Here is a 55650-nt window from a genome sequence, read left to right as displayed (position 1 = left end):
GAGCAGGAGCTGCGCGAGGAGACCGGGCTGCGCGCCGGGTCGATGGTGGTGCTCGGGCAGCTCGACCTCGCGCCGGGGATGAGTAGCCAGCGCGGCTGGGCGTTCCTGGCCACCGACGTGGTCGAGGGCGAGCACGAGCGCGAACACGAGGAGCAGGACATGCGCAGCGATTGGTTCACCGGCGAGCAGATCGAGCAGATGATCGTCGAGGGCGCGATCACCGACGCCCAGACGATCGCTGCGTGGACCCTGCTGCGCCTGCACGGGCACGTCGCCGACGCATGACGGCGGGCCGGTGGGCGCTGCTCGCCGCGATGGTGCTGACGGGTTGCACGTCCGCACCGGTCACCGCGCCGTCGGCCGAGACCGTCGCGATGCGCGAGGTCCGGTTGCCGCCGACGTCGGGGCCGTTCGACTACCAGCTCGGGGGCGCTGCCGACGTCGGCGGGTTGACGACGGTGGTGCGCGACGCCTCCGCCCGACCGCTGCCCGGGGCCTACAACGTGTGCTACGTCAACGGGTTTCAGACCCAGCCGGGCCAAGGTGAGGAGTGGCTGACGCACCACGGGGCCGCCGTGCTGCGCGATGCCGACGGGTCGCCGGTCCGTGATCCCGACTGGCCCGACGAGTACGTGCTCGATCCATCGACCGCCGAACGGCGCGCGGCCATCCTCGACGTGCTCGCCCCGGTGCTCAGCGGTTGCGCGCGAGAGGGATTCGACGCCGTCGAGATCGACAACCTCGATACCTTCACCCGCTTCACCGAACCCGCGACGGGGCGCGTCGACGAAGCGGGCGCCCTCGAACTCGCGCGGTCCTACGCCGACCTGGCGCACCGCAACGGCCTTGCCATCGGCCAGAAGAACGCTGCCGACGCGGTGGAGGCGGGCCGCCACGACGTCGGCTTCGACTTCGCCGTCACCGAGGAGTGTGCGGCCTACGACGGGTGCGGCGACTACCGGCGCGGTTACGGGTCGCACGTCCTGCAGATCGAGTACGTCGACAACCTGCCCCGGCCGTTCGCCGAGGTCTGCGCCTCGCCCGACCGTGCTCCGCTGACGATCCTGCGGGACCGCCGGCTCGTCCCTCCGGGGACTCCGGGTTACGCGCGGGCGCAGTGCTAGACGGTCGAGGTCAGTGGCGCCGTTCGGCCAGCGCGCGCAGGAAGAACGCCAGGTTGGCGGGGCGCTCGGCGAGCCGACGCACGAAGTAGCCGTACCACTGCGTGCCGAACGGCACGTACACCCGCACCTGGTTGCCCTCGTCGGCCAGCCGGCGCTGCTCGGCGTCGCGGATGCCGTACAGCATCTGGTACTCGAAGTCGTCGACGCCCCTGCCGAATTCGCGCGCCATCACTGGCACGGCGTCGACGATGGCGGGATCGTGGGACGCCACCATCGGGTAGCCACCACCGGCCATCAGCACCCGCAGGCAGCGCAGGTACGAGTCGGTGACCGCGTCGGCGTCGCGGTAGGCCACCGACGCCGGCTCGTCGTAGGCACCCTTGCACAGCCGGATCCTGGCACCGGCGGCGGCGAAGGCCTGGCAGTCCCCGTGGGTGCGCTTCAGATAGGCCTGCAGAACCGTCCCGAGCCAGGGAAACTCAGCCCGCAGATCGCGCACGATCGACAGCGTCGAGTCGGTGGTGGTGTGGTCCTCGGCGTCGACGGTCACCCAGGCTCCCAGCTCGGCGGCCCTGGCGCAGATGACGTTGGCGTTGTCGCGGGCGATCTTCTCGCCGTCGCGGGGCAGGGCCTGCCCTAGCGCCGACAGCTTGAGCGACACCTCCAGCGGCCGCGGGCCGTCGCCAGTCTCGCCGCGCTGACCGAGCGCGTCGAGCAACTCGAGGTAGGCGCGCACCGTGGCGTCCGCGGCGTCGACGTCGGTGACGTCCTCACCGAGGTAGTCGATGGAGACGTAGCGCCGCGAATCCCGCAGCTCGTCGACCGAAGTCAGCGCGTGCTCGACGGTCTCCCCAGGGACGAAGCGGTGCACGACCTCGCGGGTGACGGGCAGGCGCTCGGCGGTCCGGCGCAGCCCGTCCGAGCGCGCGGCGGCGAGGATCGTCGGGCGCGCGAGTCGTTGGAAGAGGCTCATCGTCATCCCTCCATGTGTGGGTAGCGGTGGTCGACCGGCGGCACGAACGTCTCCTTGATCGACCGGGGCGAGGTCCAGCGCAGCAGGTTCAGCGGTGAACCCGCCTTGTCGTTGGTGCCCGAGGCGCGGGATCCGCCGAACGGCTGCTGCCCGACGACCGCGCCCGTCGGCTTGTCGTTGACGTAGAAGTTGCCCGCGGCGAAGCGCAACCGGTTCTCCGCCGCCAGCACGGCGGCACGGTCGTCGGCGATCACCGCTCCGGTCAGCGCGTACTTCGAACCGGAGTCGACGACGTCGAGCACGTCGTCGAAGCGGTCGTCGTCGTAGACGTGCACGGCGAGGATCGGACCGAAGTACTCCGTGGCGAACGCCTCGTCGGTTGGATCGTCGGACAGCAGGATGGTGGGGCGGACGAAATAGCCTTCACTGTCGTCGTATTCACCACCGGCGGCGATGGTGACGCCGGCAGCACCCTTGGCCCGCTCGATGGCGTCGACGTTCTTGGCGTACGCGCGCGCGTCGATCAGGGCGCCACCGTAATTGGCCAGGTCCGTCACGTCGCCGTACGCCAGCTCCGCGGTCGCAGCCAGCAGGTCGTCACCCATCTGCCGCCACACCGACCGCGGCACGAAGGCACGCGAGGCCGCCGAGCACTTCTGCCCCTGATAGTCGAAGGCACCGCGAATCAGGGCGGTGCGCAACACGTCTGGCCGTGCGGATGAGTGCGCGACGACGAAGTCCTTGCCGCCGGTCTCCCCCACCAACCGCGGATAGGTGTCATAGCGGTCGATGTTGGTGCCGACCTCGCGCCACAGGTGCTGGAACGTCGCCGTCGACCCGGTGAAGTGGATGCCCGCGAGCCGCGGGTCGGCCAGCACCACGTCGGACACCGCGTACCCGTCGCCGGTCACCAGGTTCACCACACCCGGCGGCAAGCCGGCTGCCTCGAGCAGCTGCATGGTCAGGTACGCCGAGAACGTCTGCGTCACGGACGGTTTCCACACCACGGTGTTGCCCATCAGGGCGGGCGCGGTCGGCAGGTTGCCCGCGATGGCGGTGAAGTTGAAGGGGGTGATCGCGTAGACGAAACCCTCGAGCGGGCGGTAGTCGGTCCGGTTCCATACGCCGCGCACGCTTAGTGGCTGCTGCGCCATCAGCTGACGGGCGAAGGCGACGTTGAAGCGGAGGAAGTCGACGAGTTCGCAGGCGGCGTCGATCTCGGCCTGGTAGGCGGTCTTGGACTGGCCGAGCATGGTGGCAGCGGCGAGCTTCTCCCGCCACGGCCCGGCGAGCAGGTCGGCGGCGCGCAGGAAGATGGCTGCCCGTTCGTCGAACGGCAGCGCCGCCCACCCCGGCTTGGCGGCCAGCGCGGCCTCCACCGCGGCCGTCGCCTCGCCGTGCCCGGCGTTGGTCAGCGTGCCGAGGACGGCGCGATGCCGGTGCGGCTGAACGACGTCGATGCGGTCGCCGTCGCCCATCGCGTGCCGGCCGGCGATGACGTGCGGCAGGTCGATCGGCTCCGCGGTGTCGAGCGCGGCGAGTTCGGCGACGAGTCGGTCGCGCTCTGAACTGCCGGGGGCGTATTCATGGACGGGCTCGTTGGCGGGGGCGGGCACGTCGGTGATGGCGGAGAAGGCGCTCATGTGATCAGCGTCTCTCGTGGCGGGCCGACGTCCGTTGGCTGATCGACCAAACCTGAGCGTGATCGTCAGTAGGATCGGCCAACATGACGGAGGCCGGCGTCGGGCTGGGTCAGCTGCTGCTCGCCCTCGACGCGACGATGGTGACGCTGGTGCAGGCGCCCCGCGGCCTCGACCTGCCGGTAGCCTCGGCGGCGCTGCTCGACGCCGACGACGTCCGCCTCGGATTGGCAGCCGGTGCGGGCTCGGCCGACGTGTTCTTCATCCTCGGGGTGGGCGACGACGACGTGCTGGCCTGGCTGGTCCGGCAGTCGGCGCGGCGGGTGCCGGTCGCGATCTTCGTCAAGGAGCCGTCCGACGCGGTGGTGGCCCGCGCGGCAGCGGCGGGCACCGCCGTCGTCGCCGTCGAGCCGAGGGCCCGCTGGGAGCGGTTGTACCGCCTCGTCGACCACGTCTTCGAACACCACGGCGACCGGACCGACCCCCAGCGCGATTCCAGCACCGACCTGTTCGGCCTGGCCCAGTCGATCGCCGACCGCACCCACGGCATGGTCAGCATCGAGGACGCCCAGTCCCACGTGCTGGCGTACTCGGCATCCAACGACGAGGCCGACGAGCTGCGCCGGTCATCCATCCTGGGCCGGGCCGGCCCGCCGGAGCACCTGGCGTGGATCGGCCGGGCCGGCATCTTCGACGCTCTGCGCGCCACCGGTGAGGTCGTCCGCGTCGATGCCAGACCAGAACTCGGCCTGCGTCCCCGTCGCGCCGTCGGCATGCACCTCGCCACCACCGACCGCAGGCGCGGGCCGGTGTTCGCCGGGACCATCTGGCTGCAGGAGGGATCCCGGCCGCTGGCCGAGGATGCCGACCAGGTGCTGCGCGGCGCGGCGGTGCTTGCCGCCCGGATCATCTCGAGGCTGGCGGCCACCCCGTCGACCCATGCCGTACGGGTGCAGGAGTTGCTCGGGTTGCGGGAGGGCGTGCTGGACCGGGCCGAGATCGCCGACGCCGCACGCCAGCTGGGCATCGTGGCGGACGGCCGGGTGGCCGTCATCGGCTTCGACGGTGCGGGCGAGGCGCCCAGCCGGTTGACCGACGTACTCGCCCTGAGCGCCAGCGCGTTTCGGCGCGACGCGCAGGTGGCGGCGGGGCCATCGCGGGTCTACGTGCTGTTTCCGCACACCGGCAAGGCGGCCGCGGTGACGTCGTGGATCCGCGGCACCATCGGGGCGTTGCGCACCGAACTCGGGCTCGAGCTGCGGGCCGTGATCGCCACTCCGGGAACGGGTCTGGCCGAAGTCGCGGCCGCACGCGCCGAGGTCGACCGGGTGCTCGACAGCGCCGAGCGGCATCCCGGCGCGTTCGGCCCGGTGACCTCGCTCGCCGAGTCCCGCACGACGGTGCTTCTCGACGAGATCGTCACGATGATCGCCGGTGACGAGCGGCTGCTCGACCCGCGAGTGCGACGGCTGCGGGAGAAGGATCCGACGCTGGCCCAGACGCTACGGGCCTACCTCGACGGCTTCGGCGACGTGGCCGCCGTTGCCTCCTGGTTGCACGTGCACCCCAACACGGTGCGCTACCGGGTGCGGCGCATCGAGGAGGAGCTGGGCACCACGCTCGCCGATCCCGATGTGCGACTGGTGCTTTCACTGAGCCTGCGCGCCACCTCCTGATCCGCCGAGTGCGGGGGGGTTAGGAGGTGAGGCGCCTGGCGGCGGCGTCGATCCGCTCGTCGGTGGCCGTCAACGCCATCCGGACGTACAGCCGCCCGCCCGCGCCGTAGAACTCGCCCGGCGCCACCAGGATGCCCAGTTCGGCGAGCGAGGCGAGGGTGTCGCGGCAGGGCTCGTCGCGGGTGGCCCACAGGTAGAGACCCGCCTCGGAATGGTCGACGCGGAACCCGGCCGCGAGCACGGCCGCCAGCAGCACCTCGCGCCGGCGCGCGTAGCGCTGCTTCTGCACGGCCTCGTGGGCGTCGTCGTCCAGCGCGGCGACCATGGCCGCCTGGATCGGCGTCGGCACCATCATTCCCGCGTGCTTGCGCACTGCGAGCAGCTCGGCGACCACCGCCGGGTCACCCGTCACTAAGCCCGCGCGGTAGCCCGCCAGTGACGAGGTCTTCGACAGCGAGTGGATGGCCAACAGGCCGGTGTGGTCGCCGTCGCACACCGACGGGTGCAGGATCGAGACCGGCGGGGCAACGGGGTCCCACCCAAGGCCCAGGTAGCACTCGTCGGAGGCCACCAGGGCTCCGCGGCTCCTGGCCCATTGCACCACCTTGCGGAGGTGCTCGACGCCGAGCACCTTGCCGGTCGGGTTGCTCGGCGAGTTCACGAAGACGAGCCGGGGCGTCCGCGGACCAAGCTGGGTCACCGAATCGGCTGCGACGACCTCGGCACCCGCGAGCCGCGCACCCACGTCATAGGTGGGGTAGGCCAGCTCGGGAACCACCACGAGGTCATCGGCGCCCAGATTCAGCAGCGTCGGCAACCAGGCGATCGCCTCCTTGGTGCCGATGACCGGCAGGACGGCGTTCTCGGCAACCCCGGTTACGCCGTAGCGCCGCTGCAGCGCGGCGACCGCGGAGGCTCGCAACGCCGGCGTACCCGCCGTGGCGGGGTACCCGGGTGCCGAACTGGCTGCCGCGAGGGCATCCCGGATGACGGGGGCGACCTCGTCAACGGGCGTGCCGACGGACAGATCGACGATGCCGTCGGGATGTGCGCGGGCCGTGGCCGTGACGTCGGCCAGGGTGTCCCAGGGAAAGACCGGCAGGGAAGCCGAAAGCAACCTGGCCGGGCTCAGACCCGTGCCACCGGTCGGCTTCGCTTCGCTCAGCTTTCCTCGCTCCGCGGGGGCATGTCCTTGATGGCCTGCGGGTCGTTGGGGGTCTCCCCCACCTTCGACGCGCCACCCGGCGAGCCCAGTTCGGCGAAGAAGTCCGCGTTGTGCTGGGTGTACCCGCTCCACTGATCCGGAACGTCGTCCTCGTAGTAGATGGCCTCGACCGGGCAAACCGGCTCGCATGCACCACAGTCCACGCACTCGTCGGGGTGGATGTACAGCATGCGTGCGCCCTCGTAGATGCAATCGACCGGGCATTCCTCGATGCATGCCTTGTCTTTGACGTCGACACAGGGTTCGGCAATGGTGTACGTCACTGATGTCTCTCCTGTCCAGTGGGCTGCTGGTCGGCTAGAACCGGGATCGGACCGCCGAGAAGCCGAAGCAAGTATGCGTTGCCCATTACTGCACGCCTGTCTCAGTGTGTCCTAACTTGACGCGCCGCCCGTGACGGGTGGCGCGTGGTTACTGATACTAGACGTCGCACATATAGCTCGACCAGTCGTCCCAGCCGTGAGTTCACCCTCGTCGATGCGCAACTCATTGCATAGGACCGCCGGTATCACCTACGCTGCCGTCGTGGCCCTGCCCCACGCGATCCTGGTGTCGCTGAGCGAGCAGGCCGGCGCGGCACCTCGCTCACCGACTCCCGCACCCGCGACCTCGCCGTGAAGATCCGCGGCGCGTCCTACGGGGACGCCGACGCGCTGCGCGACCAGATCGCCGCCCTGCGCGCCGAACGCGCCCACCTGCTCGAGGACTACCGCGGCATCGAGAGGCGCCAATTCCCCGATCCGTCGGCACTGGACGGTGCGCTGCTGCACCAACATTTGGTGCTGCGCGGCGGCATCCTCGCCGAGGAGGGGTCGCTGCGCTGGCTCGACGAACTGATCACCGCGCTGGGAGGCCCTGATGAGTGATCCCTATCCGAACCTGCTGTCGCCCTTGGAGCTGGGCTTCACCACGCTGCGCAACCGCGTCGTGATGGGGTCGATGCACACGGGCCTGGAGGACCGGGCGCGTGACGTCGACCGACTGGCGGCGTACTTCGCCGAGCGGGCGCGCGGCGGCGTCGGGCTCATCATCACCGGCGGTTACGCACCCAACCGCACCGGCTGGCTGTTGCCGTTCGCCGCGGAGCTGGTCTCCTCGGCGCAGGCGCGCCGGCACCGTCGCATCACCGCGGCCGTGCACGCCGAGGGTGGCAAGATCCTGCTGCAGGTGCTGCACGCGGGACGCTACGCCTACCACCCACTCTCGGTCAGTGCGTCGTCGATCAAGGCCCCCATCAACCCGTTCCGTCCCCGCGCGCTGCGCAACGTCGATGGCACCATCGCCGACTTCGTCCGGTGCGCGCTGCTGGCCCGCGAGGCCGGTTACGACGGCGTCGAGATCATGGGCAGCGAGGGCTACCTGCTCAACCAGTTCCTGGCGCCGCGCACCAACACGCGCACCGACGCGTGGGGCGGCACACCGGAGAAGCGCCGCCGGTTGCCGGTCGAGATCGTCCGGCGCACCCGCGAGGCCGTGGGACGCGACTTCATCGTCTGTTACCGCATGTCGCTGGCCGACTACGTCGACGACGGTCAGACCTGGGACGAGATCGTGGCGCTGGCAACCGAAGTCGAGGCGGCCGGGGCGACGATCGTCAACACCGGCATCGGCTGGCACGAGGCGCGGGTCCCCACCATCGTGACGTCGGTGCCCAACGCCGCGTTCGTCGACGTCAGCAATGCACTGGCCGAACACGTCTCGATCCCGGTGGTGGCCTCCAACCGGATCAACATGCCGCAAGCGGCCGAGCAAATCCTGGCCGACGGGTCGGTCCAGCTGATCTCGATGGCCCGGCCGCTGCTGTCGGACCCCGAGTGGGTGAACAAGGCCGCCGCCGATGCTGCCGACGAGATCAACACCTGCATCGCCTGCAACCAGGCGTGCCTCGACCACGCGTTCGTGCATCGGACGGTGTCGTGCCTGCTCAATCCGCGGGCCGGGCAAGAGACGACGCTGGTGCTTGCGCCGACGAAGCGCGCCAGACGGGTGGCCGTCGTCGGTGCCGGGCCGGCCGGATTGTCCGCGGCGGTGACGGCTGCGCAGCGCGGCCACGCGGTCACGCTGTTCGAGGCCGGCGCCGCCATCGGCGGCCAATTCGACTTGGCCAGAAGGATTCCCGGCAAGGAGGAATTCGACGAGACGATCCGCTACTACACTCGCATGCTCGCCAAGCACGCCGTGGACGTGCGGCTCGACACCCGTGCCGACGTGGCGGCGCTGTCGGGTTTCGACGACGTCGTGCTCGCCACCGGGGTCGTGCCGCGGATGCCCGACATCCCCGGCATCGACCACCCGATGGTGCTTTCCTACGCCGACGCCATCCTCGGCGCACCGATCGGCAAGCGCGTCGCGGTGATCGGCGCCGGCGGCATCGGATTCGACGTCAGCGAGTTCCTGGTCACCGATCACTCCCCCACGCTGAACCTCAAGGAATGGCGAGCCGAGTGGGGTGCCCTCGACCCGCCCGAGGCGCCCGCCACCCGCGGCGCCCTGACGACGCCCATCCCAGTGCCGCCCGCCCGCGAGGTCTACTTGTTGCAGCGGACCAAGGGCCCGCAGGGCCGCACGTTGGGCAAGACGACCGGGTGGGTGCACCGGGCCTCGCTCGAGGCCAAGGGCGTGCACCAGCTCTCGGGAGTGAACTACGAGCGCATCGACGACGCCGGGTTGCACGTCAGCTTCGGCGCGGACCGCGCCGACCCGCGCGTGCTCGCGGTGGACAACGTGGTGGTGTGCGCGGGCCAGGAGTCGGTCCGCGAACTCGAGGACGGGTTGCGGCGCAGCGGAATCGAACCGTACGTCATCGGCGGCGCAGACGTCGCCGCCGAGATCGACGCGAAGCGGGCGATCCGTCAGGGCACCGAGCTCGCCGGCCGCCTGTAGGCGCGCTCGGCCCAGCTCAGCGGGTGGCCCGACCGACGACGAGTGGATGGACGATGGCTGGCACGCCGCGCCACACCGCCTCGTCGGCCGACACGCTGAACCCGCACGCGCGCAACAGGTCGAGGGTCGCGCGGTTGCACCGACAGCCGGCCGCGAAGTGCAGCCACGGCCGGAACAGCCTGTCCTGCCACGCCGCAAGCGTCGGCGAGCTCGCGCGCACGTGTTCGACGAACAGCAGCTGGCCACCGGGACGGAGCACGCGCGCGATCTCCGCCAGCGTGCGTTCGGGATCGTCGACGGTGCACAGCACCAGCGTCGAGACGACGGTGTCCACCGAGGCATCGGTCAACGGCAGACAGTCGGCTGCCGCGTCGACGAGACGTGCGGTGCGCCCGTCGCGCGCGAGCCGCTTGGCGAGCCGTCGTCGCATCCCGGCGTCGGGCTCACTGAGTACGAGGTCGGCGAGCCCGTCGGGATAGTGCGCGACGTTGAGCCCGGTTCCCGCACCGATCTCGACGACGCGGCCGCGAGCGCCGCGCAGCAGGGCGCGCCGCCGCCGGCGCATGCCCGCAATCTCGCCGAGCCACAGCATCGGGTCGTATACGAGGGCGAACAGCGGACGCCACATGACGTCCGCGCGGCTCACCCGGTGTTCGGTGGTGTCGATCATGGTCTTGACGTTAGGACCGCGGACGGCGCCGCCGCATCACCCGAATGGGCCATCTCGCGCGGGTGGCCCGTTGCGGCCAGCGCCGAGCAGACCAAGGCGGGCGGCTTCGGCGACGGCGGCCGCTCGCGAGCCGCCGCCGAGCTTGCCGCGGATGTTCGCGACGTGGCGGTGGACCGTGTGCGGGCTGAGCACCAGATGCTCGGCGATCTCACGATCGCTGAGACCCCGGGCCACGCAGTCGAGGACCTCTCGCTCCCGCGCGGTCAGTTGCGCCGACGCGCGCTCGGCGCAGGCGGGTGGCGACGCCTGCCCCGGCGCCAGCACCCGGCGGCAGGCGCGAACCACCGACTCGACGTCGCCATGCCAGGGGAAGTGTGCGCTGCCCGGCAGCGGGACGAACGTCGCACCGGGTACCGCGGCCGCGATCTCTCGTCCCAGTCGGTAGGGCACGGCGCGGTCGTCGCGACGATGCATGACCGCCGTCGGCACGTGGACGTCGCAGAGGTGGGCGCGGACGTCGAGGCGGTAGACCAGGCTCAGCAACGCAGCAGCGGTCTCGGCGGTGGCGGCGTCGCGCTGCAGCCGGGCGAAGCGCTCGTGCTCCGCCGCGTCGGCACGGCCGAGGAACATGTCACTGAGCAACCGCGAGCCAAGTCCCCAGTGCGCGCGGACCGCGCCGAGGATGGCATCGGCGACACCTGGGGCGGTGAGGGCCGAACCATCGGCGTAGGAGCCGTAGAGCAGTAGCCGGTCGACGCGCTCGGGATGCATTGCCGCGTAGGCGATCGCGGTGCAGCCTCCACTCGAACCGCCGATCAGCCTCACCCGCTCGAGGCCCAACTCGTCGAGGAGTGCGCCCAGCGTCGCAACCTCGACGTCCAGCGTCAGCTCCGACTCGCGCACCGTGCGATCGGACATGCCGACGCCGAGCCGGTCGTAGCGGATCAGCGTGTGACCGTCGGCGACGCCCTCCCAGAATTCCCTGAAACCGGCAGTCTGCCAGTCGAGTTCGAGGTGACTCACCCACCACGCCGGAGCAACGAGCGGCGGCCCGTCGCCGCGCACCTCGTAGGCCAGGCGGCGGGCGCCGACCGGCAGGAACCGGATCTCGGACTTCGCCAACATCGCCGCCAGCCTACGACGGGCACCCACGGCCCAGATGCCGAATGCGACGCCACTGCGACCGGTCCTCGCCGCGATCGCAGTGGCGTCATGTTCGATGCATTAGGCCTGCTTGAGCGCCTCGATCTCCAGGGTGATGGTGACCTTGTCGCCCACCACGGCGCCACCGGTCTCCAGCGGCATGTCGATGTCGATGCCGAAGTCCTTGCGGTTCAGCACGACCGAGGCCTCGAACCCGGCGACCTCGCCGTGGCCCATGCCGGGGTTGACACCGTTGAACTCCAGCTCGAGCTGGACCGGCTTGGTGACGCCCTTGAGGGTGAAGTCGCCCTCGAGGACGTAGGCGTCACCGTCGGCGCGCACGCCGGTCGAGACGAAGGTCGCGGTGGGGTACTTCTCCACGTCGAAGAAGTCGGCCGACTTCAGATGCCCGTCGCGCTGCTCGTTGCCGGTGTCGATCGAGTCGACGGCGATCTCGGCGGTCACCGAGGGGGTGCCGTCCTCGGCGACCACGATCGCGCCGCTGAAGGTGCCGAACGTGCCGCGCACCTTGCTCACGACCAGATGGCGTACCGAGAAGCCGATGGACGAGTGGACGGGATCGATGGCCCAGGTTCCGGCACTGAGCGAACTCGAGGTAGAGGTGGTCATGGCTGCGTCTCCTTGACTGTGGCGCCGGCCAGCCCGGCACCTCACCAAGTCTAACCGGACCGCAGTCCGAATTTGTTCCTCACGCCAGCAGCGCGGTCAGCCGGTCGAGCGGGAGCCGCGGCGAGCGGTGGCCGTCGCGTCCGACCATGTCGTGGTTGACCACCAGCGCGTTGAGCACCGCCTCCTCCACGGCCTGCACGACCGCGGTGTAGAACGCGTCCATCCGCCCCCAGGGCAGGAAGGTCAGCGTGCCGAAGTCGTCGTCGGTGGGCGGGGTCGACGGGAACGCACTGCGCAGCCCGTCGGCGTCGGCCGTGGAGAAGGCCAGGAAGACGTCACCGGAGAAGTGGCTGCCGGCGGTGCCCGTCCTGGCCAGCCCCAGGGGCACCCGGCGGGCCAGTGCCTTGCACTGTCCTGGCAGCAGCGGCGCATCCGTCGCGACGACCACGATCACCGAACCCGCACCGGGGGGTGGCGTGACGCCGAGATCGTCGCCGAACCAGCCCGAGTCCATCGGGTTGTCGTCGGCCAGGGCAGCGCCGACGTGGCGGCCGGTCACCACGAGCTCCGCACGAGCACCGAAGTTCGCCTGCACGAACGCCGCCACGGTGAAGGTGCGCGAGCCGTAGTCGACCAGACGGGACGAGGTGCCGTTGCCTCCCTTGAACTCGTAGCAGTTCATCCCCGTTCCGCCGCCGACGGAGCCCTCGGCGACCGGGCCCGCCGTCGCGGCGTCGAGCGCGGCCTCGGCGTGCTCGGGACGGACGTGGCCACCGTTGATGTCGTTGAGGTAGCCGTCCCAGGTCTCCGCACACACCGGCAGCAACCACTGCCGCGCCACCGTGGGAGCCACCCGGTTCACCCAGCTGACCACGCCGGTGTGGCAGGCGCCGACCGCGTGCGTATTCGACAGCACGACCGGCAGATTGAACGCCCCCGACTCCTCGATCCACGTGGTGCCGGTCATCTCGCCGTTGCCGTTGAGCGAATGCCAGCCGGCCGCACAGGGTCGGCCGACGCCGTCGCGGCCGCGCGGCAGGATCGCGGTGACACCGGTGCGCACCGGTCCGCTCCCGACCCGCAGCGGACCGTCACCCTCGACCAGCGTGACGATGCCGACCTCGACACCGGGAACGTCGGTGATGGCATTGAGGGGGCCCGGCCGGCCGGGAAGCGAGAGACCGAGCCCGCGGGCGCGCGGGCGGCCGTCGGCGGTGTGCGTCGAGGAATTCACACCTCTAACTAGCACACGTGGTCAGACCTGGCCGCCCCACACCGATTCCGCGCCCGAGTGCCCGATCCGCACGACGGTGACGATCGAGGAGATGCCCACCACCAGGGCGATCACCGCGACGGCGATCGCCGCCCCCTTCCGGGGCGCGTCCGACCGGCTCTCCAGCCAGTGCAACCCCACCAGTGCCAGCGCCACCACCAGCAGCGCGATGGAGAAGTAGATCATCCAGTCGCCGCGCTCGGCGTGCTCCTGCAGGATCAGGCTGACGTGACCACGCTGATCCTTGAGCCACTCACCGGCATCGGTGGTCAGCGGTGTCAGCACCACGGTGCTCCCGGCCAGGGCGAGCACCAGCCAGACCAGGTTGCGACGGGCCGCCGGCCAGAACGCGCAGAGGATCTCCAGCAGCGCCGTCAACGGCGCGAGCACGACGATGGCGTGCACGAGCAGGGCGTGGGCGGGCAGTCCCCAGATGGTGGTCACGACGCTCCTCGGGCTGGCTCGAACGACGACGGTGGGCCGACTGTGTTTATACGTGCCGAGGCTGGCAGTTGGTTCACAGCGTGCCGAGATCGTCTCCCGGGAACGTTGGCGTCAGGCGGCGAGCGGCGCGTAGGTCGTGGTGCGCTGACGGGCGGGCCGGCCGATGCCCTCGGCGATGGCGACGAGTTCGGCGACGGACTTCGCCGAACCGTTCTCCGAGCCCGCCATCCGGGAGATGGTCTCCTCCATCAGCGTGCCGCCGAGGTCGTTCGCGCCGCCACGCAGCATCACCTGGGTACGTTCGACACCGAGTTTCACCCAGCTGGTCTGGATGTGATCGATCCTGCCGTGCAACATGATTCGGGCCAGCGCGTGGACGGCCCGGTTGTCGCGGTGGGTCGGGCCCGGCCTGGCGCCACCGGCCAGGTACAGCGGTGAGGACTGGTGCACGAACGGCAGCGGGACGAATTCGGTGAACCCGCCGGTGCGGTCCTGGATGTCGCGCAGCACGTTGAGGTGCCCGACCCAGTGCCGCGGCGTGTCGACGTGGCCGTACATCATCGTCGAGGACGACCGCAGCCCGACTTCGTGGGCGGTGGTGATGACTTCGATCCACGCCGAGGTGGGCAGCTTGCCCTTGGTCAGCACCCAGCGGACCTCGTCGTCGAGGATCTCGGCGGCGGTGCCGGGAATCGAGCCGAGCCCCGCCTCGCGCAGCGCGGTCAGCCAGTCGCGGATGCTGGTGCCGCTGCGAGTGACGCCGTTGGAGATCTCCATCGGCGAGAACGCGTGCACGTGCATCGAGGGCACCCGCGCCTTGACCGCGCGCACCAGGTCGGCGTAGCCGGTGACGGGCAGCTCGGGGTCGATGCCACCCTGCATGCACACCTCGGTGGCGCCGGCGACGTGCGCCTCCCACGCCCGGTCGGCGACTTCGCTGGTCGACAGCGAGAACGCATCGGCGTCGCCCTTGCGCTGGGCGAACGCGCAGAACCGGCACCCGGTGTAGCAGATGTTGGTGAAGTTGATGTTGCGGTTGACAACGAACGTCACGTCATCACCGACGACATCGCGACGCAGCGAATCAGCAAGGGCGGCAACGGCATCCATCGCCGGCCCATCGGCGGTGGCCAGCGCCAGGTACTCGTCGTCGCTGCAGCCGGCCGGGTTGCGCTCCGCCGAGCGCAGCGCCGCCAGCACATCGGTGTCGATGCGCTCGGGCGCCCGCGCGGCCAGCTCGTCGACCTTGGCGCGGATGGACTCCCAGTCCCCGAACGCGCTGCCCAGGTCGCTGCGCGTCTCGGTGCGCCGGCCCTCCGAATCGATGGCGGTGTGCAGATCGGTGCGGCCGAGCGACTCGGTGGCCTCGTCGGGTTCCTGCCACGGCCGACCCACCGGGTTGACCTCGCGCGCGAAACCGGTCTCGGGGTCGGCGAGCGCGGCGACGTGGCCCTGCACCCGTGGATCGATCCACGCCGCACCGGCCTGTACGTACTGCGGCTGTGCGGTCAGCCGCTGCACCAGGTCGTAACCACCCTCGGCGGTCACCGCGGCCAACTCGTCCAGCGCGGGCCAGGGGCGTTCGGGGTTGACGTGATCGGGAGTCAGCGGTGAGACGCCACCCCAGTCGTCGACCCCGGCGCCGATCAGAGCCAGGCACTCCTGGCGCGACACCAGGTTCGGCGGCGCCTGGATGCGCATCTTGGGCCCCAGCACCAACCGGGTCACCGCGATCGTCGCCAGGAAGTCGTCGATCCCGGCGTCGGGCACGCTCGCCATCGCGGTGTGGTCCTTGGCCCGGAAGTTCTGCACGATGACTTCCTGGACGTGGCCGAACTCCTTGTGGGAGCGGCGAATCGCGTGCATCGTCTCGGCACGCTCGGTGAGGTTCTCCCCGATGCCCACCAGCAGACCCGTGGTGAAGGGGATCGAGAGCCGGCCCGCGTCGTCCAGCGTGCGCAGCCGCACCGCGGGCTCCTTGTCGGGGCTGCCGTAGTGCGCCAGGCCCTTGGTCTCGAACAACCGCGTCGAGGTGGTCTCGAGCATCATGCCCATCGACGGGGCCACGGGCTTTAGCCGCGAGAGCTCCGACCAGCTCATCACCCCGGGGTTGAGATGGGGCAGCAGACCGGTCTCCTCGAGCACCCGGATCGCCATCGCGCGGACGTAGTCCAGCGTCGAGTCATACCCCCGCTCGTCGAGCCACTGCTTGGCCTCGTCCCACCGCGCCTCCGGGCGGTCACCGAGGGTGAACAGCGCCTCCTTGCAGCCCATCTCGGCACCGCGGCGCGCCACGTCGAGAATCTCGTCGGGCTCCATGAACATGCCCTTGCCCTGAGCGCGCAGACGGCCGGGCACGGTGACGAACGTGCAGTAGTGGCAGGTGTCGCGGCACAGGTGGGTCACCGGGATGAAGACCTTGCGCGAATAACTGATCGGCAACTTGCCCGTCGCACCCCGTCGGCCCGCAGCCGCCAAACCGGCGTCACGCACCCGGGCGGCACTGGCCATCAGATCGGCGAGGTCGGCACCGCGTGCGGTCATCGCGACCGCGGCCTCCTCGACGTTTAGCGCCACCCCGTCACGGGCGCGCCGCAAGACCCGCCGCAAGGCGGCCGGACTCGGATTGGCCGTCGCCTTGGGGGGGACCGTAGGGCTGGGCAGATCGGCACCGTGCTGGGAGTTCAGAGCCACCCCCCTTTAACCCCGCGATCGTCGAGAATCATCCGCGCATCTCACCATCTGAAACCCGTCCGCCTGGCATACGGGTCACAGTAGTCCCAGCACTGCCACACCGGTGAGCGCCGGATGACAACCCCGGCGCCAACCGCCGCGTAAATTCGAGGCGTCGAGCGCCGCGGCCTTAGGAGAGTCCAGCATGAGCAAGTCCGTTCAGTCGGTCCTGGTCGCCGGGTTGTCCGCCGTCACCGTTGCCGCGCTGGCGCTGCCCTCGGCGGTTCCCGCGACGACGCCCGTCGCCGAGGTGCGTCCCGCGCTGCGAGTGCAGGCGCCCCGGGTCGCGCTGGCCGCGGCGGTCCAGCCCGCCCGGATGACCGCACCGAATTCCGAGCATCTCGCCAACGCCGTGGCCGCGATCGCGCGCATCGAGCCTGCGGCGGTGGTCGCCGCAGCGCCGGTCACCGCGACACCGACCGCCACCGTCGCCGCAGCCGTGGCGGCCCCCCAGAACGCCGCGTCCGACTGGGTCGTGTCGAGCTACCAGTTCGCCCAGTCGTGGGTCACCTACGGCGTCCAGCTGGCCGACTATGCACTGCAGTTCGTCCCATTCGGGTACCTCGTCAGCGGCCAGCTCGACATCCTGTACTACACGCTCGGCCTGCCGATCGCCGACAGCGTCGTCTATGGGCTGATCGTCCCGGTGCTCAACGACCCGCTGAACCCGGCGTCCTACGTCAACGGGCTGACGACCGTTGGACAGACCGCGGTCAACGCCGCCATCAACACCGCCGCCGCGGAATTCAACTACTTCTTCGGCTGGCTGATCCCGCCGTTGCCCCCGATTCAGGTCGCGGCGGCCAAGACCGCGCAGGCCGACGCCACCGTCGCGGCGGCCAGCGAGGACCAGACGGTCACCGCGAAGACCGCCGACCCGGTCACCGCGTCTCCGTCCGAGCCAACGCCCGCGAAACCCGCGGCCGGCACGACGAAGCAGATCGTCACCCCAGCCACCCCGGCGGCACCCGCGCCCGAAGTCACCACGCCCGAAGTGACCACGCCTGAAGTGACCAAGCCCGACGTCACCGCGCCCGGAGTCACCACGCCCGGAGCCACGGCCACCTCGGCCACCGCCGATCCCACGCCAACCCAGGCCGTGGAGAGCCCGGCGACCGGCGCCCCGAGAACCGAGATCCGAACGTCCGGCACCCCGCGCATCCCCAGCACGCCCAGGATCGACCCGACACCCCGCAGCCAGGGCGACACGACGGCGAGCACCGAGCCCACGAAGCCGACGCCATCGGCCACCAGCGTGACGACGACCACCACCAAGCCGACCACCACCAAGCCGACCACCACCAAGCCGACCACCAAGCCGACCATCAGCACGACCTCCGGACCGACCACCAGCACGGCCGAGCACCGCGACGACGCGGGCGCGGGCGCCACACACCAAGCCGGTGCCGACTCGGGCGCCAAGTCCTACGCCGAGACCGGCTAGACGTTGGCCCGCGACGTCACGCGCCACAACAGGTAGGCCGGCGGCCCGCCGCCGAGCAAGACGAACAGCAGCGGCGCCAGCTGCATGACACCCGCACCGCTGAGCACGATGTCACCGCCGGGCCCGCCGAGGGTCAATCCCAGCGTGGTCACCAGCCAGGCCCACAGCGGCAGGGCGGCCAGCCGAGGCGTCGGCGCCCACCCCAGCGCCACCCACACCAGGGCGGCATTCACCAGCCCGCTGAGCAGGCCGCTGATGGGCAAAGGGAAGGCGCCGACGTAAAGGGGCAGGAAGAAGGCGCCGGCGATGGCCGAGAGAACGCCATCGAATACGAGGACGGCCAGGACCGCGATTCGCGTCCAGCCGCAACGGCGAGCGATCAGGTGGGGACGCTGTCGAGCAGGCCCACCAGCGAGCCGACGACCCACTGGAAGTTGTCCAAGCGGTCTTGCCAGTGCTGCAGGTTGGGATCCAGATCCGGGTCCATCGCCATCGCCTCCTCGGGCCGCCGTTGGATCGCAGCGTACCCCCTTCGCGCCGTTGCTATCCGAGGTTCACTCCGGCGAGGAGGTCCGTTTCCCAGCCGCGGTCGTCCCGCTGCCCCGCGGTGCCCGAGGCGAGCACGAAGTGTTCGGTCTCCGACACCGGAAGCGCGATGTCGTTGGACAGCGCGCAGGCGCGGCCCCCGTCCGCCACGGTGACCTGGGTGGCGTGTGCGCGCAGCGCGGCGACCTTCGCGGCGCGAGCATCCGGCGCCTCGATCACCGCGTCGACGTCGGCGTCGTCGTAGGCGAAGCGGAACTCCTCCGGCGTTGGCAGCGTCCAGTGCGCCGGCAGCTCGAGGCCGGCCAGTTCGCGCATGGCGCGCTCGACCGCGCTGCGGGCCGCCACGGTCCAGTAGAACTTGGGCACCTGCCAGGGCTCACCGGCATGGCCGGAACCCGCCGCGGCAGCGACGGCCGCCGTCGTGACCTGGTGGGCGTGCACGTGGTCGGGGTGTCCGTACCCACCGTTGGGGTCGTAGGTGACGACGACGTGTGGACGCAGTTCGCGGATGATCGCGACGAGCGCGCCGACCGTCTCCCGAGGGTCGGCGTCGACGAACCGCTGCCGGCGCCGGGGCGGCGTGCCGACCATGCCCGAGTCGCGCCACCGCCCGGCGCCACCGAGGAACCGCGGTTCGGCCACCCCCAGACAGGCCAGCGCCGTGGACAATTCACCGATGCGGTAGCCGCCGAGCTGATCGGCGCGATCCACGGTCAGCTGCGCGAAGCGGTCACCGATGACCTCTCCCTCCTCGCCGAGCGTGCACGTGACGACCTGCACGTGCGCCCCCCTCGCGACGTAGTGGGCGATCGTGGCGCCGGTGGTGAGCGTCTCGTCGTCGGGATGGGCGTGGACGAACAACAACCGTGGGTTCTCCATGGGCACAAGATAGATTCACCCCGTGACGCGGCGCACCGTTGAGTACGGGTGTGCCGTCGTCGTCATCGGACTGCTGGCCGGAGTCGCGGGCGCCGCGACCACCCTCGTGCTGCACTGGGTCGAGCATCTGGCCTACCACTATTCGTTCGGCACGCTGCTGACCGGCGTGGGCCACAGCAGCCCCGTCCGGCGCGCCGTCGGACCGATGCTCGGCGGCGCGATCGCCGGCGCCGGGTGGTGGCTGCTGCGTCGCAGGGGCGACGTGCCGGAGCTGTCGGCCACGATCGCCGCGCACCGGCCCATCCCGCGGTGGCGGACGTCGCTCGACGCCGGGTTGCAGGTGCTGCTGGTCGGCTCGGGCGCGTCGCTGGGTCGCGAGGGCGCACCACGCCAATTGGCAGCCGCCCTTGGCGATTTCGGTACCTCGCGCTGGACGCTGACCCCGCGCGACCGCGAGATCCTGCTGGCGTGCGCGGCGGGGGCGGGCCTCGGCGCGGTCTACAGCGTCCCGCTCGGCGGCGCGCTGTTCGCGGTGCGCATCGTGCTCGGCACGTGGCATCCGCGCGCCATCGGCACGGCACTGATCACCTCGAGCCTGGCGGTCGCGGTGTCGGCGCCCATCACACACCTCGAACACTCGCTGGTATGGCCCGATTCGAGGCTGTCCTACCTGTTCGTCTTCCTCGCCTGTGCCATCGCCCCGCTTGCCGTCGCGGTGGGGTTCGCCTTCGACAAGCTGACGTCACTGGCGCGACCGAGGCCGCAGCCGCGGTCCTGGCTGCTGATCCCCGCGATCGCCGCGGCGGGGTTGGTCACCGGTATCTGCTCGATCTGGTGGCCGGAACTGCCCGGCAACGGGCGCAGCATCCTGACGGTCAGCGTCGACGCCGGGCTCACACTCACCGGGGCGATCGTGATCCTGTTCCTCAAGCCCCTGCTGACTGCCCTTTTCCTGCGCGCCGGGGCCGTCGGCGGCATGATCACCCCCGCGCTGGCCACCGGTGCCGCAGCCGGGTCCGTCGCCACCCAGGCGCTCAACCAGTTCGCCGGCGTGCACTTCGACGTCGCCGCGGTGTCACTGGCCTGCGCCGCCGGGGTCCTCGCCATCACGCAGCGCGCCCCGGCGTTCGCGGCGCTGTTCGTCTGGGAACTCGCCAGACCGCCCGTGTGGCTGATCGTGGTGTTCGCTGCGGCGGCGTACACGGCACATGGCATCCGGTTGCTTCGAGAGCGCAATCTGGCCAGGGGCGTGCCCGTCGAGACCTCGACTACGGAGCCCCTCGACTATTGAGGCCCCTCGACTATTGAGGCCCCTTGACTATTGAGGCCCCTTGACCCACTTGCCGGCGTCCCCGACGATCCCGACGGGCACCGGTCCGGACAGGCTGACGTTCTGCACGTTGGGGGCAGCCGCGACGATGGTGGTGTCCTGCAGGATCGGCAGCACCGTCGACATGTTCCACAGCCGCGGCTCCACCGCGGTGAGCACGTCGCCGATCGGCTGGCTGCCGTCGAGCGCGGCCTCGATGTTGGGCTGGATGCTGCGGTCGCAGATGCCGGTCAGGTTGCTCGGCGCCTGGACGAGTTGATCGGCACCGGGGGGCGGTGCCGTGGTGACGGTCGGGGTCGACGTCACCGGTGCGCTGCTCGGAGAACGCGGCGGGCTCGACGAGGTCGTCGCGGGGGCCGTGGTCGACGGGCTCGTCGTCGGGGTGGGGCTGGCCGGGGTCGTGGGCACGGCGGTCGCCTCCAGGGCCGGACAGCCGAACCGCGACGCCAGGGCGGTGGCCAGGTCACCACCGGCCTGATGCCAGCCGACCACCGCGTCGACCCGGTTCTGGGTCAGTGCATCGCCGTAGAGCACCGGAGGGTCCAGGGCCAGGACCGATGCCGAGACGCCGACGCTGCGCAGCTGGTCGGCGGCGGTGTTGGCCACGGCGACCGACGTCGGGTCGTTGGCGGCCACCCCGATGACGAAGCGCAGCTGCTCGCCGTCTCGGCTGATCCGTCCCCGGGTCGGTGGTGCGGAGCCGGCCGTCGGCGGCGGCATCGCGCTGGTCGAGGACACTTCCTGCTCGACGGTGTAACCGCTGGCCTTCAGCAGGTCCAGCGCCGCCTCCCGGGACAGCGCCGGCGGCGACGTTGGCACGTATCCGGGGTCCGACGGTGACCGCACCTGCGCCTGGGCCAGGGTGACGGTGTTGTCGCTGCCCGCGCCAACGGCGGCCAGCAGGTCGACGTCGAGGAGCCCGAGGATCGCCTTGCGCACCTGGGCGTCCTGCAGGTCGGGTTGCAGCGCCCGCAGCGTCAGCTGCAACACCCGTGGGGTGACGATGCGCGCGGTACGGACGTCCGGGATGGCGCCCAGCTGGATGAAGGCCGCCTGCCCGCCGTGCACCTGCGCCACCTGGGTGTCGCCGTTGCGGATCGAATCGGCGAGCACCGCGGGTGCTCCCCCGCGCCGGAACAGAATCTGGTCGGGCTTGGCCGGCTCGGCCCAGTAGCGGTCGTTGCGCGCCAGCAGGATCTCGTCGCGCTGCGGGTCGATGCTGTCGACGCGGAATTGGCCACCGGTGACGGGCAGCGCGCGCACCAGGCCCGACGCGAATCCGCCAGGCACGTCCTTGACGATGTGCGCGGGCAGGATGTCGTTGAACAACTCCCGCCACGCCGGATACGGCTGCGAGAACGTCACGACGGCGGTCTTGCCGCCCTCGACCGACTGCACCCCGGTGATCAGGTCATAGCCCGCCGGGTCGACGACGCCCGGCGCGCTGACCATCTGACGCCACAGGTACCAGTAGTCGTCCGCGGCGATCGGCGCGTTGTCGGTCCACTGCGCCTCTGGCCGGATCTTGTAGGTGACCGTGAACGGGTTCTCGTTCGTCACGTCCGCCGAGAGCAGCAGGGTCGGGTCCATCTCCCACCGCGAGCCCGTGGATGACGACGGATCGGGAATCGGCCGGAACGAGCTGGGCAACACCAGTGCCGAGATCGCCGCGTTGACCGGTGACTGGTCCGACAGCAGATGCGGGTTGAACCCAGGACCGATCGAGTCGATCGCCATGATGATCTGCGACGCCTTCAGTGGCGGCGGCGGCGTGCTCTGGGTGGTCTCGGTGCTCTGCGGGGCGGGCGGCGGGCTGACCGTGCAGGCCGTCACCAGCAACAACGTCGAGAACAACGACCCGACGACGCTGGCGAGTCGTCTGGCGGTCGTCGTCGGCACGCTGTTCAGGTTATCGGGACGGCTAGCCGCGGGCCTTCGCGCGGGACTTGGCGCGCGCCCGCAGGCTCGCTGCGAGCTCGATCTTGCGCACGCGGACGATCTCCGGCGTCACCTCGACGCACTCGTCCTCGGCGCAGAACTCCATGGCCTGCTCCAGCCCGAGCTCGAGCGGCCTGGCAAGCGTCTCGAAGACGTCGGCCGTCGAGGAGCGCATGTTGGTCAGCTTCTTCTCACGCGTGGCGTTGATGTCGAGATCCTCTGCGCGCGGGTTGATTCCGACGACCTGGCCCTCGTAGGTGTCCTGCCCGGGCTCGACGAAGAACTGGCCGCGATCGGCGAGCTGCGTCATGGCGAACGGCGTGATCTTGCCGGAGCGGTCCGAGACCAGCGAACCGGTGTGACGGGCGCGGATCTCGCCCGCCCACGGCCGGTAGCCGTCGAACACGGCATTGGCAATGCCGGTGCCGCGGGTCAGGGTGAGGAAGTCGGTGCGGAAGCCGATCAGCCCGCGGCTGGGGACGATGAAGTCCATCCGCACCCACCCTGCGGCGTGGTTGGCCAACTCCTCCATGCGGCCCTTGCGAGCGGCCATCAGCTGCGTGACGGCGCCGACGAACTCGTCGGGACAGTCGATGGTCATCGCCTCGAACGGCTCGTGCAGCTTGCCGTCGATGGTCCTGGTGACCACCTGCGGCTTGCCGACGGTCAACTCGAAACCCTCGCGACGCATCTGCTCGACGAGGATTGCCAGGGCCAACTCGCCACGGCCCTGCACCTCCCAGGCGTCCGGACGGCCGATGTCGACGACCTTGATGGACACGTTGCCGATGAGCTCGGAGTCCAAGCGCGCCTTCACCATTCGCGCGGTCAGCTTGTGCCCGGAGACCTTGCCGGCCAGCGGCGAGGTGTTGGTGCCGATGGTGACCGAGATGGCGGGCTCGTCGACGGTGATGCGGGGCAAGGCGTGAGCGTGCTCGACGTCGGCCAGGGTGTCGCCGATCATGATCTCGGGCATGCCCGCGACGGCGACGATGTCGCCGGCGACGGCCTCGTCGGTGCTGCTGCGCTCGACGCCCTCGGTGGCCAGCAGTTCGGTGATCTTGGCGTTGGTGATGACGGGATGACCGTCCACCTCGCGCATCCACGCCACCTGCTGACCCTTCTTGATGCGGCCCTTGTAGATGCGGATCAGCGCCAGTCGGCCGAGGAAGGCCGAGGCGTCGAGGTTGGTGACAAGGGCCTGCAGCGGGGCCTCGGGGTCACCCTTGGGCGGCGGGATGTGCTCGAGCAGCACGTCGAACAGTACGTCGAGGTTCTCCCCGTCGGGGTTCTCCCCGTTGGCCGGCTGGGTGGTGCTTGCGATGCCGGCCCGGCCGGAGGCGAACAGCACCGGCAGACCGAGCGCGTCCTCGGCGGCGGCCTGGGCCTCGTCGTCGAGGTCGGAGGCAACGTCGAGCAGCAAGTCGTGGCTCTCGGAGACCACTTCGGCGATGCGCGCGTCCGGGCGGTCGGTCTTGTTGACGCACAGGATCACCGGCAAGTGCGCGGCCAGCGCCTTGCGCAGCACGAAGCGGGTCTGCGGCAGCGGGCCCTCGGACGCGTCGACCAGCAGCAGCACGCCGTCGACCATCGACAGCCCGCGTTCCACCTCACCGCCGAAGTCGGCGTGCCCCGGGGTGTCGATGACGTTGATGACGGTCATGGTGCCGTCGGGGTTCTTGCGATGCACGGCGGTGTTCTTCGCCAGGATCGTGATGCCCTTTTCCTTCTCCAGGTCACCAGAGTCCATCAGGCGTTCGACGGAGTCGTCCCCGCGGTGCGTCAGCGCACCGGACTGCCGCAGCATGGCGTCGACGAGGGTGGTCTTACCGTGGTCGACGTGAGCGACGATGGCGACATTGCGAAAATCCGGGAGAGCATCCACGTCAAGATTGTCGCAGCGTGGGTATCCAATCGCGAAAACGGCGGGTTGAACACGTGAAGGCCGCCGACGCCACAGCCCGGAAACCGAAGAAGAAGTGTTGCCGCAGCAAGCCGCGCTGCAAACGCTGCCCGCTGGTGCTGCACGAGGTCGGACGGGCCGAGCTGGCGGGCCTGCGCGGCAAGGAGCTGGACAAGGTGTTCAAACGGGCCAGAAAGGCCTGACGACCTGGGTGGATCCCGGCGTATCGTGAAGGTGTCCCGCACCGATGGGAGGTCGCCATCATGACGGTTTTCGAAGTGGTCACCATCGCGCTGGTGATCGTGCTGGCCAGCGCCGCGACGGCGGCCATCTACCTTGGTCTGCTCAACTGGCTGGGCGGTTACTACGTCGTGCGATGTGCGGCATGTCACCACCTGACGGGATCGTCGGTCAACCAGGCGCAGGCCTCCTGCCCGCACTGCCGCCACCCGGCGCTGCTGCACCCGCTCTACGCGGTTCGGCATCCCGGGCACCTGCGCGAGGTCCGGGTGGTCGGGGACCGGCTCCGGTACTGACCGCCGAGCCCAGAGGCGAAGATCAACTCCCGCAGGCGGTTTGGCGCAGTGCCGCGACGAGGTCCGGCACCCAGCCGCGGTCGGCAGGCACCCACGCCAGCGAGGCGAGCTCGTCGGCGGTCACCCAGCGCAGCGCGCGGTGCTCGCGAGCCTGCACGTCTCCTTCCGTCGCCGTGACGAGGTAGGCCCGCAGCGTCAGCCCGCCGGGCAGTGCGACGTCGGCACCGAGCCGGTCTCCGACGGTGACCTCGACGCCAAGTTCCTCGACGAGTTCGCGCACCAGGGCCTCGGCGTCGCTCTCGCCGGTGGCTACCTTGCCGCCGGGCAGCTCCCACAGCCCGGCGAGTTCCGGCGGCCGGTCCCGCTGGGCCACCAGCACCGTCTCCCCACGGATCAGCGCACCCGCGACGACGACCTGGTTGGGCACCCGGCGACGGTATACCTTCGAGGTATGGCCGTGCTATCAGACGACGAGGTCGACGCCGCGCTCTGCGAGCTGGACGGCTGGGAGCGCACCGCGGGTGCACTGCGCCGGTCGATCGAGTTCCCCACCTTCCCGGACGGCATCGACGCGGTGCGCCGCGTCGCTGCGCACGCCGAGCGTCAAGACCATCACCCAGACATCGACATACGTTGGCGCACCGTGACTTTCGCCCTCGTCACGCATTCCGAGGGAGGCATCACCGACAAGGACGTGGCGATGGCGCGCGACATCAACGGGATCGTCGGCTGACCAGTCCGACATAGGCCAGTGTCAGCACGGCGCCCAGCACGTAGAGCGAGCCGGTGAACTCGGCGTACCACGGCCGGCCGCCGAGGCGCCCGGTGTCGCTGGCGAACATCACCAGCCACGGCGAGCCGACGTAGGCCAGCACCACCCAGGCCCACCCCACCAACCGGGTGTGCGCCCGCAGCGGGCCCAGTACCAGCCACATCGCCAGCGGTAGCACCCACACCCAGTGGTGCGTCCAGCTGATGGGCGAGATCAGCAACCCGAACAGCATCACCACGACGATGCGGCCCAGCGGATCGGCCGAGCCGATGCGCCACCACGCCAGCAGACTCAACGCCGCGGTGAGCACGACCGCGGCCACCAGCACCGGGCCGTAACCGGTGTCGCGCCCCGCGAGGTAGCCGACCACCCCGCGCAGGGACTGGTTCATCGTGGTGTTCACCACGCCGATGCGGTCCGCCTCGCCGAGCAGATCGGTGAAGTAGAACCGCGCCTGGGCGCCACCGAGGACGACCGATGACCCGACGGTCAGACCGAACACCACCGCTGAGCACGCGACGGTGCGCCACCGGCGGGCCCCGGCGAAGTACAGGCCCGCGACGGCCGGGGTCAGCTTCATGCCGGTGGCCAGGCCCACCAGCGGCCCCGACACCCACCACCGCCGGTCGTACACCGCGGCCAGCACGGCCACCATCAGCAGGGCACCGATCTGGCCGAGTTCGAACAGGTGACGCATCGGCTCGAACCAGACCGCTAGCGCCGTCCAGGTCATCGCCATCCGCGGGTCGGCCCGGCCCAGCAACCTCAGCGCGATCGCGGCGGACCCGTAGAGCGCGGCCACGATGCCCAGCTGCCAGCAGAGGCCGACGAGCCAAAACGGCAGGAAGTGCAGGGGGTAGAACACCACCGCGGCGAACGGCGGATACGTGAATTGCAGCGGCAGCGGCGGAATCGCCGGGTGGTAGACGAAGTCGTAGAGCCCCCCGCGGCCCATCGCGGCGGCGCCGTCGACGTAGACGTGCAGGTCGATGAAGTTGGTGCCGTTGGGCACCAGATAGGTGACGGCGAAGCGGGCGAGCAGGCTCAGCGCGAGGAGGTACGGCGCGAGCGCCGCGAGTCGGCTCCGCGGCGTCACGCCGGTGCTGCCGGGCGCGACCTCTGACTGTCTGGTTATCTCACCGACTCTAGTTTCCGCTCGCGCGGGGCCCACCGTCCCGGTCGCTTGCCCCGGCGCTGCGGTCACCATCGACCGTCGGTGCAGTAACGGTTGGATAAATGCCACACGTGTCACTTGAGTAACTTCAGTAACTCCGTAGCTTCGGTTGCAGACGTGCCGCCAACCGATTGGGAGAACCATGCGCTTCACCAGAAAACTGTTCGCCACCAGCGTGATTGCGGCAGCTTGCGCCGTGCCGGGAGCTCTGCTGTGCAGCGCCACCGCGGCGGCCGATCCCGCGCCCGCACCAGTGCCCGCCGTCCCGGGCCTGTCGAGCATCCCGTTCCTGAACGCCCTCACGCCGGGCAACGCACCGCAGCTGCTGCAGGGCCTCGCTTCGGCGTTCCAGGGCACGGCCGCCCCGGCCGCTGCCCCCGCCGCTCCGGCTCCGACCGCCACGGCCTCGGTCACGCTCCCGCAGGCGCCGGCCACCGCTCCGCTGGCCGCCGCGCCGGCCGCACCCGCCGCGGGCCTGCCCGAGGCGCTCAACATCCCCGGCGACCTAGCCTCACTGATGCCCGCCGGCACGCCGCTGGCCAACCTGCTGCCGAAGTCCCCCGTGGCAGCCGTTCCAGCAGCGGCGGCGGCCGTCCCCGCCGCAGTGGCACCGGCCGCGCCCGCCGCGACTACCGGACTCTCGAGCCTGGCACCGCTGATGTTCCCCGTCTCCGGCCTGCCCTGATCCCGCCCCACTAGGCCACGTAACACCCACCAACCCGGGAGAGTCATGCCTTCGAAGACAACGCTGCTGATCGCATTCGGCACGTCGGCCGTGCTGACGCTGGGCGCCCCGCCGGTCGCCCACGCCGAGCCCGCGCCGCCGTTACCGCTGCCGATCAGCGGCCTTCAGGCCCCTGGCCTCCCGGCGATGCAGAGTCTGGCGCCGGCCATCCAGCAGGCGGCTGGCGACCCGTCGAACGCCGCGTCCATGCTCATGGCAGCGGCCGCGGCGTTCGCGGGTAACAGTGCGGCGCCGGCGGACTCGAAGAACATGGCCGCCGCGGTCAACCAGTTCGTCGCCGATCCGCAGGTGGCGCACGTCCCCGCGGCAGGTGCGATCCCCGGAACCGAGGCGCACCTGCCGCAGGGCGTTGACCCCGCCCACGCGGCGGGACCCGTGCCCGACGCCGCCCCACTCGCCGCGGTCGCCGCTCCCGCACCGGCGCCCGCGCCTGATGCCGCTCCGGTTCCGGCGCCCGCGCCCGTCCCCGACGCGGCGCCTACGGCCGCACCCGCTGCAGCCCCCGACGCGGCCCCGGCTGCGGCGGCGGTCCCTGCTCCGGACGGCGCCCCGGCGCCGGCACCGGGATTCGGCCCCGATGCCCCCACGACGCAGGACTTCATGTATCCGTCGATCAGCAACGGCTGCCTCGCCGACGGCGGAAACGTTCTGGCGACCGCGATCTCGGTGGCCGGCCCCGCGTCCATCCCCAAGCCCGGCCCCGGCCCCGGCCAGACCGCCTACGTCTTCACCGCGATGGGCACCCCCGGCCCCGCGGCCCAGCAGAAGCTGCCGCTGAACGTCACCTGGGTCAACCTCACGACGGGCAAGTCCGGCACCGCGACGCTCAAGCCGCAGGCCGACATCAACCCCGAGGGCCCCACCACGCTCACCGTCATCGCCGACACCGGATCGGGCAGCATCATGTCGACGATCTTCGGTCAGGTAACCACCACCGAGAAGCAGTGCCAGTTCATGCCGACGATCGGTTCGACCGTCGTGCCGTGACCCTGCCCCTCGCAGCGGCGGGGTCCAGGACCGGTCAGTAGGCCATGAAGAGGATCATCTCGCGGTCGTACTCCCGGCCCGGGTGGGCCTCCGCGAGATGGGCCTGAGCCTTCTCGACGAGATCGTCTTCGTCGGTACCGGTGATGGCCTCCCCGCAGGGGCAGCTCAAGTGTGTCTTCGCCATGGCTTCACGATCCCACGAGCGCGACGACAAGGCGCAGCCGTCCGATGAAATCCAGACGACGCCATTGGTTCCTCGGTCCGCTAGTCCTTCGATCCGGCCCTTGCCTTCGCCTTGGCAGCCTTCTTGTAGGACCGCACCTCGTCCAGCGAGGCTTGGTCGACGACGTCGGCCACCGACATGTGGGTGCCCGCCTTGCCGTAGTCACCGGCCGCCTCGCGCCAGCCCTCTGGCGTCACGCCGTACTGCTTGCCCAGCAGCGCCAGGAAGATCTTGGCCTTCTGCTCTCCGAAACCGGGTAGCGCCCTGAGCCGCCGCAGCACTTCGGCCCCGTCGGGGTCCCCGACCGTCCACAACCGCACCACGTCGCCGTCGTAGTCATCGACGATCGTTCGAGCCAGCGTTTGCAGCCGCTTGCCCATCGACCCCGGGAAGCGGTGCACCGCAGGCCTTTCCGAACACAGCGCGATGAAGGCATCGGGGTCGTAGTCGGCGATCTCCGTGGCATCCAATGAGCCCATCCGGTCGGCGAGCTTGCGCGGCCCGGCGAACGCAACTTCCATCGGGATTTGCTGATCCAGCATCATCCCGACCAGCAGCGCAAAGGGATTCGACTCCAGCAGCTCATCAGCGGCCGGATCTTGCACCAACTGCAACTTCGCCATGCGAGCAGTCTATGGGAATGGCCTTTCTGTGACTTAGCCCTCAGTATGCTGCGAACATCAGAACTGCACATCGAGGTCAGGAGCTGTGGCGGTGCCCGAGACAGACCATTCACGACGCGAGGCCCCCAGCGGCCAGGAGTTCCTCGACATGCAGGCCAGCCCGGAGTTCGTCGAACTGCGGCATCGGCTGCGTCGCTTCGTCTTTCCGATGACCGCGTTCTTCCTGGTCTGGTACGCCACCTACGTGGTGCTCGGCGCGTTCGCGCACGACTTCATGGCGACGCCGGTGTTCGGTCACGTCAACGTGGGGCTGCTGATCGGGCTCGGCCAGTTCCTCACGACGTTCCTCATCACCGGCATCTACGTCCGGTTCGCCAACCGCGAGCTCGACCCCCGCGCCGCGGCCATCCGCGCCGAACTGGAAGGACCGGTGTCGTGAACCTCTACGCCGCGGCGTCGACGGTCGGCAATCCCGCCGCCAACATCGGCATCTTCGCGCTCTTCGTGGTCGTGACGATGATCGTGGTGATCCGGGCCAGCAAGCGCAACGCCACCGCCGACGAGTTCTTCACCGGTGGCCGTGCCTTCTCGGGCCCGCAGAACGGCATCGCCATCGCGGGCGACTACCTCTCGGCGGCCAGCTTCCTCGGCATCGCCGGCGCCATCGCGGTCTACGGCTACGACGGCTTCCTCTACTCCATCGGCTTCCTGGTGGCGTGGCTGGTCGCACTGCTCCTGGTGGCCGAATTGCTGCGCAACACGGGCAGATTCACGATGGCCGACGTGCTCAGCTTCCGGCTCAGGCAACGCCCCGTGCGGGTCGCCGCGGCGACGTCGACGCTGACCGTGTCGCTGTTCTACCTGCTGGCCCAGATGGCGGGCGCGGGCGGGCTGGTCGCGCTACTGCTGGACGTGAAGAGCAAGGGCGGCCAGTCGCTGGTCATCGCGGTCGTCGGTGTGCTGATGATCGTCTACGTCCTGGTGGGCGGCATGAAGGGCACCACGTGGGTGCAGATCATCAAGGCCGTGCTGCTGATCGTGGGTGCCGGGTTGATGACGGTCATCGTGCTGGTCAAGTTCGGGCTGAACTTCTCCGAGATCCTCGGTTCGGCCCAGCAAGCCATCTCGGGTGCCACCACCGAAGGCGTGGCCAAGCGCGACGTGCTGGCCCCCGGCGCGCAGTACGGCGGCTCGCTGACCTCGCAGATCAACTTCATCTCCCTGGCACTGGCGCTGGTGCTCGGCACCGCGGGCCTGCCGCACGTGCTGATGCGCTTCTACACCGTGCCGACAGCCAAGGAGGCCCGCCGCTCGGTGGTCTGGGCCATCGCGCTAATCGGCGCCTTCTACCTGTTCACCCTGGTGCTGGGCTACGGCGCTGCCGCTCTGGTCGGCCCCGACCGCATCCTGGCCGCGGCGGGCGGGCAGAACTCCGCCGCCCCGCTGCTGGCGTTCGAACTGGGCGGCGTCGTGCTGCTCGGCATCATCTCGGCGGTGGCCTTCGCGACCATTCTCGCGGTGGTCGCGGGCCTGACCATCACCGCGTCGGCGTCGTTCGCCCACGACATCTACGCCAGTGTGCTCAAGCACGACCAGGTCACCGAGCAGGAGCAGGTGAAGGTCTCGCGCATCACCGCCGTCGTGCTCGGTGTCTTCGCCATCGGTCTCGGCATTCTGGCCAACGGGCAGAACGTCGCCTTCCTGGTGGCGCTGGCGTTCGCAGTAGCCGCCGCCGCAAATCTGCCGACCATCGTGTACTCGCTGTATTGGCCGCGGTTCAACACCCGGGGTGCGCTCTGGAGCATGTACGGCGGACTGCTCACCACGCTGGTGCTGATCGTCTTCTCCCCGGCGGTGACGGGCTCGAAGACTGCGATGATCCCCAGCGTCGACATCGCCTGGTTCCCGCTGGCCAACCCCGGCATCGTGTCGATCCCGCTGGCGTTCGTCCTCGGCATCGTCGGCACGCTGACGTCATCGGACCGCGGCGACCCGGCCAAGAACGCCGAGATGGAAGTCCGCTCACTGACGGGGGTGGGCGCGGAGAAGCCCGTCGCACACTGAGGCGCGCACCGAGCGGGGAAGCCGCGGCGCAGTCTCGGTGTTGAGCGGTTGGTGCATACGATCGACCGGATGACCCAGCCGCAGCCCACGTCCACCCGCGGGCGGTTCGGATTCGTGCTGCTGGCCTATTCGTTCGTCGCGGTGATGCTCGGCACCACGCTGCCGACGCCGATCTACGCGCTGTATTCCGACCGGATGCACTTCACCGTGCTGACGACGACCGTGATCTTCTCCACCTACGCCGTCGGCGTGCTCGCCGCGCTGTTGGTGTTCGGCAGCTGGTCCGACGCCCTCGGCAGGCGGCCAATGCTCCTTGGCGGTGCGGGTTTCGCACTGGCCAGCGCGGTGGTGTTCCTGTTCGCCGACGACGTCGGCCTGCTGCTGGTCGCGCGGCTCCTGTCGGGGTTTTCGGCCGGCATCTTCACCGGCACCGCGACCGCCGCGATCGTCGAGGCCGCTCCCGACGTTCAGCGTGAACGGGCCACCGCGATCGCCACCATCGCCAACATCGGCGGCCTGGGCCTCGGACCGGTGCTGGCGGGGATCCTGGTGCAGTACGCCCCCCATCCGCTGCACCTGCCCTACCTGGTCCACATCGTCCTGGTGGTGCTCGCCGCTGGCGCGGTGATCATGGCTCCCGAAACCGCGGGACGCACGGGACGCATTGGGCTGCAACGGCTTTCGATTCCTGCCCAGGCCCGCCCGGTGTTCGTCACGGCGGCGACGGCGGCGTTCGCCGGATTCGCCGTCACCGGGTTGTTCATGGCCGTCGTGCCAGCGTTCGTCCGAACGGTCCTCGGCATCGAGAACCACGCCGTCGCCGGGGTGGTCGCGAGTTCGATCTTCGCGGCCTCGGCGATCGCGCAACTGGTCGGCCGGCGCATCCCGCCGCGGCGCGCCATTGCCGTCGGCTGCGCAATCCTGGTCGCGGGCATGGCAATCCTGGCGGTGGCGGTGCGCGCCTCGTCGCTGCCACTGCTGGTGGTCGCGGCCGTGGTGGCCGGGGTCGGGCAGGGCATCAGCTTCAGCCGCGGGCTGGCCGCCGTCACCGAGCTGACGCCACCCGACCGACGTGCCGAGGTCAGCTCGACCTACTTCGTGGTGGCCTACGTCGCCATCTCGGTCCCGGTGGTTGGCGAGGGCTTCGCGTCCCAGCACCTTGGCTTGCAGACCGCGGGGTTCGGCTTCGCGATCGCCACGGGGGTGCTCGCGGCGCTGTGCCTGGCGTCGGTCGTCATTCAGGAACGCCGGACACCGGTCGAGGCCTGAGCGCCCCGCGCCGACTACCCGCTCTTGCGGCGGAACTCGCGGTGGGCCTCGGCGGGACCGGTCTTGCGTGGACCATGCTTGCGGCCGCCGTCCTTGTGGTCGGTGCCACCGCCGGCATTGGCCTTCTTGCGCTCCAGCGCCTCGCGGAACTTGCGCTTGGTCTCGTCTTCGGGTTCCTCGGCCATGCCGGCAAGCCTAGCGCCACCCGGGCCGTCGAATCGACGGGTTCGATCAGCGCACGCCCGGCGGCATGCCGTAGAGGTGTGAGATCGGCACCGTCATCAGCACGCGCCGGTCGTCGACCATCGCCCGGCGGTAGTCGTCCCAGTCGGGATGCTCGCCGGCGATGTTGCGGTACAAGGCAATCAATCCCTCGACGGTGTCGTCGTGGGGGTTCGACGCCGGCGGGGTGAGGATCGCGTCGCCTTCTGCGACCGCATAGGCCCAACCGTCGTCGGAGCTGACGTGAACCGATGCCCGCGGGTCCCGGCGCAGGTTGCGCGTCTTGGCGCGCGGCTCGGTGATCGACACCTGGATGGTGAGCTCGCGTGGGTCGAAGTAGTAGGACACGTTCGAAAGCTGCGGCCTACCGTCGCGCTTGATCGTGGCGAGCACGCCGAGGGAGTTTCCGCGGATCAAGGCTAGGAGCTTGTCGTCGAACACGTCGCGGGTCATGCTCGCCAGCCTACGACCGTGCTCGACGGGAAGACCCGAATTCGACGCGCCGATCCCTACGATGAGGACATGACGACGATCGACGGATCCACCCTCGATGGCGTCTCCGCGACGACGCTCTGGACGTTGCACAACCGGGGCACCGAGGCCAAGCGCTCCGACGGCGTCATCCGCGACCCCTGGGCGGTGGCACTGCTGGACGCGATCGACTACGACTACCTCAAGTTCGGCAAGCCCAACCAGTCGCACGCGCTGCGCGCGGTCGCCTTCGACGCCCTGGCCGGTGACTACCTGAGCGCCCATCCAGGCGCGGCGGTAGTGGCCCTGGCCGAGGGCCTGCAGACCAGCTTCTGGCGCCTCGACCGCACCGGCATGCTGGCCCAATCCACCTGGTATTCAATCGATCTGCCGGCGGTGATGGAGCTGCGTGAGCAGCTACTGCCCGCCGACGACCGGATCGTCGCGCTGGCGCAGTCGGCGCTGGACCGCAGCTGGATGGAGCGCGTGGACGCGACCAACGGAGTGTTCCTCACCGCCGAGGGTCTGCTGATGTACCTCGAGCCCGAGGACGCGCTCGGCTTGATCGCCGATTGCGCAGTCCGGTTCCCCGGTGGGGCAATGGCGTTCGACTCGATTCCGCACTGGTTCAGCGACCGCACCCTCAAGGGGTTCAAGCTCTCGTCGCGCTACCTCGCCCCGCCGATGCCCTTCGGTCAGTCCGCGGACGAGGCGCTGGCCCTCGCCGGCACCCTCGCCGGGGTGCGGCGGGCGCGCGACGTCCCCTATCCCCCTGGCCGCGGGTTGTGGCGCCTGGCCGCCACCTCCGCCCTCGACCGTGTCGGCCCGGTGCGCCGCAACCGGCCGAGCATCACCCTGCTGGAGTTCTGATGCCCCGCTACGTGGCGTTCCTGCGGGGCGTCAACGTCGGCGGGGTGAACCTGAAGATGGCCGAGGTCGCCGCCACCCTGACCGACGCCGGCTTCTCCGACGTCACCACGGTGCTGGCCAGCGGCAACGTGCTACTGGCCAGCAGCGCCACGGTGGATGCGGTCAGGGCGACGGCAGAGCAGGCGCTCCGGGACGGGTTCGGCTACGAAGCCTGGGTGCTGGTCTACGAGCGCAGCGCGGTGGCCGCGATCTCGGCGGCCTTTCCGTTTCAGCGCCACGTCGACGGCCACCACTCCTACGTCACGTTCGTCACCGACGCCGACGTCCTCGACGAGTTGGTGGCGCTGGCCGGCCCCGACGAGCGGATCGAGCGCGGCCAGGGCGTCGTCTACTGGCAGGTCCCCAAGAACGGCACGCTCGACACCACGATCGGCAAGACGATGGGCAAGAAGCGGTACAAGTCGTCGACCACCACCCGCAACCTGAGGACGATCGAAGGGGTTCTGGCCAAATGAAGCTGGACGTCACCTTGTCCGGGGTCTCCGAGACTGCGTTGCTCACCCTGCTGGTCCGAGCGCAGGAGGCCCGTCGGCCCGACGCCATCATCGACGATCCGATGGCGATCCGGCTGGTCGACGCGATCGCGTTCGACTTCGCAAAGTTCGGCCATACCCGCCGCCAGGACATGGCACTGCGGGCCCTGGCCTTCGACACCGAGACCCGCAGATATCTGATCGACCATCCAGCGGCGACCGTGGTGGCGCTCGCCGAAGGCCTGCAGACCAGCTTCTACCGCCTCGCCGCGAGTGACGTGGGTGATCGATTCCGTTGGCTGACAGTTGATTTGCCGCCGATCATCAAGATCCGCGAGCAACTGCTCCCAGCGTCGGAGCGGGTGACGATGTGCGCGCAGTCGGCGCTGGACTTCAACTGGATGGACCGGGCCGACACCGGTGAGGGCGTGTTCATCACCGCGGAGGGTCTGCTGATGTACCTGCAGCCCACCGACGCCATGGGGCTGATCGCCGAGTGCGCCCGACGCTTTCCCGGCGGCCGGATGATGTTCGACCTGCCGCCGGCGTGGTTCGCCGGCCTGGCCCGACTCGGCGGTCTGCGAACCTCACTGCGCTACCGCGTGCCCCCGATGCCGTTCAGCATGTCCTCGAGCGAGGCGGCCAAGCTGGTCGACGTCGTCCCGGGCATCCGCGCCGTGCACGACGTGCCGTATCCGCCCGGTCGCGGTCGCGTGCTGAACGCGCTGACGTGGACGATGCAGCGACTCCCGGTGCTGGACCCCCTGCGGCCCACGCTGGTGTTGCTCGAATTCGACTAGCCGAAGGCCACGTCGACGTAGCGCAGCGCATCGGCCTTCTCGACGCCGAGCGCCTTCGCAGTGGCTACATAGGCGTGCGCGGCAGTGGCCATCGCGGCATCCGCGGGATCCTCCCGGGCCACGAAGGTGCCGAACCTGCCTCGGGTCTCCAACACTCCCGCCGACTCGAGCTCGCGGTAGGCCCTGGCCACGGTGTTGACCGCCATGTTCAGCTGATGGGCCAGATCGCGGACCGTCGGCAGCCGCGTACCCGGCGGCAACCGTCCGTCCCGGACGCCCCCGATGATCTGCGTGCGAAGTTGATCGAACAGCGGCCTGGCACCGTCCGGATCGACGCGAACCCACTCCCCCAAATCGGCCACGCGCCCAGTATGACGAAAAGCGGCTAGTTTGGTGGCGTGCGAGTGACGGTGCTCAGCGGGGCCGGAATGTCCGCGGAGAGCGGCGTGCCGACGTTCCGCGACGTCGAGACCGGTCTGTGGGCCAAGGTCGACCCCTACGAGATCTCCAGTTCGGACGGCTGGCGCAGGCACCCAGACAAGGTGTGGGCCTGGTATCTGTGGCGGCACTACATGATGAAGGCCGTGGGACCCAACGACGGTCATCGCGCGGTGGCCGCATGGCAAGACGGCGCCCAGGTCGACGTCGTCACCCAGAACGTCGACGACCTACACGAGCGGGCCGGTAGCAAGCGGGTCCACCACTTGCATGGCAGTTTGTTCCACTTTCGTTGCGACCGTTGCAGTTTGGCGTACGAGGGCCCGCTGCCACCGATGCCCGAGCCGGTCGAGACCGTGGCACCGCCGGTGTGCGTCTGCGGCGGCCTGATCCGCCCCAACGTCGTCTGGTTCGGCGAAGCGCTGCCCGACGAGGCGTGGGACCGTTCGGTGGAGGCGGTCGCCGCGGCCGACGTCGCGATCGTGGTCGGGACGTCGGCGATCGTCTACCCCGCCGCCGGGCTGCCCGAGATGGCGCTGGCCCGCGGCGTTCCCGTCATCGAGATCAACCCGGAGCAGACGCCGCTGTCCGACCGCGTGACGATCTCGCTGCGGGAGAAGGCCGCCACGGCACTGCCGCACCTGCTGCAACGACTACCAGCCCTGCTGGGCTGACGCTTGACGGGTTTGCCGGTGCCGACCTCGAGCACCCGGCCCGCCAACCCGGCCAGGTTCTGGCGCCGCAACCGGTGGATCGACTCGGTCACCGAGCGCCGGCGTCACCGAGCGCCGGCGTCACCGAGCGCCGAGACCCGTCCAAGAACCTCCATGGGGGGCGTGTCGAGAGCCATCATGCCGGTGACCATGTGGCCGCAGCAGGCCGAGCGCATCAACCGGTCGGCGAACTCCTCGACGTCGCCGAACGGCAGGTACGGCCGTGAGATGACGATCGCGGCGATGCCGTGCGCGACGGTCCACATCGACAGAGCCGCCGTCGTCACGTCGCCGGGCGGGAAGATGCCCTCCCGGATCAGCGACTCGATCGAGGTCTTCATGTGCACGAAGGCCGAGCTGTTCAGCGCCACGTCGACGTCACTGCCCGGTCTGCCCTCGCCCATGGTGGCGATCCGGTACAGCTCGGGATTCTGCCGCGCGAAGCGGACGTAGGCCAGCCCCTGGGCGCGCAACCGGTCGATCGCCGAGGGCTGGTCGCGGATGACCTGCTGCATCACCTCGTCGAGAGCTTCGAAGTACCTGGCGCACACCGCATCCAGCAACGCGTCCTTGTCGGTGAAGTGGAGGTAGATCGACGGCGGGGTGACCCCGACGCGGTGCGCCACCGCTCGGATCGAGACGGCCTTGGCGTGACCGGTCTCGGTCAGCAGCTCGGTGGTGGCGTCGAGGATCTCCTCACGCAGGTGCTCCCCGGACCCGCGGCGGGCACGTCGGCGCTTGAGCGGCGGAACGCCCACGTCACCCACGGCTCGTCGAAGCGCGTTGGTCGCGGTCCTCGTCCGGTTCGGCCTCGGCGGGCCCGGACTCGCTGATGCCGATGCGCTGATGCAACCGAACCAAGGGTTTGGGCGCCCACCAGTTCCAGCCACCGACGAGGTGCATGAAGGCAGGCACCAGGACCATGCGGACCAGTGTCGCATCGACCAGCACCGCCAGCGTCAGGCCGACGCCGAACATCCGCATGAACGACACCTGCGCCGCGATGAGCGCGGCGAACGAGATCGACATGACCACCGCGGCGGCGGTGATGACCCGACCGGTGCGGGCCAGCCCGAGGGCCACCGCCTCGTCGTTGTCGGCCCGGGCGGCCCGGATGGCCTCGCGTCCCGACGGCGTGGCGTCGGACCCGGGACGCCGGGCCAGCCAGTACTCCCTGATCCTGGCGACGAGGAACACCTCGTAGTCCATCGACAACCCGAATGCGATGCAGAACAGCAGCACCGGCATGTTCGCGACCAGCGTTCCGGTGGTGGTGGTCCCGAAACCGCTCAGGTGGCCGTCCTGGAAGATCCACACCAGGGCGCCGAACGCGGCGGTCAGCGACAGGACGTTGAGCAGGACGGCCTTCAGCGGGAGGATCACGCTGCCGGTGAGCAGGAACAGCAGCCCGAAGGTGATGATGGCGATGAGGCCGAGCACCCAGGGCAGTCGCGAGGTGATCGCGTCGACGCTGTCACGGTTGGTCTGGGCGATGCCCGCGAGTTGAACTTGGCGGCCGCCCGGCCCCGATACCTGGTGGATGCGGTCCAGCTGCGCGTCCGAGGCGGTGGAGAACAGCGGCGCGGCGCTGCCCACGGTGAGGAACGCGCTACCGTCGGCCACCCCGGTGGCAGCCGCCGGCGGCCCGACCGGCCGGCCTCCGACGAACGATCCAGTCGGCGCGGACACCGACGTCACATCGGGCACCTTGGACAGTTCGGCGGCGTATCGAGACAGGGCGTCCTCGGACAATCCCCTAGCGTCGGGGACGACGACGATCACGGCCGTCGCGGAGTCCTCGACGAAGTCGTCGCGCAGCTGGTCGCCCACCTGGTGCGACGACGCCGACGTGGGCAGCACCCGGTCGTCGGGAAAGCCCCACTTGACGCCCAGGAACGGCGCGCCTAGGGCGAGCAGCAGCACCACGACCGCCAACCCGACGGGCAGCGCGTGACGCATCACGGCCTTCGTGGAGCGGTACCAGAAGGTCTGCTCCACGGGCCGAGGCTGCGGCTCGTGGCGATGCGTCAGGCGCCGGAGCAACCTGCGGACGTCGAGGCCGTCGAGTCGGTCTCCGAGCAGCCAGATCGCGGCGGGCGTCACGATCACCGCCGCGGCGGCGGCGAAGGCCACCGTGGCCACGCCCGCGTAGGCGAACGACTTCAGGAAGTACGTCGGGAACAGCAGCATCACGGCCATCGACAGCGCGACCGTGGTGGCGGAGAACAGCACCGTCCTGCCGGCCGTCGACATCGTCCGCACCAGGGCGCGGTCGCGCGGCACGCCCTCGCCGAGCTCGTCGCGGTAGCGGCTGATGATCAGCAGGGTGTAGTCGATGGCGAGGGCCAGTCCGAGCGCGGTGGACAGGTTGAGCGCGAAGATCGAGACGTCGGTGCTCAACGTGATCAGCCGCAACACCGACATGGCACCCACGATGGCCAGGCCGCCGACGACCATGGGCAGCGCCGCCGCGATCAGCCCGCCGAAGACCCACACGAGCACCACGAAGCTCAACGGGATGGCGATCGACTCCATCAGCAGCAGGTCACCCTGGCTCTGGCTGGTGATCTGGGCGTAGACCATGGCCATGCCACCGGAGCGCACCGTCACGCCCGACTGGTCATCCGAGCGGTCGTGGACGACCTCGTCGGAGAGATCCTTGGCGAATTTCTGGGCGTCGTTCTCACCGCCGGTGACGCCGACGACGACGAGGCCGGTGCTGCCGTCCTTGCTGGTCAACGCCGCGGCCGCGGAGGGCGGGACGGTCCATGCCGAGGTGACGTCGGCGACGTGGGGCGACTGCTTCAACTGCCCGACGATGTCGAGCGCCACGGCGCGCGCACTTTGGCTTCGCACGCCGGCGGGCGAGGAGACCGTGATGATCATCTGCATGTCGCCCTGGCGGAAGTCCTCGGTGAGCAACTGAGCGGCCCTGGAGGATTCCGCGCCGGGGTCCTGGAATCCGCCTGCGGACAGGCTCTTGGCCACCGGGATCCCGAACACCGCCGCGGCGACCATGACCAACGCAGCCCCGACGAGGATCCGACGGGGAGCGGCGATCGCGAGAAGGGCAATACGTCGTAACAAGATCGTCCTCCCGCTTGACCAGCGATAACTTATCAGCGATAACTCGCGACGGTCAACGGCCGGCTGGTACCCATGACACGGTCTGCGACGGCACGTCGTTCAGCGCCATCGCGCGGCTACGGATGGTTCATGGCACCCCCCTAGGGTGGTCGCCATGACGACTACCGAAACGAGACGACGGACCACCGCGGGCTCGTCGCGGCTGGCCGATCTCGGGCTGCTGCTGTTGCGAGTGGCAGTGGCGGCGACCATGCTGCAGGCCGGGCTGATGAAGGCGCTGAACTTCGACGACACGACCCGCTTCATGGCCGACGGCGGCTGGAAGATGTCGACGTTCGCGGCCTATCTCGTCACCGCCACCGAGATCGCGGGCGGCGCGGCCCTGCTGCTCGGTTTGCTGACGCCCCTGGCGGCCTGCGGCATCCTCGCGGCGATGATCGACGCCTGGGCGGTCAACGTCTCCGGGGCCGCGTTCTGGTCGGACCCGTTCAACGTGCCGTTCCTGGCGGCGTTCGCGGCGACGGCGCTGCTGTTCACGGGTGCCGGCAACTACTCGGTGGACGCGCGGGTGTTCGACCGGCCGCGCTGGCCCGCCGCGGTGACCGTCGGATCGTTCGTGGTGGGCGTCGCGGCGGCGATCGCCACCTGGGCCTTGCTGAACGGCACGAACCCGCTGCACCTGACCAAGCCGGCCGGCTAGAACCTACTCACAGGTAAGTATTGCCAGGGTTTTCCGAAACGTGACTCAAAGATCTCTTAATGGTGATGGTTACTGTCCAGTACATGTGGATCGACGACACCAGTGCAGATGTCATCAAGGTTGACTTCGAGGCTCTCTATCACGGGGACTTCCTCGTCGAGGGTGACTGCTCCGAGCAGTTCCCCGACCTCGCGCAAGCAGTCTGACCCCACGCACGCCACGAGCGTGCGTCCAGCTGCTCGAACTGCGTTGACGCACGGCTAGCCCGTGCGATGGCCAGCGCTTTCGGGCGACGTGGTCTCAAGCGGTGCGGCCGCACGCGAAGAGCCGCCGACGGTGACGTCGGCGGCTCTTCGCGTTTCAACCCGTCCGGCGAGTGGCCGAGAATGCAGTGAGGGTCGTGATCTCTACGGAATCACGACCCCCAGTGCAATCTCGACGAGCGGCGACTATGCGCTGACCCCCGCCGTGGCCGTCACCATGGCGCCGAGGCGTCCGGTGATGAGCTCCTCGGCGTCGGCCACGATCCGTGAGATCAGCTCCGCACAGGTGGGAATGTCGTCGATCAGTCCCATCACGGTGCCGACGGTCCAGATGCCGGCATCGAGGTCACCGTCGTCGAACACCTTGCGCCCGCGCACCCCGGCCACCAGGTCCTTGACGTCACCGAAGTCGCCACCGCCCTCGAGGATCTCCACCACTTCCCGCGACACCGCGTTGCTCGCGACCCGGGCGGTGTTGTGCAGGCTGCGGAAGATCAGCTCGGTTCCGCGTTCGTCACCGGCGACGATGGCATCCTTGACGTTCTGATGGATGCATGACTCCACGGTGCACATGAAGCGCGTGCCCATGTTGACGCCGTCGGCCCCCAGCGCCAGCGCCGCGACCAGACCGCGCGCATCCCCGAAGCCGCCGGAGGCGATCATCGGGATGTCGATCTGCTTGGCCGCCGCCGGGATCAGCACCAGCCCGGGCACGTCGTCCTCGCCCGGGTGTCCTGCGCACTCGAACCCGTCGATGCTGATGCCGTCCACACCCAGGCCTTGCGCCTTGACGGCGTGGCGCACCGAGGTGCACTTGTGCAGCACCTTGATGCCGTGGTCGTGGAACATGGGCAGGTGCGGCGCCGGGTTGGAGCCCGCGGTCTCGACGACCTTGACGCCGGAGTCGACGATCACCTGGCGGTATTCGTCGTACGGCGGCGGGTTGATCGACGGCAGGATGGTCAGGTTCACCCCGAACGGCTTGTCGGTCAGATCCCTGGTCTTGGCGATCTCGTTGGCCAGGTCCGCCGGAGTCGGCTGGGTCAGGGCGGTGATGAAGCCGAGCCCGCCCGCATTGGCCACCGCCGCCACCAGTTCGGCGCGGCCGACCCACTGCATCCCGCCCTGGGCGATCGGTGCCTCGACACCGAAGACCTCGGTGAACTTCGTCGTGATTCCCATGTCGGATCCCCCCTTATCGCGGAGCCATGCGGATGGCGCCGTCCAGGCGGATCACCTCGCCGTTGAGCATCGGGTTCTCCACGATGTGCTGCGCCAGCGCGCCGTACTCGTCGGGATCGCCAAGGCGCGCCGGGTGGGGCACCTGCTGGCCGAGGGACTGCTGCGCCGCCTCGGGCAGCGAGCCGAGCAACGGGGTCTTGAACAACCCCGGCGCGATGGTGCAGACGCGAATCAGGTTGCGGGACAGATCGCGGGCGATCGGCAGCGTCATGCCGACCACTCCCCCCTTGGACGCCGAGTAGGCGGCCTGGCCGATCTGGCCGTCGAAGGCCGCCACCGATGCGGTGTTGACGATGACGCCGCGCTCTTCACCGATCGGCTCGGTCTTGGCGATCCGCTCCGCCGCCAGCCGCAGCACGTTGAACGTGCCGATCAGGTTGACCTCGACGACCTTGCGGAACCCGTCCAGCGGGAAGGGGCCCTCCTTGCCGAGGGTCTTGATCGCGTTGCCGATGCCCGCGCAGTTGACGTTGATGCGCACGGGGCCCATCGACTCGGCGACGTCGAGGGCTTCGGTCACGGCGTCCTCGTCGGTGACGTTGGCCTCGGCGAACCTCACCCGATCACCCAGCTTGGCCAGTTCCTCACCCTCGCGCAGGTCGATCACGACCACGCTGGCTCCGGCGTCCAGCAACCGCTTGGTGGTGGCCAGGCCCAAGCCCGACGCGCCTCCGGTGACGACTGCCACGGCGTCCTTGATCTGCACTGATCGTTTCCTTCCCGACGGTCCGGGACCCGCGCCCCGGTGTTCGACCTACTGGTTGGTTGGGACTATACCCAGTCGCGCAGGACGGCTTCGGTGTCGGCGCCCTTCTCCCCGGGCGGCGTCGGCGTGGGCGGGACGCTGCGCGAGAACCGCGGCGCCGGCCTCGGCTGCAGGTGGCCGGCGTCCCGATAGAAGGTGGCGCGCTCGGTGATGTGGGGTTCGGTCTCGACCTCACCGAAGCCGAGGACGGGGGTGACGCACGCGTCGGTGCCTTCGAAGACCTTGGCCCAGTGATCGCGGTCACGAGCGGCGAAGGCCTCGGTGAATGCCGCGCGCAGCTCGGGCCAGCGGGCGATGTCGTTCTGCGCGGGCAGGTCCGCGGCGTCCAGGCCAAGTCCCTGCAGCAGCAGCGCGTAGAACTGTGGCTCGATGGAGCCGACCGCGACGTAACGACCGTCGGAGGTCTCGTAGGTGTCGTAGTAGGGGGCACCGGTGTCGAGGAGATTGGTCCCGCGTTCGTCGCTCCACATGCCGTTGGCGCGGAAGCTCCACATCATCTGCGCGAGCACGCTGGCGCCGTCGACCATGGCGGCGTCGACCACCTGGCCCTTGCCCGAGGTCTGACGCTCCCACAGCGCCGCCAGGATGCCGACGATCAGGAACATCGATCCACCGCCGAAGTCACCGACCAGGTTCAACGGCGGCACGGGGCGTTCACCCTTGCGGCCGACGGCGTTCAGCACACCGGTGAGCGAGATGTAGTTGATGTCGTGCCCGGCCTGCAGCGCCCGCGGACCGTCCTGGCCCCAGCCGGTCATGCGGCCGTAGACCAGGCGTTCGTTGACCTTGGCGCAGTCGTCGGGCCCAAGACCCAGACGTTCGGTGACACCGGGCCGGTAGCCCTCGATGAGCACGTCGGCCTTGGCGACCAAGCGCAGCACCAACTCTCGACCCTCGTCACTCTTGAGGTCCGCGGCCACCGACCGGCGGTTGCGCAGCGTCGCGTCCCTGGAGCCCTGCGGAACACCGGGCTTGCCGGGTCGTTCGATGCGCACGACGTCAGCGCCCAGATCACCGAGGATCATGGCGGCATGCGGCCCGGGACCGATGCCTGCCAACTCGACGACTCTCAATCCTTGCAGTGGTCCCGCCATCTCGAATGCCCTCCACCAGTAGACCTAGGTTGACCGCCGACAAAGCTTACTTGTATAACCAAGTCGATCCGCTGCGGGCCTCCGAGCTCGCCATACTCGAGGCGAGGCACCGTGACCACTACACAGCCCTACATCGGCATCGACGACCTCTTGGTGTCGCTGGACGACGGCGTGCTGTCGCTGACGCTCAACCGGCCCGACAGCCTGAACTCGCTGACTGCCGCCATGCTCGGCACCATCGCCGATCTGGTCGAGCGTGCGGCCACCGATCCCGCGGTGCGGGTACTCCGTCTCGGCGGCGCGGGCCGCGGGTTCAGCTCGGGCGCGGGCATCGGCGCCGACGATGCCGCAAACACCAACGCCAGCAACGAGTTCGACGACACGCTGGCGGCTGCGAACCGGGCCGTGCGGGCCATCGTCGCGCTTCCGAAGCCGGCCGTGTCGGTCGTACACGGCCCCGCCGCTGGAGTTGGAGTATCGCTCGCGATCGCCGCCGACGTGATCCTGGCCTCGGAGAAGTCGTACTTCTTGCTGGCCTTCACCAAGATCGGCCTCATGCCCGACGGCGGAGCCTCGGCGTTGGTGGCCGCGTCGATCGGACGCACCAGGGCGATGCGGATGGCTCTGCTGGCCGAACGCCTCTCTGCCGCAGAGGCGTTGACCGCAGGCCTGGTGAGCGCGGTGCATCCGGCCGAGGACCTCCAGGCGCAGGCGGATGCGGTGATCGAGACCCTCAAGTCCGGCCCTGCGATCGCGTTGCGCAGGACCAAGGCCGCAATCAACGCAGCCACGCTCACCGAGCTCGAGGCCGCACTAGAGCGCGAGACCGAAGGCCAGTTGGCACTGTTGTCGTCGCAAGACTTCCGTGAGGGCGTCCGGGCCTTCCAGCAGCGGCGCGCCGCGGCCTTCACCGACGACTGACACCGAAAATCGTTCGACTCGGCCCGGGTTGGTCCGCCACCATCGCAGGGTGAGCCAGCAATTCGACGTCGAGCGACCGGTGATGCCCACCGGCGGCTGGCGCGTGCTCGCTCCGTTCGGATCTCGCGAGTACCGCCTGCTGATCGGCGCACTGTCGGTCAGCATCTTCGCCGAGGGCATGTGGGCCGTAGTGATGGCGCTGCAGGTCATCGCGCTCGACGACGATCCGGCATCGCTGTCGCTGGTGGCGACCTGCCTCGGCGCCGGTCTGGTGGCCTTCGTCCTGGTCGGTGGCATCACCGCCGACCGCATCGACCAGCGAGCCATCATCATCGCCGTCGAAACGGTGAACGTCATCGTCGTCACCACCGTCGCGGTATTGAGTTCGATTGGCGTGCTTCGTATCTGGCATCTGGCGATGGCCGCTGCACTGCTCGGCATCGCGGCGGCGTTCTTCTTTCCCGCCTACAGCGCGATGCTGCCGCGCATCCTGCCCGCCGAGCACCTGCTCGCCGCCAACGGCGTCGAGGGCGTGGTCCGTCCGGTGTTCCAGCGGGCGGTCGGCCCGGCGGTGGCGGGCGTGCTCGTGGGCTTGACCTTCCCCGCCCTCGGCGCGGTCGTCGTGGCGGTACTGTTCGCGATCGGTCTGGCGCTGCTGGTGTCGACCCGGCCGGCCAGCACGGTCGCCCCTCGCGAGCATCACGAACGTCCGCACGTGCTGCGCGACATGCGCGACGGATTCCGCTTCATGGTGCGCACGCCGTGGCTGCTCGCGACGTTGCTGTTCGCGAGCATCTTCGTGCTGGTGGTGCTCGGGCCCATCGAGGTGCTCCTGCCGTTCGTGGCGAAGGATCGATTCGCCGACGGCGCACGGATGTACGGCTTCATCCTGGCGGCGTTCGGCGTCGGCAGCGCCATCGGCGCCCTTTCGGTCTCGTCGGTCCAGCTGCCCCGCCGCTACCTCACGGTGATGATGACGATGTGGGGTGCGGGTTCGCTTCCCCTGGCCGTCGTGGGCGCGACGTCGTCGTTCCCGGCGATGGCCGCGGCGACGTTCGTCGTCGGCCTCACCGACGGTGCGGGCAGCGTGATTTGGGGGACCCTGCTGCAGCGCCGGGTACCGCGGCAGATGCTGGGCCGGGTGTCGAGCCTCGACTTCTTCGTCTCGCTGGCGTTCATGCCGGTGTCGTTCGCGATCGCGGGTCCTCTGTCGAAGGTGGTCTCGATGCAGACGATCTTCGCCGCGGCCGGCATCGTGCCGGTGATCCTGGCCGCCGTCGCGGTGATCGCGGCACGGATGCCTCGCGACGAGATCGCGAACCCGCTGCGCTGAGCAGCTAGACGCCGAAGATGGGTGGCAGCGCGAGCACCATCACCAGACCCCAGAAGAAGTGGGTCAGCATCGGCGCCAGGACTCCGCCGGTGATCCGGCGTTCGTAGGCGCACACCGCCCCGAGGATCACGCCGGCGAATCCCAGCATCGGGTTGCCCGCCGCCGACACCGCCAAGGCATAGACGATCGTCGAGATGATCTCTGGGTGGAACCGGCCGAGCGCGGAATACAGTGCGCCGCGGAAGAACATCTCCTCGGCGACGCCGTTGATCACGGTGATGAGCACGACCAGCCACAGCGCGCCGTAGTCGGCATATTCGAGGACCTGGACGATGTAGTCGCGCACGGGCGGAATCTCGCGACAGACCAGTCCGCCCACGATGAACACCACACCCAGCAGCACGCCGATCGCCGCCCCGGTGATGACCGGGCGGCGATCGCGGCCGCGGAACGTCACGGACCCGAGGTGAAGCGGGCCGGACAGTCGCGCACCGACTGCCCACACCGCGGCCAGCGCCAGTGTCAGGACATAGAACAGCCGGTCCCCCGGCGTGCTGCGCAGGGAGACACCCAGCAACGTGGCACCGACGACGAGCACGACCACCACCACGACGCGCCGCCGGCGCACCATGGTGCGGGATTCGTCGTGGTGGACGGGCGGGTTGCCGACGATCGCCCCGATCTCGCCGAGCAAGCCGGTCACGACAGACCCTTGGGGGCCAGTCCGATCAGGGTGTCCAGACCGGTGCGCCACCAACCCGCCAGCGGCCCGGGGACGGCGCCAAGCAGGCCCAGCGCCGGGTGGGTGTGCGCCGGTGTGACCATCGCGGCGAGCTTGCGCAGCCGCAACACGTCACCTCCGGCCCACTGCGGGTCGGTGTCGGCGAGGTGGTGTGGGTCCGACAACTGGTCGACCGGAAGCTGCCGTCGGCCGGACAGGGAGAGCTGGATCGCGTCGTCGATGCCGACCAAGCCACCGGGCGGGTCGGGCACCAGGTCGCGTAGCCCGGCACCGGAGGCCGTCATCGGGTGGTCGAGGGACTCGACGAGGTCCGAGGTGAGGCCGCTGGGCACCGGGACGAACAGCGCGGCCACCCGCGACACCAGCGCCATGTCGACATCGGGCGCCGGTACGCCGCTGCGCCACTTCCCGGACAGCCGCGTGTAGCTCAGCAGCAGATCGCCGTAGGTCGTGGTCTCCGGGCCGCGGATGTCGTACTGACCGGGCGGCACGCGGTCCGCGTCGGCCACGGCGACGAGGTAGTGCAGCACGTCGGCGATCGAGATCGGGTCCAGCGGATTGTGGGCCCACGGCGGCATCGGGATCAGCAGGAAGCGGTCGCCCACGTAGCGCAGCAGTTCGAACGAGGTCGAGCCGGCGCCGATGATGATCGCCGCGCCCAGCCACACGACGTCAGGTCCGTCGTCGATCGTCAATGCCTCGGCCACTTCGGCACGGCTGGCCAGGTGCTCGGACAGTTCGCCGTCGTCGGGCACGAATCCGCCGAGGTAGACGATCCGCTTGACGCCGGCCTCCTTTGCCGCGCGCGCCACGTTGGCGGCGGCGGTGTTGTCGGCGTCGCGGAAGCCGGGCTGCCCGATGCCGTGCACCAGGTAGTAGATGACGTCGACGGGTCCGGCGACCGAGAGCGCGCTGGTCACCGATCCGGGGTCGGCGGCGTCGAGCATCACTGGGGTGACGTCGTCGATCCAGCCGAAGTCGCCGAGCCGCTCCGGGTCACGGCTGGCCACGGTGACCTGGTGGCCCGCGTGCAGCAGGGCGGTGACGAGGCGTGACCCGACGTAGCCGGTTGCCCCGGTGACCAGCATGCGCATGTGATTCACCGTAGGGACGTACCCACGCCGACGCCATTCGATAGCGGTTCAGCCACCCTGATAGACCCTGCGGTAGCTCGTCGGCGACATTCCGACGCCGCGCCGCAGGTGGTGGCGCAGATTGGCGGCGGAACCGAGCCCCGTGAGCCGCGCCACTTCGTCGACCGGGACGTCGCGCGACTCGAGCAATTCGCGGGCGTGATCGATGCGCCGGCTGCGGATCCACGTCCCCGGTGCCTGGCCGGTCTCCTCGCGGAAGCGACGATTGAACGTCCGTGGGCTCATGTGGGCGTGCCGCGCCAGCCGCTCCACGGTCAACTCCTCGGCGAGGTGGGCCATGGCCCAGGCCCGGGTCGCCGCGGTCGACGCGTCGTCCGGCACGGGCAGGTGGCGGTCGATGAACTGAGCCTGGCCGCCCTCTCGCCACGGCGGCACCACGCAGTACTTCGCGACGGCATTGGCCACCCGGGCACCGTGATCGGAGCGGATGACGTGCAGGCACAGGTCGATTCCTGCGGCCAGGCCGGCCGAGGTGAGCACGTCCCCGTCGTCGACGAACAGCACGTTCTCGTCGACCTCGACCTTCGGGTGGAGGCGGCGCAACTCCTCGGCGAACTTCCAGTGCGTCGTCGCGCGACGTCCGTCGAGTAGGCCCGCGGCGGCCAGCACGAACGCTCCGGTGCAGATCGACACGATCCGGGTGCCGGGGCGGATTCCGTCCAGGGCGGCCAGCACCGGAGGCGTCAACACGCCGTCGCGGCGCGCCGGCTCGAAGCGAGTACCGGGAACGACGACCGTGTCGGCGCTCGCCAACGCCTCGGGGCCGGCAGCGGCCAGTATCGCGAAACCGTTGGTCGTCGGCACCGGCCGATCATCGAGGCTGCAGGCCACGACGTCGTAGAGCGGGTCGCCCCCGTCGTCGACGGCGGTGCCGAACAGCATCGGGGCGATGGAGGCATCGAAGCCGACGACGGGCGGCAGCAGCAGCACCGCGACGCGATGCGGTTGGCGGGGGCGGCTGACCATGTCGCCATCTTGGCACGTTCTTGACGAGTAGTGGCATTCATGCCACTGGCATGGGCGCCCGGTGACCCGCACAGTGTCCTGGTGACCGAACTCCGGGACCGCGACCAGACCGCGCGTCGTCCCCGCATCCACTGGGCCTGGGTGGTCGCCGCCACCAGCTTCGTCGCGATCCTCGGCGCCGCGGGATTCCGCTCGGTGCCCGGCGTGATGATGATGCCGCTGCACGACGAGTTCGGCTGGTCGCATGGCACGGTCGGGCTGGCCATGTCGGTGAACATGACGCTGTACGGGCTGACGGCGCCGTTCGCCGCGGCGCTGATGGACCGCTTCGGCGTCCGTCCGGTAGTGACCACGGCGCTGGTCCTGATCGCCGCGGGCGCCGCGCTGTCGGTGACGATGACGGCCAGCTGGCAGCTGGTGCTGCTGTGGGGTGTGCTGGTCGGCGTCGGCACGGGTGCCATCTCGATGGGCTTCGTCGCGACGATCGCGACCCGCTGGTTCGAGGAACGCCGCGGCGTCGTCACCGGCGTCCTGACGGCGGCCAGCGCGACAGGGCAGTTGATCTTCCTGCCGGTCGTCGCCCACGTGACCACCGACCACGGCTGGCGGTGGGCATCCGCGGTCGTCGCGGCCGCCGCGCTCAGCGTGGTCCCGCTGGTCCTGGTGTTCATGCGCAACTACCCGCAGGACAGAGGCATCCAGGCCTACGGGGCCGACGGGGACGCCGCACCGGCTGCGATGCCGGCAGGCAGCTTTCGGTCCGCTCTCGACGGGCTGCGGCTGGGCCTGCGGGTGCCCGCGTTCTGGCTGTTGGCCGGTAGCTTCGCGATCTGCGGGATGACCACCAACGGCCTCATCGGGACGCACTTCATCCCCGCTGCCAACGACCACGGCATGCCGACGACCGTGGCCGCCGGGCTGCTCGCCACCATCGGCATCCTCGACGTCGCCGGGACGGTGTTCTCCGGGTGGCTGACCGACCGGGTGGATCCGCGCCTGCTGCTGGTCGTCTACTACACGGGCCGCGGGATCTCCCTGCTGCTCCTGCCGTCGCTGTTGTCTCCGCACGCCGAACCCGGCACCTGGGTGTTCATCGTGTTCTATGGCTTGGACTGGGTGGCGACCGTGCCGCCGACCATCGTGCTCTGCCGCCGCTACTTCGGTGCCCGCACGCCGGTGGTCTTCGGCTGGGTGTTCGCCTCGCATCAGGTGGGTGCCGCGGTGGCCGCCGCCGGCGCGGGCTGGTTGCGCGACCTGCGGGGCGATTACGACGTGGCGTTCTATCTGGCTGCCGGGCTCTGTGCGCTCGCGGCGATCCTCTGTCTCAACGTGCGAAAACCGCAGGTCGTCGCGGCTTGAGCGACGCCATGACCGATCCGCGACTTTGCCGATTCGTGATCAGAGCAATTACGCTTCCCCGGTGCCGCCGCGAGAGTCGGGCTCAGGAGCGGCGCGACGAAGCAAATTTGAGGAGCCGAAGTGAAGACTCGCACCAGTCGAGCCCTGGGACTTTCCGCCGCCATCGCCGCAATCGGCGTCTCGGTGCCGTTGGCGATCACCGCGCAGGCGGATCCGCCGGCGCCGACGACGACCGCCGAGGTCAAGCCGCCACCGGACCCGCAGGGCAACTGCGATCCCGTGCGCAGCGAGCTGGCCACCACCGGCACCACGCTGACCACCCTGGACACACTGCCCGTCGGTCAGGCGCTGGCCAAGATTCCGTCGCTGAGCACGTTCACGGCCGCGATCAACGGCGGCCTCAACCCCGCCGTCAACATCGTTCCGGTGCTCGAGAACGGCCCGTACGTCATCTTCGCGCCGAACAACGACGCCTTCGCCAAGCTCGATCCCGCGCAGCTCGAAACGCTGAAGACCGATCCGGCCGCGCTGAGCAAGGTCGACTACTACCACGTGTTCCTCGGCCTGCTCGGCCCCGGCGACGTGGCGGGACAGCGGCCCACGCAGCAGGGCAACGAGATCAAGGTCACCGGCAAGGACGGCGACATCAAGGTCAACGACACCGCCAAGGTCATCTGCGGTGGCATCCAGGCCAGCAACGCCCGGATCTACATCGTCGACACCGTGCTGAACCCGGATGCCCCGCCGGAGCCGATCACCCCGACGACGTCCTTCAGCAACACCGGCAGTCCGGCCACCACCAGCGCCACGAAGACCGCGACGCCCGCGGCCGACGCTCCGATCGGCTGATCCCGGCACCGCCAACGAATTCGGCGCGCCATTCCGCGATAACCGCGGAGTGGCGCGCCGAACTCGTTCTCGGGCAGAATTATTAGAGTCCCAGGTCGCGACCGATGATCTCCTTCATGATCTCGGTGGTACCACCGAAGATCGTCTGGATGCGGACGTCGACGTAGTCGCGTGCGACCTTGTACTCGTTCATGTAGCCGTAGCCGCCGTGCAGCTGCACGCAAGCGTCCACGACCCGCTTGTTGAGCTCGGTGCACCACCACTTCGCCTTGGACGCCTGCACTGCGGTCAGCTCGCCGTCGACGGCGGCGCGCAGGCACCGGTCGATGTACTGCTCGCCGATCTCGAGCTCGGTGTCCAGCTCGGCCATGACGAACCGGTTGTGCTGGAAGCTGCCGATCGACTGACCAAATGCCTTGCGGTCCTTGACGTATTGCAGCGTGTCGGCGAAGGTCGCGCGGGCGCCGGCGATGGCGGCAATCCCGATCGAGAGCCGTTCCGACGGCAGGTTGGTCATCAGGTGGTAGAAGCCCTTGCCCTCCTCGCCGAGCAGATTGGCACCGGGCACCCGGACGTCCTCGAAATTCAGCTCCGCGGTGTCCGCGTAGTGCAGGCCCATCTTGTCGAGCTTGCGGCCGCGGGTGAACCCCTCCATGCCCCGCTCGACCACCAGCAGCGAGAAGCCCTTGTGCCCGGCGTCGGGATTGGTGCGGGCCACCACGACCACCAGGTCGGAGTTGATGCCGGCCGAGATGAACGTCTTGGCACCGTTGAGGATCCAATCGTCACCGTCGCGGACCGCGGAGGTCTTGATGCCCGCGAGGTCACTGCCCGCACCGGGTTCGGTCATCGCCACCGCGCCGATCAGCTCACCCGTGACGTAGCCGGGCAGCCACCGCGCCTGCTGCTCGGCGTTGGCCAGGTTGACGAAGTACGGCCCGACGATGTCGTTCTGCAGGCTCAACCCCGGCGTGGGGCCGCCATAGCGGGCGAACTCCTCGACGATCACCGCGTTGAAGCGGAAGTCGTCGACACCGCCGCCGCCGAACTCCTCCGGCAGGTTGAACCCGATCAAACCGTACTTGCCTGCGGCGACATAGGATTCGCGGTCGACGAGGCGCTCGCTCTCCCACTTCTCGGCGTACGGTGCGCATTCCTTCTCGAGGAACTGCCGGGCCGTTGCCCGCAGCTGCTCGTGTTCTTCCTCGAAGACGAGTCTCTTCACGTGCGCTCTCCTACTTGGCTTTCCAGACCGGTTGACGCTTCTCGGCGAAGGCCAGCGGCCCCTCCTTGGCGTCCTGCGAGCGCAGCACGGCGCCCATCTCCCGCATCGTCCTGGCCCAGCCCGCTTCGTCACCGGTGACGACGCCGTCGTCGATGCCGGCCGCCACGCGCTTGCTGGCCCACACCGCCAGCGGGGCATTGACGGTGATGCGTTCGGCCAGCGCCAGGGCCGCGTCCACGACCGTGCCGTCGGGCACCACCTGGTTGATCAGGCCCCACTTCAGCGCATCCGCAGCGGACATGGGCTCACCGGTGAAGATCATCTCCATGGCGACCTTGCGCGGCAGGTGGTCGACGATCCGGAACACGCCACCGGCCGCCGCGATCAGGCCGCGCTTGACCTCGGGAAGGCCGAACTTGGTGCGTTCCTCGGCGACGACGAGGTCACTCGTCAGCGCCAGCTCGGTTCCACCGCCCAGCGCCGTGCCGTTGACCGCCGCGATGGTCGGTTTGTCGATGACGTGCTGCACGTAGCCGGCGAACCCCCACTCTCCATGTTCGGGGTGATAGAGGTTCTCCCGTCGCGAGATGGCCTTGAGATCGGCTCCCGCACAGAAGGATTGACCAGCGCCAGTGATGACCACCGCGCGGATCTCGGGGTCGTGCTGCGCCTCGTGCAGGGCGTTCCCGACGCCGATGCTGACGGCCGCGTTGACGGCGTTGCGGGCCTCGGGCCGGTTCAGCGTGATGAGCAGGACGTTGCCCCGCCGCTCGGTCAGAGCGGCGGGGGCATCCGCCGACACCTCGGTCACAGCAGTTCGAGGATGGTGGCGTTGGCCTGGCCGCCGCCCTCGCACATGGTCTGCATGCCGTATTGAATACCCTTGTCCCGCATGTGATACAGCATCGTGGTCATGATGCGGGCCCCGGAACCGCCCAGCGGATGACCGAGGGCGATGGCACCGCCGTTGGGGTTGAGCCGCTTCTCGTCGGCGCCGATGTCCTTGAGCCAGGCCAGCGGAACCGGCGCGAACGCCTCGTTCACCTCGAACACGCCGATCTCGTCGAGAGAGAGCCCCGAGCGCTTGAGCGCCTTCTGGGTGGCGGGAATCGGCGCAGTCAGCATGATGACCGGGTCGGCGCCGGCCAGCACCGCGGTGTGCACCTTCGCCAGCGGCTTGAGCCCAAGGGACTTCGCCTTCTCCGCCGACATGAACAGCAGCGCGGCCGAGCCGTCGGAGATCTGCGAGGCGTTGCCCGCGTGGATGACCCCGTCCTCCTTGAAGGCGGGCTTGATGGTGGCCATCTTCTCGATGGTGCCGCCACGCCGGATGCCCTCGTCCTGGAGCACGGCGTTGCCGTCGGCGTCCTTGATGGCCACGATCTGGTCTTCGAACGCACCGGAATCCTGTGCGGCGGCCGCCTTTTCGTGCGATCCGAGCGAGTACTGGTCCAGCGCGGTGCGATCGAAGCCCCACCGTTCGGCGATCATCTCGGCGCCGACGCCCTGGTTGGGGGTCTGGGTGTAGCGGGCACGGAAGGCGTCGGGGTAGGGGTGCCCGCCGTTTGCCAGCGAGGATCCCATCGGAGTGCGTGACATCGACTCGACGCCACCGGCGACGACGACGTCATAGTGGCCGGCCACCACGCCTGCGGCGGCGAAGTGCACGGACTGCTGGCTCGACCCGCACTGACGGTCCACGGTCACACCGGGCACGCTCTCGGGCCAGCCCGCGGCCAGCACGGCGGTGCGCGCGATGTCGAGGGCCTGCTCGCCGGCCTGCATGACGCAACCCCAGATGACGTCGTCGACGAGGGCCGGATCGACCCCGGCACGCTCCACCAGACCGTTGAGCACCTGGGCGGACAGCTCGCCGGGGTGCACCCCGGACAACCCGCCGTTGCGCTTGCCGACGGGCGAGCGAACCGCCTCGACGATGACGGCTTCAGCCATGTACTTCTCCTTCGAAGTGAGGGCCTACGGGTGCGACGACCCGAGTGCGACCCACGTGTTGGTCGTTCTCGAACGTAGAACAGAAGGTTTACTAGGTCAACCTACTGGTTGGTAGAGCAATTAGGGCCTTCCGAGGCGCGCTGACGACGACATGGTTTACTGAGTTGAACAACCGGTAAGGGCCGGTGACCTCGACCTGGGAGACGCGTTGGCCAGCCACACGCCGTTGGAGCCCATGATGGGACCCGATGCGGTCGCTCCGCGTGGTGGCACGACGATCCGCTCTCCCAAGACTGCCGAGCTGGTGGCTGGGACCCTACGACGGATGGTCGTCGACGGCCAGCTGACGGAGGGCGACTTCCTGCCCAACGAGGCCGAGCTGATGGCGCACTTCGGCGTCAGCCGGCCCACGCTGCGCGAGGCGGTGCGCGTCCTGGAGTCCGAACGGCTGGTCGAGGTGCGGCGCGGATCACGCACCGGGGCCCGCGTCCGCGTGCCCGGTCCCGAGATCGTCGCGCGTCCCGCCGGCCTGCTGCTGGAACTGTCCGGCGCGACGATCGCCGACGTCATGGTGGCGCGGTCTGGGATCGAGCCGCTGGCCGTGCGACTGCTCGCCGAGACGGCGTCCGCCAAGGACCTCGACGAACTGGACGCCATGCTCGCCGAGGACATCCCGGCCGGCTGGCAGTCGGGCCGGATGGCCGAGGTCACCGGGGAGTTCCACCGCCGGATGGTGGAGCTGTCGGGCAACGCCACACTGACGATCATCGCCGGCATGCTGCACGAGATCACCGTGCAGCACACCGCGTTCGCCATCAAGGAACACCACGAGGTGTCCAAGTCCGAGTACGACAAACTGACCCGCTCCTACCGACGGCTGATGACGCTGCTGCGCGCCGGCGACGGCGCCGGTGCGGAAGCACACTGGCGCAAGCACCTCGACGTCGCACGTCACCTCTTGCTGCAGGGTCTGGAGGACGTCAAGGTTCGCGACGTCATGCGCTAGTTGTAATGGCCAGGCAGGTTGTGAACGGCGTGGCGTGAGGAAATAGGTGAGGACCTCCGGTATCGGTGTGGTTACCACACGCACATCGATAACCGA

Annotated in this window: 58 protein-coding genes (1 of these 58 only partly in view); 26 read left to right on the top strand and 32 right to left on the bottom strand. The window is 69.6% G+C overall.

Going from position 1 to position 55650, the window contains the following annotated elements; genetic code table 11:
* Together SBI80_RS23750 and SBI80_RS23745 are read left to right on the top strand one after the other, a co-directional pair.
* A protein-coding gene (locus SBI80_RS23750; RefSeq protein WP_318977301.1) for an NUDIX domain-containing protein crosses the window boundary here: on the top strand, positions 1-285 show its 3' portion. It extends 273 nt beyond the left edge of the window; only the last 285 of its 558 coding nucleotides appear in the window; its start codon lies off the left edge, out of view; it ends in the stop codon at positions 283-285.
* Positions 282-1124 (top strand): endo alpha-1,4 polygalactosaminidase, encoded by an 843-nt coding sequence (locus SBI80_RS23745; RefSeq protein ID WP_318977300.1) that lies wholly within the window; start codon positions 282-284, stop codon positions 1122-1124. The genes SBI80_RS23750 and SBI80_RS23745 overlap by 4 nt, the downstream gene beginning before the upstream one ends.
* A gap of 10 nt (positions 1125-1134) precedes the next feature.
* On the opposite strand, the gene SBI80_RS23740 is transcribed toward SBI80_RS23745, so the two are convergent.
* A complete protein-coding gene (locus tag SBI80_RS23740) occupies positions 1135-2097 on the bottom strand; it encodes a proline dehydrogenase family protein (protein ID WP_318977299.1) in 963 nt (320 codons plus the stop codon).
* A gap of 2 nt (positions 2098-2099) precedes the next feature.
* Positions 2100-3740 (bottom strand): L-glutamate gamma-semialdehyde dehydrogenase, encoded by a 1641-nt coding sequence (pruA, locus tag SBI80_RS23735; protein ID WP_318977298.1) that lies wholly within the window; start codon positions 3738-3740, stop codon positions 2100-2102.
* Between the two features lie 83 nt (positions 3741-3823).
* On the opposite strand from pruA, the gene SBI80_RS23730 reads away from it, so the two are divergent.
* Positions 3824-5413, top strand: coding sequence for a PucR family transcriptional regulator (locus SBI80_RS23730; protein WP_318977297.1), 1590 nt, complete (start codon positions 3824-3826; stop codon positions 5411-5413).
* Between the two features lie 19 nt (positions 5414-5432).
* On the opposite strand, the gene dapC is transcribed toward SBI80_RS23730, so the two are convergent.
* Entirely contained in the window at positions 5433-6530 is a 1098-nt protein-coding gene (gene dapC / locus SBI80_RS23725; RefSeq protein WP_318977296.1) for a succinyldiaminopimelate transaminase, read from the bottom strand.
* 44 nt (positions 6531-6574) lie between these two features.
* On the bottom strand, positions 6575-6901 hold the full coding sequence (gene fdxA / locus SBI80_RS23720; RefSeq protein WP_318977295.1) for a ferredoxin: 327 nt from the start codon (positions 6899-6901) through the stop codon (positions 6575-6577).
* Between the two features lie 351 nt (positions 6902-7252).
* Here fdxA and SBI80_RS23715 point away from each other — a divergent pair, with 351 nt between their 5' ends.
* Both SBI80_RS23715 and SBI80_RS23710 read left to right on the top strand, forming a co-directional pair.
* Positions 7253-7504: a virulence activator alpha C-terminal domain-containing protein gene (locus SBI80_RS23715; RefSeq protein ID WP_413232797.1), complete on the top strand. Its 252-nt coding sequence runs from the start codon at positions 7253-7255 to the stop codon at positions 7502-7504.
* On the top strand, positions 7497-9521 hold the full coding sequence (locus SBI80_RS23710) for an oxidoreductase (protein ID WP_318977294.1): 2025 nt from the start codon (positions 7497-7499) through the stop codon (positions 9519-9521). The genes SBI80_RS23715 and SBI80_RS23710 overlap by 8 nt, the downstream gene beginning before the upstream one ends.
* Positions 9522-9537: 16 nt before the next feature.
* Here the strand turns inward: SBI80_RS23710 and SBI80_RS23705 are convergent, their stop codons facing one another.
* From SBI80_RS23705 to SBI80_RS23680, 6 genes are all read right to left on the bottom strand, one after another.
* Complete coding sequence (locus SBI80_RS23705; protein ID WP_318977293.1) at positions 9538-10191, bottom strand: class I SAM-dependent methyltransferase; 654 nt, start codon at positions 10189-10191, stop codon at positions 9538-9540.
* 36 nt (positions 10192-10227) lie between these two features.
* Positions 10228-11316, bottom strand: a complete 1089-nt coding sequence (locus SBI80_RS23700; RefSeq protein WP_318977292.1) for an alpha/beta fold hydrolase — start codon at positions 11314-11316, stop codon at positions 10228-10230.
* A gap of 99 nt (positions 11317-11415) precedes the next feature.
* A complete protein-coding gene (locus SBI80_RS23695; protein ID WP_318977291.1) occupies positions 11416-11964 on the bottom strand; it encodes a YceI family protein in 549 nt (182 codons plus the stop codon).
* 79 nt (positions 11965-12043) lie between these two features.
* Complete coding sequence (locus SBI80_RS23690; RefSeq protein ID WP_318977290.1) at positions 12044-13198, bottom strand: DmpA family aminopeptidase; 1155 nt, start codon at positions 13196-13198, stop codon at positions 12044-12046.
* 21 nt (positions 13199-13219) lie between these two features.
* Positions 13220-13681, bottom strand: coding sequence for a DUF2231 domain-containing protein (locus SBI80_RS23685; RefSeq protein ID WP_318977289.1), 462 nt, complete (start codon positions 13679-13681; stop codon positions 13220-13222).
* A gap of 111 nt (positions 13682-13792) precedes the next feature.
* Positions 13793-16375 carry a bifunctional FO biosynthesis protein CofGH gene (locus SBI80_RS23680; protein WP_318977288.1) on the bottom strand — a complete coding sequence of 861 codons (2583 nt, stop codon included), beginning with the start codon at positions 16373-16375 and terminating at the stop codon, positions 13793-13795.
* A 184-nt stretch (positions 16376-16559) separates the two neighbouring features.
* Between SBI80_RS23680 and SBI80_RS23675 the strand changes: the two genes are divergently transcribed.
* The gene (locus SBI80_RS23675; RefSeq protein WP_318977287.1) at positions 16560-17858 is read left to right on the top strand and encodes a hypothetical protein; all 1299 of its coding nucleotides are present in this window, start codon (positions 16560-16562) and stop codon (positions 17856-17858) included.
* Here the strand turns inward: SBI80_RS23675 and SBI80_RS23670 are convergent.
* Entirely contained in the window at positions 17855-18121 is a 267-nt protein-coding gene (locus SBI80_RS23670) for a hypothetical protein (protein WP_318977286.1), read from the bottom strand. The genes SBI80_RS23675 and SBI80_RS23670 overlap by 4 nt on opposite strands.
* A gap of 280 nt (positions 18122-18401) precedes the next feature.
* Positions 18402-19283, bottom strand: coding sequence for an N-acetyl-1-D-myo-inositol-2-amino-2-deoxy-alpha-D-glucopyranoside deacetylase (gene mshB, locus SBI80_RS23665; RefSeq protein WP_318977285.1), 882 nt, complete (start codon positions 19281-19283; stop codon positions 18402-18404).
* Positions 19284-19305: 22 nt separating this feature from the next.
* Between mshB and SBI80_RS23660 the strand changes: the two genes are divergently transcribed.
* Positions 19306-20574 carry a chloride channel protein gene (locus SBI80_RS23660; protein ID WP_318977284.1) on the top strand — a complete coding sequence of 423 codons (1269 nt, stop codon included), beginning with the start codon at positions 19306-19308 and terminating at the stop codon, positions 20572-20574.
* A gap of 27 nt (positions 20575-20601) precedes the next feature.
* Here the strand turns inward: SBI80_RS23660 and SBI80_RS23655 are convergent, their stop codons facing one another.
* Positions 20602-22512, bottom strand: coding sequence for an ABC transporter family substrate-binding protein (locus SBI80_RS23655; RefSeq protein ID WP_413232796.1), 1911 nt, complete (start codon positions 22510-22512; stop codon positions 20602-20604).
* Positions 22513-22534: 22 nt separating this feature from the next.
* Positions 22535-24436 carry a translational GTPase TypA gene (gene typA / locus SBI80_RS23650; protein ID WP_318977283.1) on the bottom strand — a complete coding sequence of 634 codons (1902 nt, stop codon included), beginning with the start codon at positions 24434-24436 and terminating at the stop codon, positions 22535-22537.
* 53 nt (positions 24437-24489) lie between these two features.
* Here typA and SBI80_RS23645 point away from each other — a divergent pair, with 53 nt between their 5' ends.
* Complete coding sequence (locus SBI80_RS23645) at positions 24490-24657, top strand: hypothetical protein (RefSeq protein ID WP_318977282.1); 168 nt, start codon at positions 24490-24492, stop codon at positions 24655-24657.
* Positions 24658-24717: 60 nt separating this feature from the next.
* Entirely contained in the window at positions 24718-24990 is a 273-nt protein-coding gene (locus SBI80_RS23640; RefSeq protein ID WP_318977281.1) for a hypothetical protein, read from the top strand.
* Positions 24991-25012: 22 nt separating this feature from the next.
* Here SBI80_RS23640 and SBI80_RS23635 read toward each other — a convergent pair whose 3' ends face one another.
* Positions 25013-25417 carry a (deoxy)nucleoside triphosphate pyrophosphohydrolase gene (locus SBI80_RS23635; protein ID WP_318977280.1) on the bottom strand — a complete coding sequence of 135 codons (405 nt, stop codon included), beginning with the start codon at positions 25415-25417 and terminating at the stop codon, positions 25013-25015.
* Between the two features lie 24 nt (positions 25418-25441).
* Between SBI80_RS23635 and SBI80_RS23630 the strand changes: the two genes are divergently transcribed.
* Positions 25442-25723 (top strand): 4a-hydroxytetrahydrobiopterin dehydratase, encoded by a 282-nt coding sequence (locus SBI80_RS23630; RefSeq protein ID WP_318977279.1) that lies wholly within the window; start codon positions 25442-25444, stop codon positions 25721-25723.
* Here the strand turns inward: SBI80_RS23630 and SBI80_RS23625 are convergent.
* On the bottom strand, positions 25704-26969 hold the full coding sequence (locus SBI80_RS23625) for a mannosyltransferase (RefSeq protein ID WP_413232795.1): 1266 nt from the start codon (positions 26967-26969) through the stop codon (positions 25704-25706). The genes SBI80_RS23630 and SBI80_RS23625 overlap by 20 nt on opposite strands.
* Positions 26970-27078: 109 nt before the next feature.
* Between SBI80_RS23625 and SBI80_RS23620 the strand changes: the two genes are divergently transcribed.
* Both SBI80_RS23620 and SBI80_RS23615 read left to right on the top strand, forming a co-directional pair.
* Entirely contained in the window at positions 27079-27621 is a 543-nt protein-coding gene (locus SBI80_RS23620; RefSeq protein ID WP_318977277.1) for a hypothetical protein, read from the top strand.
* A gap of 45 nt (positions 27622-27666) precedes the next feature.
* Positions 27667-28668 (top strand): Rv1157c family protein, encoded by a 1002-nt coding sequence (locus SBI80_RS23615; protein WP_318977276.1) that lies wholly within the window; start codon positions 27667-27669, stop codon positions 28666-28668.
* A gap of 34 nt (positions 28669-28702) precedes the next feature.
* Here SBI80_RS23615 and SBI80_RS23610 read toward each other — a convergent pair whose 3' ends face one another.
* Positions 28703-28852: a DUF1059 domain-containing protein gene (locus SBI80_RS23610; RefSeq protein WP_318977275.1), complete on the bottom strand. Its 150-nt coding sequence runs from the start codon at positions 28850-28852 to the stop codon at positions 28703-28705.
* A gap of 80 nt (positions 28853-28932) precedes the next feature.
* Positions 28933-29514, bottom strand: coding sequence for an HhH-GPD-type base excision DNA repair protein (locus SBI80_RS23605; RefSeq protein ID WP_318977274.1), 582 nt, complete (start codon positions 29512-29514; stop codon positions 28933-28935).
* 91 nt (positions 29515-29605) lie between these two features.
* Between SBI80_RS23605 and SBI80_RS23600 the strand changes: the two genes are divergently transcribed.
* The 3 genes from SBI80_RS23600 (at position 29606) to SBI80_RS23590 (ending at position 32847) form a co-directional block, all read left to right on the top strand.
* Positions 29606-29953: a DUF485 domain-containing protein gene (locus tag SBI80_RS23600; RefSeq protein ID WP_318977273.1), complete on the top strand. Its 348-nt coding sequence runs from the start codon at positions 29606-29608 to the stop codon at positions 29951-29953.
* Positions 29950-31578, top strand: a complete 1629-nt coding sequence (locus SBI80_RS23595) for a monocarboxylic acid transporter (protein WP_318977272.1) — start codon at positions 29950-29952, stop codon at positions 31576-31578. The genes SBI80_RS23600 and SBI80_RS23595 overlap by 4 nt, the downstream gene beginning before the upstream one ends.
* 69 nt (positions 31579-31647) lie before the next feature.
* Positions 31648-32847 (top strand): MFS transporter, encoded by a 1200-nt coding sequence (locus SBI80_RS23590; RefSeq protein WP_318977271.1) that lies wholly within the window; start codon positions 31648-31650, stop codon positions 32845-32847.
* Between the two features lie 14 nt (positions 32848-32861).
* Here SBI80_RS23590 and SBI80_RS23585 read toward each other — a convergent pair whose 3' ends face one another.
* Together SBI80_RS23585 and SBI80_RS23580 are read right to left on the bottom strand one after the other, a co-directional pair.
* Positions 32862-33032: a DUF5302 domain-containing protein gene (locus SBI80_RS23585; protein WP_318977270.1), complete on the bottom strand. Its 171-nt coding sequence runs from the start codon at positions 33030-33032 to the stop codon at positions 32862-32864.
* A gap of 46 nt (positions 33033-33078) precedes the next feature.
* Positions 33079-33522 (bottom strand): PPOX class F420-dependent oxidoreductase, encoded by a 444-nt coding sequence (locus SBI80_RS23580; protein ID WP_318977269.1) that lies wholly within the window; start codon positions 33520-33522, stop codon positions 33079-33081.
* A 69-nt stretch (positions 33523-33591) separates the two neighbouring features.
* On the opposite strand from SBI80_RS23580, the gene SBI80_RS23575 reads away from it, so the two are divergent.
* The 3 genes from SBI80_RS23575 to SBI80_RS23565 are packed head-to-tail and all read left to right on the top strand — an operon-like array spanning position 33592 to position 35743.
* A complete protein-coding gene (locus SBI80_RS23575; protein WP_318977268.1) occupies positions 33592-34410 on the top strand; it encodes a class I SAM-dependent methyltransferase in 819 nt (272 codons plus the stop codon).
* Positions 34410-34925 (top strand): DUF1697 domain-containing protein, encoded by a 516-nt coding sequence (locus tag SBI80_RS23570; protein WP_318977267.1) that lies wholly within the window; start codon positions 34410-34412, stop codon positions 34923-34925. Before SBI80_RS23575 ends, SBI80_RS23570 begins: the two co-directional genes overlap by 1 nt.
* Positions 34922-35743 carry a class I SAM-dependent methyltransferase gene (locus SBI80_RS23565; RefSeq protein ID WP_318977266.1) on the top strand — a complete coding sequence of 274 codons (822 nt, stop codon included), beginning with the start codon at positions 34922-34924 and terminating at the stop codon, positions 35741-35743. The genes SBI80_RS23570 and SBI80_RS23565 overlap by 4 nt, the downstream gene beginning before the upstream one ends.
* On the opposite strand, the gene SBI80_RS23560 is transcribed toward SBI80_RS23565, so the two are convergent.
* On the bottom strand, positions 35740-36105 hold the full coding sequence (locus tag SBI80_RS23560) for an Rv1152 family transcriptional regulator (protein WP_318977265.1): 366 nt from the start codon (positions 36103-36105) through the stop codon (positions 35740-35742). The two genes, SBI80_RS23565 and SBI80_RS23560, sit on opposite strands and share 4 nt — an antisense overlap.
* Positions 36106-36141: 36 nt before the next feature.
* On the opposite strand from SBI80_RS23560, the gene SBI80_RS23555 reads away from it, so the two are divergent.
* Entirely contained in the window at positions 36142-36855 is a 714-nt protein-coding gene (locus SBI80_RS23555) for an NAD-dependent deacylase (protein ID WP_318977264.1), read from the top strand.
* A 104-nt stretch (positions 36856-36959) separates the two neighbouring features.
* Here SBI80_RS23555 and SBI80_RS23550 read toward each other — a convergent pair whose 3' ends face one another.
* Positions 36960-37652 carry a TetR/AcrR family transcriptional regulator gene (locus SBI80_RS23550; RefSeq protein ID WP_318977263.1) on the bottom strand — a complete coding sequence of 231 codons (693 nt, stop codon included), beginning with the start codon at positions 37650-37652 and terminating at the stop codon, positions 36960-36962.
* Position 37653: 1 nt separating this feature from the next.
* Positions 37654-39981, bottom strand: coding sequence for an MMPL family transporter (locus SBI80_RS23545; RefSeq protein ID WP_318977262.1), 2328 nt, complete (start codon positions 39979-39981; stop codon positions 37654-37656).
* A gap of 154 nt (positions 39982-40135) precedes the next feature.
* Here SBI80_RS23545 and SBI80_RS23540 point away from each other — a divergent pair, with 154 nt between their 5' ends.
* Both SBI80_RS23540 and SBI80_RS23535 read left to right on the top strand, forming a co-directional pair.
* Positions 40136-40681: a DoxX family protein gene (locus SBI80_RS23540; protein ID WP_318977261.1), complete on the top strand. Its 546-nt coding sequence runs from the start codon at positions 40136-40138 to the stop codon at positions 40679-40681.
* A gap of 83 nt (positions 40682-40764) precedes the next feature.
* Positions 40765-40887, top strand: a complete 123-nt coding sequence (locus tag SBI80_RS23535; protein ID WP_140689392.1) for a hypothetical protein — start codon at positions 40765-40767, stop codon at positions 40885-40887.
* 243 nt (positions 40888-41130) lie between these two features.
* Here SBI80_RS23535 and SBI80_RS23530 read toward each other — a convergent pair whose 3' ends face one another.
* The 3 genes from SBI80_RS23530 to SBI80_RS23520 all read right to left on the bottom strand — a co-directional run bounded on the left by SBI80_RS23530 (position 41131) and on the right by SBI80_RS23520 (position 44046).
* A complete protein-coding gene (locus SBI80_RS23530; RefSeq protein ID WP_318977260.1) occupies positions 41131-42126 on the bottom strand; it encodes an NAD(P)H-dependent flavin oxidoreductase in 996 nt (331 codons plus the stop codon).
* A 13-nt stretch (positions 42127-42139) separates the two neighbouring features.
* Positions 42140-42892 carry a 3-hydroxyacyl-CoA dehydrogenase gene (locus SBI80_RS23525; RefSeq protein WP_318977259.1) on the bottom strand — a complete coding sequence of 251 codons (753 nt, stop codon included), beginning with the start codon at positions 42890-42892 and terminating at the stop codon, positions 42140-42142.
* Between the two features lie 65 nt (positions 42893-42957).
* Positions 42958-44046 carry a CaiB/BaiF CoA transferase family protein gene (locus SBI80_RS23520; protein WP_318977258.1) on the bottom strand — a complete coding sequence of 363 codons (1089 nt, stop codon included), beginning with the start codon at positions 44044-44046 and terminating at the stop codon, positions 42958-42960.
* A 111-nt stretch (positions 44047-44157) separates the two neighbouring features.
* Between SBI80_RS23520 and SBI80_RS23515 the strand changes: the two genes are divergently transcribed.
* The gene (locus SBI80_RS23515; protein ID WP_318977257.1) at positions 44158-44967 is read left to right on the top strand and encodes an enoyl-CoA hydratase; all 810 of its coding nucleotides are present in this window, start codon (positions 44158-44160) and stop codon (positions 44965-44967) included.
* Between the two features lie 82 nt (positions 44968-45049).
* A complete protein-coding gene (tet(V), locus tag SBI80_RS23510; RefSeq protein WP_318977391.1) occupies positions 45050-46300 on the top strand; it encodes a tetracycline efflux MFS transporter Tet(V) in 1251 nt (416 codons plus the stop codon).
* A 4-nt stretch (positions 46301-46304) separates the two neighbouring features.
* On the opposite strand, the gene SBI80_RS23505 is transcribed toward tet(V), so the two are convergent.
* From SBI80_RS23505 to SBI80_RS23495, 3 genes are read right to left on the bottom strand one after another with little or no spacing between them, the layout of a single operon-like run.
* Complete coding sequence (locus SBI80_RS23505; RefSeq protein WP_413232794.1) at positions 46305-47003, bottom strand: CPBP family intramembrane glutamic endopeptidase; 699 nt, start codon at positions 47001-47003, stop codon at positions 46305-46307.
* On the bottom strand, positions 47000-48136 hold the full coding sequence (locus SBI80_RS23500) for an NAD(P)H-binding protein (RefSeq protein ID WP_413232793.1): 1137 nt from the start codon (positions 48134-48136) through the stop codon (positions 47000-47002). The genes SBI80_RS23505 and SBI80_RS23500 overlap by 4 nt, the downstream gene beginning before the upstream one ends.
* 48 nt (positions 48137-48184) lie before the next feature.
* The gene (locus tag SBI80_RS23495; RefSeq protein WP_318977255.1) at positions 48185-49162 is read right to left on the bottom strand and encodes a GlxA family transcriptional regulator; all 978 of its coding nucleotides are present in this window, start codon (positions 49160-49162) and stop codon (positions 48185-48187) included.
* 39 nt (positions 49163-49201) lie between these two features.
* On the opposite strand from SBI80_RS23495, the gene SBI80_RS23490 reads away from it, so the two are divergent.
* Positions 49202-50521: an MFS transporter gene (locus SBI80_RS23490; RefSeq protein ID WP_413232792.1), complete on the top strand. Its 1320-nt coding sequence runs from the start codon at positions 49202-49204 to the stop codon at positions 50519-50521.
* A gap of 120 nt (positions 50522-50641) precedes the next feature.
* The gene (locus tag SBI80_RS23485; RefSeq protein ID WP_318977253.1) at positions 50642-51370 is read left to right on the top strand and encodes a fasciclin domain-containing protein; all 729 of its coding nucleotides are present in this window, start codon (positions 50642-50644) and stop codon (positions 51368-51370) included.
* 82 nt (positions 51371-51452) lie between these two features.
* Here the strand turns inward: SBI80_RS23485 and SBI80_RS23480 are convergent, their stop codons facing one another.
* Genes SBI80_RS23480 through SBI80_RS23470 form a run of 3 tightly spaced genes read right to left on the bottom strand, consistent with a single transcriptional unit; the run spans position 51453 to position 54548 of the window.
* Positions 51453-52595 carry an acyl-CoA dehydrogenase family protein gene (locus SBI80_RS23480; protein ID WP_318977252.1) on the bottom strand — a complete coding sequence of 381 codons (1143 nt, stop codon included), beginning with the start codon at positions 52593-52595 and terminating at the stop codon, positions 51453-51455.
* Positions 52596-52605: 10 nt separating this feature from the next.
* Positions 52606-53397, bottom strand: a complete 792-nt coding sequence (locus SBI80_RS23475; protein ID WP_413232800.1) for a crotonase/enoyl-CoA hydratase family protein — start codon at positions 53395-53397, stop codon at positions 52606-52608.
* Between the two features lie 5 nt (positions 53398-53402).
* Positions 53403-54548, bottom strand: coding sequence for a thiolase family protein (locus tag SBI80_RS23470; protein ID WP_318977250.1), 1146 nt, complete (start codon positions 54546-54548; stop codon positions 53403-53405).
* Between the two features lie 208 nt (positions 54549-54756).
* Between SBI80_RS23470 and SBI80_RS23465 the strand changes: the two genes are divergently transcribed.
* The gene (locus tag SBI80_RS23465) at positions 54757-55554 is read left to right on the top strand and encodes a FadR/GntR family transcriptional regulator (RefSeq protein ID WP_413232791.1); all 798 of its coding nucleotides are present in this window, start codon (positions 54757-54759) and stop codon (positions 55552-55554) included.
* Positions 55555-55650: the final 96 nt, after the last annotated feature.

Source organism: Mycolicibacterium sichuanense (assembly GCF_033741125.1).
GTDB lineage: Bacteria > Actinomycetota > Actinomycetes > Mycobacteriales > Mycobacteriaceae > Mycobacterium.
The sequence above is the reverse complement of the archived record's forward strand: the minus strand, read 5'-3'. Positions and strand labels throughout refer to the sequence as shown.

What these genes read in the sequence shown, in the direction of transcription:
- mshB (WP_318977285.1), bottom strand. Translation starts at nt 19,283, where the DNA reads ATGGAGAACCCACGGTTGTTGTTCGTCCACGCCCATCCCGACGACGAG.
- SBI80_RS23585 (WP_318977270.1), bottom strand. Translation starts at nt 33,032, where the DNA reads ATGGCCGAGGAACCCGAAGACGAGACCAAGCGCAAGTTCCGCGAGGCG.
- SBI80_RS23500 (WP_413232793.1), bottom strand. Translation starts at nt 48,136, where the DNA reads ATGCGCATGCTGGTCACCGGGGCAACCGGCTACGTCGGGTCACGCCTC.
- SBI80_RS23605 (WP_318977274.1), bottom strand. Translation starts at nt 29,514, where the DNA reads ATGGCGAAGTTGCAGTTGGTGCAAGATCCGGCCGCTGATGAGCTGCTG.
- SBI80_RS23540 (WP_318977261.1), top strand. Translation starts at nt 40,136, where the DNA reads ATGACGACTACCGAAACGAGACGACGGACCACCGCGGGCTCGTCGCGG.
- SBI80_RS23745 (WP_318977300.1), top strand. Translation starts at nt 282, where the DNA reads ATGACGGCGGGCCGGTGGGCGCTGCTCGCCGCGATGGTGCTGACGGGT.
- SBI80_RS23590 (WP_318977271.1), top strand. Translation starts at nt 31,648, where the DNA reads ATGACCCAGCCGCAGCCCACGTCCACCCGCGGGCGGTTCGGATTCGTG.
- SBI80_RS23565 (WP_318977266.1), top strand. Translation starts at nt 34,922, where the DNA reads ATGAAGCTGGACGTCACCTTGTCCGGGGTCTCCGAGACTGCGTTGCTC.
- SBI80_RS23615 (WP_318977276.1), top strand. Translation starts at nt 27,667, where the DNA reads ATGCCTTCGAAGACAACGCTGCTGATCGCATTCGGCACGTCGGCCGTG.
- SBI80_RS23495 (WP_318977255.1), bottom strand. Translation starts at nt 49,162, where the DNA reads ATGGTCAGCCGCCCCCGCCAACCGCATCGCGTCGCGGTGCTGCTGCTG.
- SBI80_RS23625 (WP_413232795.1), bottom strand. Translation starts at nt 26,969, where the DNA reads ATGGTGACCGCAGCGCCGGGGCAAGCGACCGGGACGGTGGGCCCCGCG.
- SBI80_RS23570 (WP_318977267.1), top strand. Translation starts at nt 34,410, where the DNA reads ATGCCCCGCTACGTGGCGTTCCTGCGGGGCGTCAACGTCGGCGGGGTG.
- SBI80_RS23695 (WP_318977291.1), bottom strand. Translation starts at nt 11,964, where the DNA reads ATGACCACCTCTACCTCGAGTTCGCTCAGTGCCGGAACCTGGGCCATC.
- SBI80_RS23580 (WP_318977269.1), bottom strand. Translation starts at nt 33,522, where the DNA reads ATGACCCGCGACGTGTTCGACGACAAGCTCCTAGCCTTGATCCGCGGA.
- SBI80_RS23610 (WP_318977275.1), bottom strand. Translation starts at nt 28,852, where the DNA reads ATGGCGAAGACACACTTGAGCTGCCCCTGCGGGGAGGCCATCACCGGT.
- SBI80_RS23520 (WP_318977258.1), bottom strand. Translation starts at nt 44,046, where the DNA reads ATGGCGGGACCACTGCAAGGATTGAGAGTCGTCGAGTTGGCAGGCATC.
- SBI80_RS23710 (WP_318977294.1), top strand. Translation starts at nt 7,497, where the DNA reads ATGAGTGATCCCTATCCGAACCTGCTGTCGCCCTTGGAGCTGGGCTTC.
- SBI80_RS23620 (WP_318977277.1), top strand. Translation starts at nt 27,079, where the DNA reads ATGCGCTTCACCAGAAAACTGTTCGCCACCAGCGTGATTGCGGCAGCT.
- SBI80_RS23490 (WP_413232792.1), top strand. Translation starts at nt 49,202, where the DNA reads ATGCCACTGGCATGGGCGCCCGGTGACCCGCACAGTGTCCTGGTGACC.
- SBI80_RS23705 (WP_318977293.1), bottom strand. Translation starts at nt 10,191, where the DNA reads ATGATCGACACCACCGAACACCGGGTGAGCCGCGCGGACGTCATGTGG.
- SBI80_RS23730 (WP_318977297.1), top strand. Translation starts at nt 3,824, where the DNA reads ATGACGGAGGCCGGCGTCGGGCTGGGTCAGCTGCTGCTCGCCCTCGAC.
- SBI80_RS23470 (WP_318977250.1), bottom strand. Translation starts at nt 54,548, where the DNA reads ATGGCTGAAGCCGTCATCGTCGAGGCGGTTCGCTCGCCCGTCGGCAAG.
- SBI80_RS23700 (WP_318977292.1), bottom strand. Translation starts at nt 11,316, where the DNA reads ATGTTGGCGAAGTCCGAGATCCGGTTCCTGCCGGTCGGCGCCCGCCGC.
- SBI80_RS23575 (WP_318977268.1), top strand. Translation starts at nt 33,592, where the DNA reads ATGACGACGATCGACGGATCCACCCTCGATGGCGTCTCCGCGACGACG.
- SBI80_RS23535 (WP_140689392.1), top strand. Translation starts at nt 40,765, where the DNA reads ATGTGGATCGACGACACCAGTGCAGATGTCATCAAGGTTGACTTCGAG.
- SBI80_RS23630 (WP_318977279.1), top strand. Translation starts at nt 25,442, where the DNA reads ATGGCCGTGCTATCAGACGACGAGGTCGACGCCGCGCTCTGCGAGCTG.
- SBI80_RS23740 (WP_318977299.1), bottom strand. Translation starts at nt 2,097, where the DNA reads ATGAGCCTCTTCCAACGACTCGCGCGCCCGACGATCCTCGCCGCCGCG.
- SBI80_RS23530 (WP_318977260.1), bottom strand. Translation starts at nt 42,126, where the DNA reads ATGGGAATCACGACGAAGTTCACCGAGGTCTTCGGTGTCGAGGCACCG.
- pruA (WP_318977298.1), bottom strand. Translation starts at nt 3,740, where the DNA reads ATGAGCGCCTTCTCCGCCATCACCGACGTGCCCGCCCCCGCCAACGAG.
- SBI80_RS23675 (WP_318977287.1), top strand. Translation starts at nt 16,560, where the DNA reads ATGAGCAAGTCCGTTCAGTCGGTCCTGGTCGCCGGGTTGTCCGCCGTC.
- SBI80_RS23640 (WP_318977281.1), top strand. Translation starts at nt 24,718, where the DNA reads ATGACGGTTTTCGAAGTGGTCACCATCGCGCTGGTGATCGTGCTGGCC.